Source organism: Bartonella callosciuri (assembly GCF_014203215.1).
Lineage (GTDB): Bacteria > Pseudomonadota > Alphaproteobacteria > Rhizobiales > Rhizobiaceae > Bartonella > Bartonella callosciuri.
This window is the reverse complement of the sequence record NZ_JACHIM010000001.1, coordinates 230,685-288,355: the sequence shown is the minus strand read 5'-3', so window position 1 is coordinate 288,355 and position 57,671 is coordinate 230,685. Positions and strand designations below refer to the sequence as shown.

42 protein-coding genes, 3 tRNA genes, 1 other RNA gene and 3 pseudogenes (2 of these 49 cut by a window edge) are annotated in these 57,671 nt (G+C 38.5%); 37 read left to right on the top strand and 12 right to left on the bottom strand.

Going from position 1 to position 57,671, the window contains the following annotated elements; translation table 11 throughout:
* From ftsA to ligA, 6 genes are all read left to right on the top strand, one after another.
* Nucleotides 1–450 carry the end of a cell division protein FtsA gene (gene ftsA / locus HNQ69_RS01255; RefSeq protein ID WP_183228295.1) on the top strand. 852 nt of this gene lie to the left of the window's left edge, so only the last 450 of its 1,302 coding nucleotides appear in the window; its start codon lies off the left edge, out of view; its stop codon occupies nucleotides 448–450.
* Nucleotides 451–518: 68 nt separating this feature from the next.
* Nucleotides 519–2,288, top strand: a complete 1,770-nt coding sequence (gene ftsZ, locus HNQ69_RS01250; RefSeq protein WP_183228294.1) for a cell division protein FtsZ — start codon at nucleotides 519–521, stop codon at nucleotides 2,286–2,288.
* A gap of 208 nt (nucleotides 2,289–2,496) precedes the next feature.
* Nucleotides 2,497–3,372, top strand: a complete 876-nt coding sequence (lpxC, locus tag HNQ69_RS01245; RefSeq protein ID WP_183228293.1) for a UDP-3-O-acyl-N-acetylglucosamine deacetylase — start codon at nucleotides 2,497–2,499, stop codon at nucleotides 3,370–3,372.
* A gap of 173 nt (nucleotides 3,373–3,545) precedes the next feature.
* Nucleotides 3,546–4,439, top strand: a complete 894-nt coding sequence (locus HNQ69_RS01240; RefSeq protein ID WP_183228292.1) for an outer membrane protein assembly factor BamD — start codon at nucleotides 3,546–3,548, stop codon at nucleotides 4,437–4,439.
* Between the two features lie 6 nt (nucleotides 4,440–4,445).
* The gene (recN, locus tag HNQ69_RS01235; RefSeq protein WP_183228291.1) at nucleotides 4,446–6,107 is read left to right on the top strand and encodes a DNA repair protein RecN; all 1,662 of its coding nucleotides are present in this window, start codon (nucleotides 4,446–4,448) and stop codon (nucleotides 6,105–6,107) included.
* A 130-nt stretch (nucleotides 6,108–6,237) separates the two neighbouring features.
* Complete coding sequence (gene ligA / locus HNQ69_RS01230; RefSeq protein WP_183228290.1) at nucleotides 6,238–8,397, top strand: NAD-dependent DNA ligase LigA; 2,160 nt, start codon at nucleotides 6,238–6,240, stop codon at nucleotides 8,395–8,397.
* 1,007 nt (nucleotides 8,398–9,404) lie between these two features.
* Here the strand turns inward: ligA and HNQ69_RS01225 are convergent.
* The 3 genes from HNQ69_RS01225 to HNQ69_RS01215 are packed head-to-tail and all read right to left on the bottom strand — an operon-like array spanning nucleotide 9,405 to nucleotide 12,730.
* The gene (locus HNQ69_RS01225) at nucleotides 9,405–11,231 is read right to left on the bottom strand and encodes an aminopeptidase P family protein (protein ID WP_183228289.1); all 1,827 of its coding nucleotides are present in this window, start codon (nucleotides 11,229–11,231) and stop codon (nucleotides 9,405–9,407) included.
* Nucleotides 11,232–11,248: 17 nt separating this feature from the next.
* Nucleotides 11,249–12,118, bottom strand: coding sequence for a 50S ribosomal protein L11 methyltransferase (locus HNQ69_RS01220; protein WP_183228288.1), 870 nt, complete (start codon nucleotides 12,116–12,118; stop codon nucleotides 11,249–11,251).
* A gap of 30 nt (nucleotides 12,119–12,148) precedes the next feature.
* Nucleotides 12,149–12,730, bottom strand: coding sequence for an SCO family protein (locus tag HNQ69_RS01215; RefSeq protein WP_183228287.1), 582 nt, complete (start codon nucleotides 12,728–12,730; stop codon nucleotides 12,149–12,151).
* Nucleotides 12,731–12,868: 138 nt separating this feature from the next.
* Here HNQ69_RS01215 and HNQ69_RS07715 point away from each other — a divergent pair.
* Nucleotides 12,869–13,502, top strand: a pseudogene (locus tag HNQ69_RS07715) (DapH/DapD/GlmU-related protein).
* 62 nt (nucleotides 13,503–13,564) lie between these two features.
* Here the strand turns inward: HNQ69_RS07715 and HNQ69_RS01200 are convergent.
* The 5 genes from HNQ69_RS01200 to ssrA all read right to left on the bottom strand — a co-directional run bounded on the left by HNQ69_RS01200 (nucleotide 13,565) and on the right by ssrA (nucleotide 17,565).
* Nucleotides 13,565–15,904: an ATP-dependent helicase gene (locus HNQ69_RS01200; RefSeq protein WP_183228285.1), complete on the bottom strand. Its 2,340-nt coding sequence runs from the start codon at nucleotides 15,902–15,904 to the stop codon at nucleotides 13,565–13,567.
* Between the two features lie 112 nt (nucleotides 15,905–16,016).
* A complete protein-coding gene (locus HNQ69_RS01195) occupies nucleotides 16,017–16,262 on the bottom strand; it encodes a ribbon-helix-helix domain-containing protein (protein WP_183228284.1) in 246 nt (81 codons plus the stop codon).
* A 12-nt stretch (nucleotides 16,263–16,274) separates the two neighbouring features.
* Nucleotides 16,275–16,457, bottom strand: a complete 183-nt coding sequence (locus HNQ69_RS01190; RefSeq protein WP_183228283.1) for a DUF4169 family protein — start codon at nucleotides 16,455–16,457, stop codon at nucleotides 16,275–16,277.
* Nucleotides 16,458–16,469: 12 nt separating this feature from the next.
* Nucleotides 16,470–17,015 (bottom strand): SspB family protein, encoded by a 546-nt coding sequence (locus HNQ69_RS01185; protein ID WP_183228282.1) that lies wholly within the window; start codon nucleotides 17,013–17,015, stop codon nucleotides 16,470–16,472.
* A gap of 193 nt (nucleotides 17,016–17,208) precedes the next feature.
* Nucleotides 17,209–17,565, bottom strand: a transfer-messenger RNA (tmRNA) gene (ssrA, locus tag HNQ69_RS01180).
* 96 nt (nucleotides 17,566–17,661) lie between these two features.
* Here ssrA and HNQ69_RS01175 point away from each other — a divergent pair.
* Nucleotides 17,662–17,965 (top strand): annotated as a pseudogene (locus HNQ69_RS01175) (DUF2853 family protein).
* 73 nt (nucleotides 17,966–18,038) lie between these two features.
* Here the strand turns inward: HNQ69_RS01175 and HNQ69_RS01170 are convergent.
* Complete coding sequence (locus HNQ69_RS01170) at nucleotides 18,039–19,346, bottom strand: MFS family transporter (protein WP_183228281.1); 1,308 nt, start codon at nucleotides 19,344–19,346, stop codon at nucleotides 18,039–18,041.
* A 213-nt stretch (nucleotides 19,347–19,559) separates the two neighbouring features.
* On the opposite strand from HNQ69_RS01170, the gene HNQ69_RS01165 reads away from it, so the two are divergent.
* From HNQ69_RS01165 to ilvC, 10 genes and pseudogenes are all read left to right on the top strand, one after another.
* A complete protein-coding gene (locus HNQ69_RS01165) occupies nucleotides 19,560–20,354 on the top strand; it encodes a thymidylate synthase (protein ID WP_183228280.1) in 795 nt (264 codons plus the stop codon).
* Nucleotides 20,351–20,860, top strand: coding sequence for a dihydrofolate reductase (locus tag HNQ69_RS01160; protein ID WP_183228279.1), 510 nt, complete (start codon nucleotides 20,351–20,353; stop codon nucleotides 20,858–20,860). The genes HNQ69_RS01165 and HNQ69_RS01160 overlap by 4 nt, the downstream gene beginning before the upstream one ends.
* A gap of 127 nt (nucleotides 20,861–20,987) precedes the next feature.
* Nucleotides 20,988–22,133 carry an FtsH protease activity modulator HflK gene (gene hflK, locus HNQ69_RS01155; protein WP_183228278.1) on the top strand — a complete coding sequence of 382 codons (1,146 nt, stop codon included), beginning with the start codon at nucleotides 20,988–20,990 and terminating at the stop codon, nucleotides 22,131–22,133.
* A 2-nt stretch (nucleotides 22,134–22,135) separates the two neighbouring features.
* Nucleotides 22,136–23,071: a protease modulator HflC gene (gene hflC, locus HNQ69_RS01150; RefSeq protein ID WP_183228277.1), complete on the top strand. Its 936-nt coding sequence runs from the start codon at nucleotides 22,136–22,138 to the stop codon at nucleotides 23,069–23,071.
* Between the two features lie 155 nt (nucleotides 23,072–23,226).
* Nucleotides 23,227–24,738 carry a Do family serine endopeptidase gene (locus HNQ69_RS01145; RefSeq protein WP_183228276.1) on the top strand — a complete coding sequence of 504 codons (1,512 nt, stop codon included), beginning with the start codon at nucleotides 23,227–23,229 and terminating at the stop codon, nucleotides 24,736–24,738.
* A gap of 602 nt (nucleotides 24,739–25,340) precedes the next feature.
* Nucleotides 25,341–26,213: a tRNA (adenosine(37)-N6)-dimethylallyltransferase MiaA gene (gene miaA / locus HNQ69_RS01140; protein WP_183228275.1), complete on the top strand. Its 873-nt coding sequence runs from the start codon at nucleotides 25,341–25,343 to the stop codon at nucleotides 26,211–26,213.
* A gap of 271 nt (nucleotides 26,214–26,484) precedes the next feature.
* A pseudogene (locus HNQ69_RS01135) lies at nucleotides 26,485–28,300 on the top strand (acetolactate synthase 3 large subunit).
* Nucleotides 28,301–28,717: 417 nt separating this feature from the next.
* Entirely contained in the window at nucleotides 28,718–29,839 is a 1,122-nt protein-coding gene (locus tag HNQ69_RS01130) for an ATP-dependent DNA helicase (RefSeq protein ID WP_183228274.1), read from the top strand.
* Nucleotides 29,840–29,916: 77 nt separating this feature from the next.
* On the top strand, nucleotides 29,917–30,651 hold the full coding sequence (locus HNQ69_RS01125; protein WP_183228273.1) for a pyridoxine 5'-phosphate synthase: 735 nt from the start codon (nucleotides 29,917–29,919) through the stop codon (nucleotides 30,649–30,651).
* A 1,889-nt stretch (nucleotides 30,652–32,540) separates the two neighbouring features.
* Entirely contained in the window at nucleotides 32,541–33,560 is a 1,020-nt protein-coding gene (gene ilvC, locus HNQ69_RS01120; RefSeq protein WP_183228272.1) for a ketol-acid reductoisomerase, read from the top strand.
* Between the two features lie 97 nt (nucleotides 33,561–33,657).
* Here the strand turns inward: ilvC and HNQ69_RS01115 are convergent, their stop codons facing one another.
* The 3 genes from HNQ69_RS01115 to HNQ69_RS01105 form a co-directional block, all read right to left on the bottom strand.
* On the bottom strand, nucleotides 33,658–35,052 hold the full coding sequence (locus HNQ69_RS01115) for an amino acid permease (protein WP_183228271.1): 1,395 nt from the start codon (nucleotides 35,050–35,052) through the stop codon (nucleotides 33,658–33,660).
* Between the two features lie 978 nt (nucleotides 35,053–36,030).
* Nucleotides 36,031–36,120 (bottom strand) — tRNA-Ser (locus tag HNQ69_RS01110).
* A 950-nt stretch (nucleotides 36,121–37,070) separates the two neighbouring features.
* A tRNA-Val gene (locus HNQ69_RS01105) sits at nucleotides 37,071–37,146 on the bottom strand.
* 175 nt (nucleotides 37,147–37,321) lie between these two features.
* On the opposite strand from HNQ69_RS01105, the gene HNQ69_RS01100 reads away from it, so the two are divergent.
* From HNQ69_RS01100 to HNQ69_RS01010, 19 genes are all read left to right on the top strand, one after another.
* Nucleotides 37,322–37,398: transfer RNA gene (locus HNQ69_RS01100), tRNA-Asp, on the top strand.
* A 316-nt stretch (nucleotides 37,399–37,714) separates the two neighbouring features.
* Nucleotides 37,715–38,080 carry an NADH-quinone oxidoreductase subunit A gene (locus tag HNQ69_RS01095; protein ID WP_183228270.1) on the top strand — a complete coding sequence of 122 codons (366 nt, stop codon included), beginning with the start codon at nucleotides 37,715–37,717 and terminating at the stop codon, nucleotides 38,078–38,080.
* Nucleotides 38,071–38,652, top strand: coding sequence for a NuoB/complex I 20 kDa subunit family protein (locus HNQ69_RS01090; protein WP_183228269.1), 582 nt, complete (start codon nucleotides 38,071–38,073; stop codon nucleotides 38,650–38,652). Before HNQ69_RS01095 ends, HNQ69_RS01090 begins: the two co-directional genes overlap by 10 nt.
* Before the next feature lie 14 nt (nucleotides 38,653–38,666).
* Complete coding sequence (locus HNQ69_RS01085; protein ID WP_183228268.1) at nucleotides 38,667–39,278, top strand: NADH-quinone oxidoreductase subunit C; 612 nt, start codon at nucleotides 38,667–38,669, stop codon at nucleotides 39,276–39,278.
* Between the two features lie 125 nt (nucleotides 39,279–39,403).
* Nucleotides 39,404–40,594, top strand: a complete 1,191-nt coding sequence (locus HNQ69_RS01080) for an NADH-quinone oxidoreductase subunit D (protein WP_183228267.1) — start codon at nucleotides 39,404–39,406, stop codon at nucleotides 40,592–40,594.
* Nucleotides 40,594–41,244, top strand: coding sequence for an NADH-quinone oxidoreductase subunit NuoE (nuoE, locus tag HNQ69_RS01075; RefSeq protein ID WP_183228266.1), 651 nt, complete (start codon nucleotides 40,594–40,596; stop codon nucleotides 41,242–41,244). The genes HNQ69_RS01080 and nuoE overlap by 1 nt, the downstream gene beginning before the upstream one ends.
* Before the next feature lie 163 nt (nucleotides 41,245–41,407).
* A complete protein-coding gene (nuoF, locus tag HNQ69_RS01070; protein ID WP_183228265.1) occupies nucleotides 41,408–42,715 on the top strand; it encodes an NADH-quinone oxidoreductase subunit NuoF in 1,308 nt (435 codons plus the stop codon).
* Between the two features lie 66 nt (nucleotides 42,716–42,781).
* The gene (gene nuoG, locus HNQ69_RS01065; protein WP_183228264.1) at nucleotides 42,782–44,851 is read left to right on the top strand and encodes an NADH-quinone oxidoreductase subunit NuoG; all 2,070 of its coding nucleotides are present in this window, start codon (nucleotides 42,782–42,784) and stop codon (nucleotides 44,849–44,851) included.
* A 22-nt stretch (nucleotides 44,852–44,873) separates the two neighbouring features.
* A complete protein-coding gene (gene nuoH, locus HNQ69_RS01060; protein ID WP_183228263.1) occupies nucleotides 44,874–45,920 on the top strand; it encodes an NADH-quinone oxidoreductase subunit NuoH in 1,047 nt (348 codons plus the stop codon).
* Between the two features lie 14 nt (nucleotides 45,921–45,934).
* The gene (nuoI, locus tag HNQ69_RS01055) at nucleotides 45,935–46,426 is read left to right on the top strand and encodes an NADH-quinone oxidoreductase subunit NuoI (protein WP_183228262.1); all 492 of its coding nucleotides are present in this window, start codon (nucleotides 45,935–45,937) and stop codon (nucleotides 46,424–46,426) included.
* Nucleotides 46,427–46,522: 96 nt separating this feature from the next.
* Nucleotides 46,523–47,143: an NADH-quinone oxidoreductase subunit J gene (locus HNQ69_RS01050; protein WP_183228261.1), complete on the top strand. Its 621-nt coding sequence runs from the start codon at nucleotides 46,523–46,525 to the stop codon at nucleotides 47,141–47,143.
* 9 nt (nucleotides 47,144–47,152) lie between these two features.
* Complete coding sequence (gene nuoK / locus HNQ69_RS01045) at nucleotides 47,153–47,461, top strand: NADH-quinone oxidoreductase subunit NuoK (protein ID WP_004860043.1); 309 nt, start codon at nucleotides 47,153–47,155, stop codon at nucleotides 47,459–47,461.
* Nucleotides 47,462–47,467: 6 nt separating this feature from the next.
* Entirely contained in the window at nucleotides 47,468–49,432 is a 1,965-nt protein-coding gene (gene nuoL, locus HNQ69_RS01040) for an NADH-quinone oxidoreductase subunit L (RefSeq protein ID WP_183228412.1), read from the top strand.
* Complete coding sequence (locus tag HNQ69_RS01035) at nucleotides 49,432–50,901, top strand: NADH-quinone oxidoreductase subunit M (protein ID WP_183228411.1); 1,470 nt, start codon at nucleotides 49,432–49,434, stop codon at nucleotides 50,899–50,901. The genes nuoL and HNQ69_RS01035 overlap by 1 nt, the downstream gene beginning before the upstream one ends.
* A gap of 17 nt (nucleotides 50,902–50,918) precedes the next feature.
* On the top strand, nucleotides 50,919–52,373 hold the full coding sequence (nuoN, locus tag HNQ69_RS01030) for an NADH-quinone oxidoreductase subunit NuoN (RefSeq protein WP_183228260.1): 1,455 nt from the start codon (nucleotides 50,919–50,921) through the stop codon (nucleotides 52,371–52,373).
* A complete protein-coding gene (locus HNQ69_RS01025) occupies nucleotides 52,373–53,182 on the top strand; it encodes a biotin--[acetyl-CoA-carboxylase] ligase (protein WP_183228259.1) in 810 nt (269 codons plus the stop codon). Before nuoN ends, HNQ69_RS01025 begins: the two co-directional genes overlap by 1 nt.
* A 53-nt stretch (nucleotides 53,183–53,235) precedes the next feature.
* A complete protein-coding gene (locus HNQ69_RS01020) occupies nucleotides 53,236–54,912 on the top strand; it encodes a ribonuclease J (RefSeq protein ID WP_183228258.1) in 1,677 nt (558 codons plus the stop codon).
* A 224-nt stretch (nucleotides 54,913–55,136) separates the two neighbouring features.
* On the top strand, nucleotides 55,137–56,462 hold the full coding sequence (gene proS / locus HNQ69_RS01015; protein ID WP_183228257.1) for a proline--tRNA ligase: 1,326 nt from the start codon (nucleotides 55,137–55,139) through the stop codon (nucleotides 56,460–56,462).
* A gap of 11 nt (nucleotides 56,463–56,473) precedes the next feature.
* Nucleotides 56,474–57,671, top strand: partial view of a lipoprotein-releasing ABC transporter permease subunit gene (locus HNQ69_RS01010; protein ID WP_183228256.1) — the 5' portion only. It continues 71 nt past the right edge of the window; the window shows 1,198 of its 1,269 coding nt (coding positions 1–1,198); its start codon is at nucleotides 56,474–56,476; its stop codon lies off the right edge, out of view.

The window sequence follows — 57,671 nt, the reverse complement described above, 5'->3', positions numbered from 1 at the left end:
AGTGCTGATGAGCGAAATATGATTAATGTGACGGAGATTGGCAACGAACATCGTGAAACTCAATATCCTCGTGCTGTTCTTGGTCGTATCATTCGTGCACGTGTTGAAGAAATCTTAGAGATGGTACGTGACTGTTTAAATCGTTCTGGTTTTGGTCACATTATTGGTAAGCGTGTTATTTTAACTGGGGGAGCAAGTCAATTAACAGGATTGCCAGAGATGGCACGTACTATATTGGGAAGAAATGTTCGTATAGGGAGGCCTTTGGGTATTTCGAGGCTTCCTTCTCTTGCAAAAGGGGCGGCGTTTACATCTGCTGTTGGATTGTTAATTTATCCACAATTTGTGGATTTTGAAGAGAAAACAATGAAGGTTGCAGTGAATTATTTATCGGTGGGCACGCGTGGGTATTTTCAGCGTGTTGGTCAGTGGTTGCGTGAGAGTTTTTAAGTAAGTCTATAAAGGTAAGTTAAATTTCATCGCTTGGGCTTGCGATGTCTTATGAAAAGGAAAAGGAAATGACGATTAATCTGCATCGGCCAGATATCGCGGAATTGAAGCCACGCATTACCGTTTTTGGTGTTGGCGGTGGTGGTGGGAATGCCGTGAATAATATGATTAATGCTGGTCTTCAAGGAGTTGATTTTGTTGTTGCAAATACGGATGCACAGGCTTTGGCTATGTCAAAGGCTGAACGTGTCATCCAGCTTGGTGCAGCGGTTACAGAAGGTTTAGGTGCTGGTGCTTTACCGGAAGTTGGACAAGCGGCTGCAGAGGAGTGTATTGATGAAATTATCGACCATTTGGCAGATTCTCATATGGTTTTCATTACTGCTGGTATGGGGGGAGGTACCGGAACGGGGGCAGCGCCCGTTGTTGCTCGCGCTGCACGTGAAAAAGGTATTTTGACCGTTGGTGTTGTAACAAAGCCATTCCAGTTTGAAGGTGCACGCCGTATGAAAACGGCAGAAGCTGGTATTGAAGAATTACAAAAGTCTGTTGATACATTGATTGTTATTCCCAATCAGAATCTGTTTCGTATTGCGGATGACAAGACGACATTTGCTGATGCTTTTGCGATGGCTGACCAAGTGCTTTATTCTGGTGTTGCTTCTATTACGGACTTAATGATTAAAGAGGGGCTTATTAACCTTGATTTTGCTGATGTTCGTTCTGTTATGCATGAAATGGGCCGAGCGATGATGGGAACAGGTGAGGCGTCTGGTGAAGGGCGTGCTTTGAATGCTGCTGAAGCTGCTATTGCCAATCCATTGTTGGATGATACTTCTATGCGTGGTGCTCGTGGCTTACTTATTTCCATTACTGGTGGCCGTGATATGACTTTATTTGAAGTCGATGAGGCTGCTAATCGTATTCGTGAAGAAGTGGATGCAGATGCGAATGTTATCTTTGGTGCCATTGATGATGAGTCGTTAGAGGGTGTTATTCGTGTATCCGTGGTTGCAACGGGTATTGATCGTGAGATGAGTGATGTGGTTCAGTCCTCTCATCCTCAATTTCAGAAGCCTGCAGCTTCAATTCGTAAGAATGATCCTGCAATGTCGCAGAGTTCTTTTCATGTTCAGTCATCTCCCTTACGTTCTGAGTCAATGGTAGAAGTGATAGAAGCACTTGAAATAGAAAAGGGCAAACCGGCTGGAGAACAGTTCCGTCCTAAAAGTCAAATTTTTGCACAGCCTGTAGATGCAGTGGCTGCACGCAGTCCGAATGCTGCTTCTTATGGGACAAACACTCTGCATGGGCAGGTGTCAAATGTACCACGTATGCAGGTTAGCCGTGGTTCCCATCAGCCTATCACTGCACCAGTGAGTATGGAGGCGACGGCGCATGTTCTTGATGAGATGGCAGGCGTTGTGAAACAGAAAGAGAAGCAGGTACAGCAAAGGCAAGCACAACAGATGCAAGCGCGTTCACCTATGCGTATGCCTGAGTTAAAGGATTTTTCTTCTGTCGCTCAGGGTCAACGTGAGAGGTTATCTACTACAGACCAGGGGCCTCGCAATCTTTGGCAGCGGTTGAAACAGAGCTTGACACATCGTGAGGAAGTTGAGCCAGAAGCGCGGCTAGAGCCTGCTGCGAAATCTTCTCAGCAGCAGGATGCTCATGGTTATCATAAAAACTCTCAAGCGCTTCCTCAAGATGCTACTATTTATGTTCCACGTCGTTCTGGTGAGTTACACCCTCATGTACCGCAAGATCAGCATACTTTTATAAGTGAAGAAGATCAGTTGGAAATACCAGCGTTTTTGCGTCGTCAGGCAAATTAATTGGCAAAAAGTGGAGAAAAGAGAAAGCTTTTGCATTTCTTCTATGATGTATAAAAGTTTTTTTGAGTAAAATATATTGTGCTTTTAGAAAAATACTTCTGTTTTTTATAAACCCGCTTAGTAATAAGCGGGTTTATTATTTGCTATGCAAATAAATTTTATAGCTTTATAAATCTTTTTAAGAGATGTAAAAAATCAATGAAGTGGTATGATGAAGTTGGTGCAAAAATATCAATCTACTCTTAAAAAAGCCGTGGTATTTAGAGGGTATGGTGTCCACAGCGGGTGTTTGTCTGTAATGAAGGTTTGTCCAGCTGAGGTTGGGTGTGGTATTGTTTTTAAGCGTTGTGGATTAGATGGAGTAGAGAAAATATTTCAAGCGCATGCATCGCAAACAGGAGCGACTGAATTATCGACAGTGCTTGGGCAGGGAGAGTTCAGAATTGAAACGATTGAACATTTGATGGCTGCTATCGCAGCTTATAATTTGGATAATCTTCTTATTGAAGTGTCAAGTCATGAGATACCCATTTTGGATGGTTCTGCGTGGCAATATTGTCAAGCTTTTGAAGAAGTGGGTATCGTACAGCAGAATGCATTACGTTCCTATTTCATTATAAAAAAACCATTGCGGATTGAGGGTGTTCGTGGCGTGGCTGAATTCTTACCGTTTGAAGGGCGTCGTTTTGATATAACGATTTCTTTTCCTTCTTCTGCTATTGGTAAACAACAATTAAGTTTTGATCTTACTAGACAAGGGTTTAGAGATGATTTGTCACGTGCGCGCACCTTTGGTTTTGTCAAAGACGTGGAAAAATTATGGATTTCTGGAAAAGGATTAGGCGCTTCTTTAGAAAATTCTCTTATTATAGGATTTAATGACAAAATTATGAATCCAGATGGTCCTTATTGGGAGAATGAATGTGTTCGGCATAAAATGCTTGATGCTATTGGTGATACTGCTTTGCTCGGGGCGCCTTTTATTGGATTATTTCGTTCCTATTGTAGTGGGCATAAAATTAATTCGCAATTGGTGAAAGCTGTTTTGGCAGATGAATCGTGTTACGAAAAAAGTTATTTATAGGTAAGGTTGAAGGAAAAATTGAAAAAGTTTGAGTATAGCCTGTTTGATTTTTAAGGGGATGATTGATTTTAAACGGCTAAATCGGTTAGTGGATTTTAAAGTGATATGATATAAAAAATTTTAAATAAATAATTTTTGCTACAAGGTGATGTTCTCTGGAGGCCGGAAAAACTATGACAAAATCTTATCTATGTATTGCAAATATGGCATATAGAAAATCTAACGTTGTACGCAAAATATTGGGTGTGGTACTTTTAGGGAGTACCTGCATGTTAACGGGTTGTTTATTTAAAGAGAAAAATACTCTTGATCCATCTGCATATGTTTTAAAAATGGATCCACCAGATGTTTTATATAATCAAGCGCTTGCTAGCTTTAAGAGTGGGCGGCTTGCGGATGCATCTAAAAAGTTTCTTACCATTGAAAAGCACTATGCTTATACCGATTGGGGGCGTAAATCTTTAGTAATGGGTGCTTTTACAAATTATCGACTTGGTAAGTATGATGATTCGATTAGTATGGCGCAGCGCTATATTAATCTTTATCCAGGAGCGCAGGATGTCGCTTATGCTTATTATATTATTGGTCTTTCTTCTTTCCATCAGATTCCTGATGTTACACGAGATCAACGCGATACAAAACGTGCTATTGCTGCTATGCAGCTTCTTGTGGAGAGTTATCCGAATTCTAAGTATGTCAAGGATGCTAAAGATAAAATACGTTTTGGGCGAGAGCAGTTGGCTGGTAAAGAAATGCAAGTTGGTCGTTATTATGAAGAGGGGCGGCGTTATCTTGCTGCGAGCAGAAGGTTTCGTACAGTGGTTGAAGAGTATTCTGATACCAATCAAATTGAAGAGGCACTGTTCCGCTTGACAGAGGTTAATCTTGCTCTTGGCTTGACTGCGGAAGCCCAGACAGCAGCAGCTATTTTAGGACGTAATTATCCAAAAAGTGAGTGGTATAAACTTTCTTATAATTTATTGCAAAAGAATAGCATATCACCACAGGAGCATAAATCTTCTTGGATCTCACATGCTTTAAGTGGTGATAAGAATAAGGCGCGTTGATTCTCTATGCTGGTACAGCTTTCGATTCATAATATTGTTTTGATCGAAAAGCTCGATATTCATTTTACAGCGGGGCTATCGGTTTTAACTGGTGAAACTGGTGCTGGGAAGTCTATTTTACTTGATGCTTTATCACTGGCCCTTGGTGGGCGTGGTGATGCTTCGCTTGTGCGCCATGGTGCTGCCCAAGGGCAGGTGACGGCTGTCTTTGATGTGCCTCTTTCTCATTCCGCGCGCCACTTTATCCGTGAGAATGGTTTTGATGATGAAGGCGATATCATTTTACGGCGTGTGCAATCGAGCGATGGTCGTAGCCGTGTTTTTATTAATGATCAGGTGGCTAGCGTTGCATTGATGCGTAATGTTGGACGTCAGTTGGTTGAAATCCATGGACAGCATGATGATCGTGCGCTTGTTGATGTTTCCACGCATCGCCAGTTATTAGATGCTTTTGGTGGACTTGAAGATGACGTGGAAGATTTACGTCGGTGTTATCGGATATGGCATGAATGTGAAGAGCGTTTGAAACAACAGCGTATTAAAGTTGAGGCTGCTGTGCGTGAGGCTGATTATCTTCGTGCGTGTGTGAAAGAACTTGAAAAGCTTGATTTTCAAGTGGGTGAAGAGAATGCTCTTTCTCTTCGTCGTGCAGATATGCTTAAATTAGAAAAAGTAGCAACGGATATTAAAGAAGTTGATGACCTTTTCAGTGGTCAAAAATCGCCAATTCCAGTTCTTTCTAATTTGGTAAGACGTTTGGAGCGAAAAATCCCTGAGGCACAAGAGCTTATTGCACCTGTTGTGAAATCTATTGATGATGCATTGCATGCACTTGGAACAGCACAAGAAGGGGTCGAGGCGGCAATGCGAGCATTGGATTTTGAACCTGGTGAATTGGAACGGATAGAAGAGCGCCTGTTTGCTCTTCGAGGTTTTGCGCGTAAATATCAGGTTTCTGCTGATGAGCTGGTTCAGTTGTGTGATAAAATGGATGCTGAACTTGCTGAGTTCGAAGAAGCTCAGGTGACATTAACGCGTTTCGAAAATGAGGCAGCGCAAGCTCAGGAAAATTATGATACATTAGCGCAAGCGTTGTCAATAAAGCGTCGAGAAACAGCAAAGCATTTGTCTGAAAGCGTTATGGTTGAGTTACCAGCATTGAAATTGGAAAAGGCAGAATTTATTGTTGAGATGCAAAGTGATGTTGAAAAACGTACTGCAGAGGGGATAGATCGTATTGAGTATTGGGTTCGAACAAACCCTGGAACACGAGCAGGGCCAATGCTCAGTGTTGCTTCTGGCGGTGAATTATCTCGCTTTTTATTGGCATTAAAGGTTGTTTTATCTGATCGTGGATCGGCTCCCACGCTGATTTTTGATGAAATTGATACGGGGGTTGGTGGAGCTGTTGCTGCTGCCATTGGGCAACGGTTGCAGCGGTTATCGAAAAATGTTCAAGTGTTTGCTATTACACATGCACCGCAGGTAGCATCGAAAGCGCACAGTCATTTTCTTATTTCAAAGGTTGAAAGTGATGATAAGGGCTGCTTTGTTACAGCTATTCATAAAATGGAAGAGCATGAGCGTGCAGAAGAAATTGCGCGCATGTTGGCAGGAGAACAGATTACTGAAGAGGCACGTGCAGCGGCTCAAAAGCTTCTCACATAAAGATAATTGATAAGCGATATTTTTATCGCTTATCAATTATCTCATTGGCGAGTATGTGTTCATTTGGATTCTATTCGTGATAAAGAGGGAAAATTCTTATGGCCATAGCCCATAATTTGGAATAGACTTTATGAACAAGGACGTAATTAAAAATCTTACTGCTTTTGAAGCAGAAAGTGAATTAGAGTGGTTAGCAAAAGAGATTGCACGTCATGATGTGCTTTATAATACTAATGACCAGCCTGAAATCTCTGATGCAGAATATGATGCTCTTCGGCGGCGTAACGCAGAAATTGAAGCGCTATTTCCTGAACTCATTCGTGCAGATTCTCCTTCACATAAAATTGGAGCACCGGTTTCTGAAAAGTTTGAAAAATCTGTTCATGCACAGCCGATGCTTTCTCTCGATAATGCCTTTAGCTCTGACGATGTCTCTGAATTTGTTGAGCGTCTTCGTCGTTTTTTACGACTTCCAGAAACACAGATACTAGAAATAACGGCTGAGCCAAAGATTGATGGTTTATCTTTGTCTTTGCGCTATGAAAAGGGGCGACTTATATGTGCTGCGACGCGTGGTGATGGATATGTCGGTGAAAATGTAACTGTGAATGCGCGCACAATTTCTGATATTCCAAAAGTCTTGCAAGGTAGCTTTCCTGATATTATTGAGGTTCGTGGTGAAGTTTATATGGGGCGGGAGGACTTTCAAGCGCTTAATAGAAGTCAACAGGAAAAAGGCAAGTTAACTTTTGCTAATCCCAGAAACGCCGCAGCTGGTTCGCTACGTCAGCTCGATTCACGAATAACTGCTAGCAGAAAACTTCGATTTTTTGCCTACGCTTGGGGTGAAGTGAGTAAAATGCCAGCGAAAAGCCAAATGGAGATGATGAAAAAGCTAAAAGAATATGGCTTTGTTATCAATCCATTAACAAAAGCTTTTAAGACAGTAGAAGAGATTATTTCCTATTATCATGATATCGAGGAATGCCGTCATTCCTTAAACTATGATATTGATGGAGTTGTTTATAAGGTTAATGATTTGATGCTACAGGTGCGTTTGGGGTTTGTATCTCGTTCGCCACGTTGGGCAATAGCACATAAATTTCCAGCAGAAAAAGCTATGGCATTGTTGGAAGACATTGACATTCAAGTAGGTCGAACGGGAGCATTGACCCCTGTTGCGCGTCTTGCACCTATTACTGTTGGTGGTGTGGTGATTACCAATGCAAGCTTGCATAATGAGGATTATATTAAGGGAATTGGTCATAAAGGCGAGCCAATTCGTGAAGGGCGTGATATCCGTGTAGGCGATACTGTAATTGTACAACGTGCTGGTGATGTGATCCCTCAAATTGTTGATATTATTGCTGCAAAGCGTCCAAAAGAGGCTTCTGCTTTTGTTTTTCCTCATATGTGTCCAGCTTGTGGGAGTCATGCTGTTCGTGAAGTGGGTGAAGCTGTGCGTCGATGCACAGGTGGACTTATTTGTCCAGCACAAGCGATTGAGCGTATTCGTCATTTTGTTTCGCGCAATGCCTTTGATATTGAGGGACTTGGGAAAAAACAGGTGGAGTTCTTTTTCCACGTTCAAGATGAGACGCTTTGTATTCGTACGCCAGCCGATATTTTTACTTTACAACGGCGTCAAGAAAAATCTTTAACGCGTTTAGAAAATATGGAAGGTTTTGGCACTGTTTCAGTTCGTAAACTTTATGATGCCATTAATGCGCGTCGAAAAATTCCTTTAAGCCGTTTTTTGTTTGCATTAGGAATTCGCCATGTTGGTGAGGTTAATGCACGACGTCTTGCACGCACCTATCGAAATTATACGGCTTTTAAGACTGCGGCGATGGCAGCTACTATGCCATGTGATAAGGTTGATGCAGAAGGCAATGAGGCTTGGATGGAGCTTACCAATATCGAAGGAATTGGATCACAGGTAGGGGGCGCAATTATTGATTTTTATCAAGAAGCTCATAACCGTGAGGTTTTATCTGTTTTGCTTGAGGAAGTAACACCTCTTGATGAGGAACCTACTATGACAATTTCTTCACCAGTTGCAGGAAAGGCTATTGTTTTTACAGGAACTTTGGCACGCATGTCACGCGATGAAGCAAAAGCATTAGCAGAACGATTAGGGGCAAAGACTTCCGCTTCACTTTCTAAAAAAACTGATCTTCTTGTTGCAGGGCCTGGAGCAGGATCAAAATTAGCTAAAGCACAAGAGTTAGGTGTTGAGGTTATAGATGAAGAGAGTTGGTTTCAGTTGATTGAGGGATATTATGTTTAGGGATCTTCTATAAGCATGATGAAAGCACCGGTATTTGTCATTCTGCATCAGGTGCGATTTTATTAACATGGAAAGTTAATCTACAACCCTAAGGAATTTTATAATTATCTTTAGTGCTATGAAACATTGTCCTTTAGGACAGTGATAAATGAAAAGATTTTTTTGCTTGTTGATAAAGAGAAAGATTCTGCTTTTGGGTCCAATTTACTGATTTTGAGGGACTTTTTTTCTGCTGTTGATAAAGAAAAAAATCTCATCACAAATGTAGTTGGAGTGCTTCAACTGTATTACGAAAAAATGAATATATTGCTTATACCTTTAAAGCTTGAAGAACTAGATAGAGCGAAGCTTATCAAAAAGCCGTATGAGAAGGCTTTTTCGGGGGTATAGATTCCTTATATTGAAAATAGTTCCGAATTGGTACGTATGAATATAATCAATTGAGCAACAATTTTAGCGTACTATGGATGATTGTCCACAAAAAGGCAGTTTTAATATTTACTTTTTGGCAATAGCAGTGCGCCATGAACTTAGTAATTTATTGAATGTTAAAAATGATTAACATTGAATCTCATATTACACTTTAGTCGCTATCACGAAGAATATACAAACTCCATTATCACAAAATATAGAGATTATCATTGTGAGGCAAACTGAAAAGATAAAAACTTTGAATCAGTGTGCAAAAATTTTGAGTTCAGAACATTATAATAGTAAGCTGATTATAATAGATATGATGGAGCATATACTGAGAGTGATAATGAAAGTTTCCATCATAGCAGAATAAAGAGTATAATTGTGTGGAGGCGGTAGAGGATAGGAGTAAAATAAGCATTACTCGTTTGCAAGGACATTCCTCTTGTTCCATGTGGATTAGCGTTTGCCATATCAGTAAAAAACTTAAAGCCTCTTAGAGAAATATTTTTTGATGGCAAATACAAACTTTTCTCTTAAAAAGAGAAGAGGTACTGTGTTTTGTAGAAAGAGTAAAAATTACGTTAATTGATTTAAAGAGGTTTTGTTGCTTCTTTTATCCATTTTTTATCTTCTTCGCTCAAGTAAGGTGCATTAACCTGATAAACATGCGCATGGTAATCATTGAGCCATTGCCGCTCCTCTACTGTCAAAAGTTCAGGAAGGATTAATCGTCGATCAATGGGGCAATTTGTGAGTGTTTCAAACGAGAGCATTTCTATATTTCCACCGTTAATTTTTTGTGCTGGCTTTACAATAAGCAAATTTTCAATGCGAATGCCAAAAGCACCTTCACGGTAGTATCCAGGTTCATTAGAAATGATCATTCCAGGGACCAATTCTTGCCCCCCATTGCGTGAAAGATTTTGTGGCCCTTCGTGAACAGAGAGATAAGATCCAACTCCATGACCCGTGCCATGGGCATAATCAAAACCCGCTTTCCATAAGGCGATGCGTGCTAGACTATCAATATCTTGTCCACGTGTACCTTTGGGGAACCGTGCGGTTGAAAGAGCAATCATACCTTTGAGGACAAGAGTAAAACAGCGTTTTTCTTCTTTTCCAATATTTCCAATTGCCACTGTGCGTGTGACATCTGTCGTGCCATCACGATATTGTCCACCTGAATCAACAAGATAAAGTTCACCAGCATTGAGTTGTTTATTTGTTTCAGTGTTTACTCGATAATGAACAATGGCGCCATTTGCACCTGCTGCTGAGATTGTATCAAAAGAGAGGTCCTCAAGCTTTTCTCCCATTTCTTTTGCTGTCACGATGCGAAATTCCTCTAATTTTTGAGCAGCAGAAATTTCATTCATTGTGCCTGGTTTTTGTCTCTCTAACCAAGCAAAAAAACGAGTAAGAGCTACACCATCACGCAAATGTGCTTTGCGTGCACCTTCTAGCTCTGTGTTGTTTTTAATGGCGCGCGGCAAAGTGGCCGGGTCAGTAAGCGTAATAAAAGAGTGGCCTCCTTCTTCAATAACAGTGCGCAATTTTTCGCACGTTAACTGTGGATCTAAAGCAAAAACTGTTCCTTTTTGAACATAATCTTTAATCTTTGAAAGAAGTTGTTCTGGTTCATCCAATTTTGCATAATGTTCCAGATATTGTTTCTGTTCTAGACCAAGTTTTTTGCATGCAATGAATAAAGTTGGTGTTTCTTTGATGGGAATGAGAGCGAAACAAAGGGTAAAAGGTGTATTAGGAACATCATTGCCACGTATATTGAACGTCCACGCAATAGAGGAAGGATCTGTAAAAATGAAAGCATCCGCATTAGCTTTTTGTATATTTTCACGAATTAATGCTAGCTTTTCATCGGTATTGCATCCTGCATATTTGAGAGGATGAACCGATAAGGCAGATCGCGGTAATGGTGGTTGATTATGCCAGATAAGATCAATAGGATTTTGTTGAATTTCTATAAGTTTTCCACCTGCTTTAAATTCTAATGCTTTTCTTAATGCATCTGTGGCTGCAATGGTGTGAAGCCATGGATCAAAGCCAATAGCAAGCTTTTTCCCATTTTTTTCAAGCCATTGTGAGGGAGAACAGGTCACTAGATCTTCATAATCAAAAATATGAGGATCAGTTTGTTGGCGAACTTGGAGCTTATAACGTCCATCTGTGAATATGATGGCTTTGTTTTTTAAAATGAGTGCAATACCAGCTGATCCAGTAAATCCGGTTAGCCAGCTAAGGCGTTGAGCATGTGGGGGCACATATTCTCCTTGATGTTCATCTGTACGTGGGATTAGAAAGCCATCTAACCCGAGACGATCAAGTTCTCTACGAAGGGAAGAAATACGCTCGAGAGCATAAGTTGGATTTGTTATTGCCTCAAAAGATTGATACATAACAACCTTCTTTCCTTTTATTTCAGATGTATAGTAACCCATCCTTGACGATGGTATGTTTCAATATGCTCTAGACCTTGTTTTACATAAGCTTTTAAAACATCATCATGTTGCTCTTCAAGGATTCCAGAGAGTATGAGTGATCCACCTTTTTGGAGTGCCTGTACCATTTCTTGTGCAAGTTCAATGAGAGGATTGGCAAGGATATTTGCAACAATGAGATCAAAGGGTGCACGTGATGCAATTTTATCATGGGCAAAACCTGTTGCTATGACAGCGGTGATATATTTTTTTACACCATTCAGTTGGATATTGTATTGCGCAACTTGAATAGCAAGTGGGTCAATATCGGATGCAAGTATAGCAATAGGTTTAAGCGTTGCGATGCCAATGGCAAGGACTCCACTACCGGTACCAAGATCAAGGGCATTTTGCGGATTTTCACTTTGTAACACTTTGGCAATCATTTCTAAACAACCGGCTGTTGTTCCATGATGTCCTGTTCCAAAAGCTTGACTAGCTTCAATTTCAAGTGGTAAAACATTTGGTGGAATGTCGTTTCGGTTATGCTTTCCATGAAGAAAAAAAGGGCCTGCATGAATTGGCTTTAGCCCTTCAAGGCTTTTCTGTACCCAATCAATATTGGGTAAAATTTCCACATTGATTTTATCAGGATCTATAGAAAGGATTTGTGTAAAACGTTTCAAAACACTTTCTTGACTTTCTTTGTTTACATAAAGTGAAACTTCATACACGGCATTTTTTTCATCTATCTCTGTCAAAGCAAGAGGATATCCTTCTTCATCAAAAGCTGCTTCCATAAGAGTATAAAAACGCTCTGCTTCATTTTTAGAAGCTGTATAATACAGACGAATTTGCTGTGACATTTTGTTCTTTCGTTTAATCGGCTCTTCAATTTAATTCGCGACAAGTTTTTTAAGCCGTTCAATGGCAGTTTCATCTCTTAATTGATCGTTATCCTCTTCAGTTTCATAAGGGATAACGCCGGCTAGTTTTCCGCCTTTCTTGAGTAAAAAAATTGCAGCTGTATGGTTATAAAAATAGTTACCATCTGTTCCAGGTACTTTTTCAGCAACAATGTTAAAAGAATCTATCATTTTATGAACTTTTTCAGGATCTCCACTAATGCCAACGATTTGACTGTTAAAATTGCTGAGATAATTATGGAGCACTTCTGGTGTATCGCGTTCAGGATCAACGGTAACAAACCATATTCCTAACTTATCAGCTTTTTGTCCAAGCGCTGTAAGCCATCGATCAAGATTGAGCAGTGTTGTCGGGCAACTTTCGGGACACATGGTAAAGCCAAAGAAAATTATTGAAGGCTTGCTTCGAATATCAGCTTCGGTGATCGTTTTTCCATTGGAATCAGTGAGTGTAAAATCACCACCAAAAGGTTTATTTCTTAACGTATCGTAAATAAAAATTCCTGCAAGAAATATGACTGTTAGCCCCAAGATGCGTATGACATTTTTCATAGTTTGACTCTCTTAGATGTATAAAAAATTGTAACATTGGCAGGTTAACTTTGCAATCGTTGTTTTATGGTTAATTTTGTTCATTTGGGTACTATATCGTTCCAGATTATTTGTAGCAAAACAATTGGTGAAAGATGAATGGATATTGAGAAGGATCTTCGTTTTCATGACAATGAGGCCTCGTATTAATACGACAGCCTGGTTACATGGTTGTAAATTGGGGTGCTCTGTGGAAATCAATGAACAGGTGGTTTTACATGATGTAACGGTTGGAGACTTTTCTCATTTTGAGCGTAACAGTGAAACTACTTATAGCGATATTGGGTGTTTTTGTTCTATTGCATCTCATGTATGAGTGAATGCACTAAAGCATCCTGTCGAGCGGCTTTCAACGCATAAAATAACATATCATCCTAATGAATATTTTCGCTATATGCCGCTAGATAGTTTTTTTCGTGAAAGGCGTTGTGCAAAATGTGTTATCATTGGGCATGATGTATGGATTGGGCATGGTGCAGAGTTATTATGCCTGGGGTGAAAATTGGACATGGGGTTATCATTGGTGCGAATGCTGTTATAACGAAGGATATTTTGCCTTCGACGATTGTTGCTGGTGTTCCTGCAAAGCCGTTGCGGATGCGTTTTTCGGGTCCTGTGATCGCACACCTTTTGGAGATGGCCTGGGTGGAATTGGCCGCTTGATAAAATCTACAACGCATTGCCTGATATACAAAACCTTCCACTTGAGGTTTTTATTCGCAAATGGAAATAATATTCAAAATAAAATGAGAAAATGGATGTTTTTTTTTGAAGAGAGGAGGCGTTATGACTCTGCTAGGCTTTGCTTACAAAATTATCGAGCACACGCTTTTCTCCAGCCTTTTCAAATGTAATAGTCAATTTATGACCGTCTATTGCTGAAATATGACCATAACCGAATTTTATATGAAAAACCCTATCATTGATTGAAAAATCTGATGTTGTTTCAGAGATTGATTGGGCAATGACTTGTCCTTCAATGTTTTTTTGTGCACGTTTCCATCCTGGTGTTGAGTAATCATCAGCAAAGGGATTTTGATGCTTAAAGTAGAACTTCCCATAATTCCCATAAGATGTTTCCATTTCTATAAAGTCGATATGTTCTGCTGGTAATTCATCCAGAAAACGGGAGGGGAGCGCAGGTTGCCAAAGGCCATGAATTCTTCGATTAGATACAAACCATATATGCAAATGTTTTTTTGCTCTTGTCAGTCCTACATAAGCTAGTCTGCGTTCTTCTTCTAATCCTAAACGTCCGCCTTCATCCAATGAGCGTTGGTGGGGAAAGAGGCCTTCTTCCCAACCAGGAAGAAAAACTGTTTCAAATTCAAGTCCTTTGGCTGAATGAAGAGTCATAATGTTGACGGCATCGGTATTTTCATTATTTTCAGCATCCATCACCAGTGCAACATGTTCTAAAAAGCTATGAAGGCTTTCAAATTGTTCCATAGAGCGGATCATTTCTTTGAGATTTTCCAGCCGTGTTGGTGCTTCTGGTGAGCGGTCTTCTAACCACATAGCTGTGTAACCTGAATCCTCCAGGATTGTTTCGGCAAGCTCTTTATGAGGTGTGTTTTGCAGCAGGTTTTGCCAGTGACGAAAGTCTTCAATAATGTTTCGCAAAGCACTGCGTGCCTTGGGTTTTAGCTCATCTGTTTCAATTATTGCAGCAGCGGCAGAAAAGAGAGGAATAGCGCGTGCACGTGCACTCTCATAAAGGATGCGTAGGCTTGCATCTCCTAAGCCACGTTTAGGTTTGTTGATAATACGTTCAAAGGCTAAATCATCTGCTGGTTGAACAACAACGCGTAAATAAGCCATAGCATCACGTATTTCCATTCGTTCATAAAAGCGTGGGCCGCCAATGACACGGTAGTTAAGACCAAGTGTCACAAAGCGATCTTCAAATTCACGCATCTGAAATGATGCGCGCACCAATATAGCCATATGATTTAATGAATGACCAGCTTGTTGCGCGCGCTCAATTTCTTCTCCAATTGCACGCGCTTCTTCCCCCGAATCCCATGCTGCATGAATTTTTACTTTTTCTTCTTCGATATTTAGCTGATCAGAAAAAAGGGTCTTGCCAAGTCTTCCTTGATTATGAGAAATCAAATGAGAAGCGGTTTTGAGAATATGGGATGTTGAGCGATAGTTGCGTTCTAAACGAATAATTTTTGCAGGAGGAAAATCTTTTTCAAAACGCAATATATTATCGACTTTAGCGCCACGCCATCCGTAAATAGATTGATCATCATCACCGACACAACAAAGATTGACATGTTGTCCTTTAGACTGTTGCGCCAAAAGGCGAAGCCAAAGATATTGAGCTGTGTTCGTATCTTGATATTCATCTACAAGAATATAGCGAAATTTGGAATGATATTCTTGAAGAATATCAGGATTATGTTGGAAGAGAGAGATAGAATGAAGCAGAAGATCGCCGAAATCACAAGCATTAAGGCTTTTTAATCTATCCTGATAGCTGCGATAAAGTGTACGACCCATTCCATTACCAAAGGAATGGGCATCACTTTCTGAGATGCGTTCTGGTGAAAGTCCTTGATTTTTCCAAGAATCAATCATTATGGCAAGGCTTCTTGCTGGCCAACGCTTATCATCCAACCCTTCAGCTTGAATAAGCTGTTTTAAAAGGCGAAGAACATCATCGCCATCAAGAATTGTAAAGTTGCTTTTTAAGCTAACAAGTTCTGCGTGACGACGTAAAATCTTCGCACCGGTGGAATGGAAAGTTCCAAGCCAGGGCATCCCTTCAACAATTTCACCAATAAGTTCACCAATACGCATTTTCATTTCATGGGCTGCTTTATTGGTGAAAGTTACAGCGAGTATTTGCTTAGGGGAAGCAAGGCCGGAACGTAAAATATGAGAAATACGGGTCGTCAGAACGCGCGTTTTTCCAGTACCAGCTCCCGCAAGTACTAAAAGAGGTCCTTCTGTATTTAGCACAGCTTGCCGTTGTTCGGGATTGAGTTTTTCTAAATAGTCAGCATCACATTGTATTTTCTCTTTTGCTATTACAGCGTGGGCAGTGGTTCCCCCAGAGTTATTTTCATGCTTATGGGGAGGGGGGGCATCTTCGAAAAATGGTATGTGATTAGGAAAATTATTCATTGTACCTTTTGTGTAGTATTTTTTAAATTTAAGTGCTAGGTCTAAAAAAACTTTTCTCAGAAAAGCTATGCTTTCGATTGAATAAAAAGGTAGAGATCGTACAAAATAAATATTAAAGATTTTGGGTGAGAATGCTCTGAAGTGCGTAAACGCGTAACGAAGCCGAAAGATTCACTTTCTGTGGTCTTTTACTGTCAATATTCCTAATAATAAAGGCTAAAGATTGTCCTTTTTTGTGCGCGATGGCTTTGAGAATATCCAGAAATGGCTGTTCTAAAGATACACTTGTTGCGTGTCCACCAATTCGAACAGATATTTTTCGTGGCATCGCTTTTGACCAATCTATAGAATCATCCATTTTCTTTTGCTCTTACTCGTCGCAGCATAAACGGTTTTGATCAAGAAATTTTTGTGCTTTTAAAGACTCCTTTTGCTCGAAAAGTTTTTCTGCTTTTGTTCGTCCAAAACGGTAACGATTCTCTTTGGCATGAACAGCTCGTTCTGCACGCTTTTTTTGTTTTCGAAATTGGCGAAGGTTAATCGGTTCAGTCATGAGAAAATTTATTTATTTTTTTCGAAAAGAATCTAAGGAAACGACATCTGCACTTGGTTTGGTATCATTGTTTGAGGGTTCCTTATTTGTGCTAAGATTTTGCTCTTTTGTAAGTGTATTTTCTTTTTTTTGTTTTTCGGATAGAATGAGTGGTGTGGATGAAGTGTTCTCTGAATTTTTACCTTCTCCAGAGGTAAGATTTGAGGGGAGATCAAATGCTGCTTCAAACGAGGCTACAGGGTCATAAAATACTTGGATAGAAGTAAAAGGAATCACCAATTTTTCGGTAATTTCTCTAAAGGAGAGTGTAACTTCGAAGGCTGTTTCTGAAACACTTAAATCTCTAAATTGATGTTGTAGTACGATTGTCATTTGCTCTGGGTAACGATTTTTAAGCCGCGGAGAGATTTTTATGCCTGGGGCATTTGTCAAAAAAGTAATAAAAAAATGGTGATTTCCCGGAAGACCTGCTTTAGCAACTTCTGATAATACTTTACGGATAACTCCACGAAGCGCATCCTGAACGAGAATATCGTAACGGATTTGATCTTGAACCATCAAAGTCTATTCCTTTTATTTCATGTAGCATGATAAGCATGCAATAATCATGATAAGCATGCAATAATATTGTGCAATAGAATGTATTTTAAAGCCAGCAATATTTTTTCTATTATGCATCTCAATTAAGCGAAAAAGAATAGGGGATTTTATGACAAATAATGTCTAAAAGATCAATCAGTAACATTATAAAAGTGAAGGCTTCTGTTGCCAGGTGCCTTCGAACCCCGCTTAAACCTGCGACGGTTTAAGGCTTAGTTTGAAACATTCGCACTGCATTAAGCAGCGAGACGTGCTTCCGCATAGTTGTCATTTGCAACTACTCATTTAGTCCGATAACGGTGGTACTATGCCGAGTAAAAGAGCAATCTTTACGCCCTTGTCGATCCTATTTCGCCCCCACCAAAATATAATTTTTATTTCTTATATTTTGGTGGAGGCGCCGGGTACCGCCCCCGGGTCCAATGGGTTTATTTCATTGTCCATTTATTACCATAGCTGGCAAGCCAGCTCTTTAAATATAGATGAAGAATGCTCTTTGGAAAAGGGGGGGGTGTTAATATTTTAAATCCTCTAGTTATTTATGAAGTGATATGATGTCGCTGTAAAGTAGAGCCGCTAATTTTTGGAAAGGAGATGGTGCAGAATGATAAATGATCTAATAGATTTAAATTATATGATCCAAATTCCGATGAAGCAGTAATATAACGCCTTAGTCATCGTTTAGCTTTGGTGATGAAAAAGCAGGATGCATTGCTTATTGCTATATCGGATCCAAAAGAGTTAGAACGCGTTGAAAAGTGGATTCAAGATGTCTTGGGTGCTGATGAGCAAAGTGCTAAAATGGCTGTTGAAAAAGTCGCACAATGATGTCTGGAGATCGGAGAAAAAGTCGTGTGACTTTTTATTATTTGGTAGCCAAAGAATTAGACAGACTTCATAAAATTTAAAAGATATTAAAATTGATTTTTTATGAATGACAAAAAAGCCCAATATCCTGGGCTTTTTTGTTAACTTAAAAAGTTAATTAATATCATCTCCTTGAAGATATCCTTTTTTTCGAGCATCTGGCATCAAGAGAACTGAGATGAATGCAATAATCATCATACCGGCTATGTAAAAATGGAAGACAGATTCATACCCGGTCTTTTTAAATTCAAGTGCGACGGTTTCAGCTGAACCACCAAACAGTGCATTGGCAATAGCATAAGAGAGTCCAACCCCCATGGCACGTACTGAAGCAGGAAACATTTCCGCTTTTACGATACCAGAGACGGACGTATAAAAGCTCATAATGCAGAGCATTCCAATCACGACGAATAATGCAATCCATGTATTATCAGTATTACCAATGTATCTAAGTGCAGGAACTATAAAGATGACGGATAAAGTACTCCAAATAAGCAGTGAAGCTTTTGTGCCAATTTTATCGGCTAAAGAACCAAATATGGGCTGGAGTAACATAAAAACAAAGAGTGCAGCAGTCATTATCGTTGTAGCCGTATGTTTATCAAATCCAGTCGTTGTGATGAGATATTTTTGCATATAAGTCGTACAGGTATAAAATGTGAGTGATCCTCCAGCTGTAAAACCGATCACTAAAAAGAAAGCTTTTCTGTGATTGCATAGAAGTTCTTTAAGACTGCCAGCTTGTTTTTGAGAGCGGCTTTCTTTGGTTGTTGTTTCATGAAGCGAACGACGCAGGTAAATTGCAACAATTGCCCCTAATCCACCAATCGCAAAAGGAAGACGCCAGCCCCATGCTTTTAACTGGTCTTCTGTTAAGTAGAGTGCTAGAGTAAACATAACAAGACTTGCGAGAAGTTGACCACCAATGAGCGTGGCATATTGGAAGGAGCTAAAAAAACCACGACGATTTTTGAGAGCAATTTCGCTCATATAAGTTGCTGTTGTGCCATATTCTCCCCCAACCGAAAGCCCTTGAAGCATACGGAGTAAAATGAGGAGAACCGCTGCTGTTGCTCCAATGGTTTCATATGTGGGAAGTAAAGCAATGAGGAACGAACCACCGCACATCATAAAAACAGAAATAAGCAAAGAGCGCTTGCGTCCATAACGATCGGCAATAAATCCGAAGAGCCAACCACCAATTGGACGCATAAGAAAGCCTATAAAAAAGACAACAGAAGACTTTAAAAGTTCGGTAACAACGTCTCCATCGGAGGGAAAAAACTGTGATGCAAAATAAATAGATGTAAAAGAGTAAACATAAAAATCATACCATTCCACCAGATTACCTGATGCACTAGATATGATAGAAAGAACACGTTTTCTTGTATTATGTGGCGCTAGAGCTGCTTCATTTTTCATAAGTCTATCCCTTTTTTCTCTTCACTTTTTTATTTTCCCCTGTATTTATTTCTTTGAGAGCTGTCTATAAGTATTTTATCTTTTGCGTCAAAAATTTCATCAAATCATGATTATTTCTTGCGCAAACTATTTGAGAAGAGAGATTTAAGTTGTATTTTTATCAACTTTATAGTTTCTATCTCCTATATTAACAGAATCGGGCATAATATTTTTATGAAAGTATACCTTGATCTTTTATCGCATGTTTTAAATCAAGGCATTGATCGTGCAGATCGAACCGGCGTTGGGACGCGATCGGTTTTTGGGTACCAGATGCGGTTTGATTTACAGGATGGATTTCCATTATTAACAACGAAAAAATTGCATTTACGTTCGATTATTTATGAGCTTTTGTGGTTTCTTAAAGGTGATACAAATATCGCGTGGTTGAAGGAACATGGTGTTTCAATTTGGGATGAATGGGCTGATGAAAAAGGAAATCTTGGTCCTATTTATGGTTATCAGTGGCGTTCTTGGCCAACTCATGATGGAAGGCATATTGACCAAATTAGGAATCTTTTGGCTATGATTAAAAAAAACCCCGATTCTCGTCGCCTAATTGTATCAGCGTGGAATCCTGCGTTAATAGAGGAAATGATGTTGCCGCCTTGTCATTGTCTCTTTCAATTTTATATTGCTGATGGTAAATTATCTTGCCAGCTTTATCAACGTTCAGCAGATATTTTTTTGGGGGTTCCGTTCAATATTGCATCTTATGCATTGTTAACAATGATGATTGCGCAAGTATGTGGTCTTAAAGTAGGGGACTTTATTCATACTCTGGGTGATGCGCATCTTTATTCTAATCACTTTGAGCAGGCGAGGTCTCAATTGTCTCGTATACCAAATGCTTTACCTTTTATGAAGATAAATCCAGCTGTAAAAGATCTTTTTTCTTTTAAATTTGAGGACTTTGAATTGCTTAATTATGAAGCGCAACCACACATCAAGGCGCCGGTAGCAGTATGACTTTTTCAGTTTGTTTAATTGCTGCTGTTGCAGAAAATGGTGTTATTGGTCATGAAGGCGCAATGCCTTGGCGCTTATCGACGGATTTGCAACGCTTTAAGGCTTTGACTTTTGGTAAACCCATTATTATGGGGAGAAAAACTTGGGATTCTCTTGGGCGTCCTTTACCAGGGCGCATAAATATTGTTATTACCCGCAATCATGCCTTTACAGCTGAAAGTGCTGTTATTACGCACTCTTTATCTCAGGCTTGTTCTGTTGCAAAAAGGGTGGCTTCTCAAAATGGTGTAGATACAGTTTTTATTATTGGTGGTGGCGAAATTTTTCAACAAGGGTTGCATATTGCTGATAAAATATTTCTTACAGAAGTCTTAGCTTCCATTAAAGGTGATAGTTTTTTTCCTGTTTTTGATAAAGAAAAGTGGACTATTGTGCAAACACAATATATTCCACAAGGAGAGAGAGACAGTTATCCAACGCGCTTTGTGGTTTATGAGCGAAAATAAGCGTTTATAATGTAAGTGGAAAGAGCCTGTCAGTCACATTGTAATCAGATGAAACCACCCTATAAGATTAAGATCAAGTGAATGGTTAGTATTTTATTAATAATAGTATTCAGTTAGAGAGGTGATGATGCCCTGGACAAATCAAAATGGTGGTGGCCCGTGGAGTGGCGATAAAAGTAAACTCGGTGGGAACAAAAAAACATCAGCTAAGAATCTCTTTGGTTCTGGTGGCAATAACAGTGGTGATAATGGCCCCGGTCTTGATGATATTTTGCGTAAAGGCCAGGACCAGTTTAAACGCGTTGGTGGAAGTGGCTTTTTTGTTCTGTTGCTTTTGCTTGGTGTGTTTCTTTGGTTATATCAGTCTATTTATATTGTTCAGCAAAATGAACAAGCGGTGGAGTTGCGCTTTGGTGTTCCTAAGGCAGGTGTTATTGGTGATGGATTGCATTTTCATTTTTGGCCGATTGAGGCCTATATGAAAGTGCCTTTGACGGAAAAAACAATCGCAATTGGTGGACATCCTGGTCAGGTACAACAAAGTGAAGGCTTGATGCTTTCGAGTGATCAGAATATTGTTAATGTTAATTTTTCTGTTTACTATCGGATTTCACGCCCAGGTCAATTTTTATTCAATGTGAATGATCAAGAAGGGACAGTTCGTCAGGTTGCTGAGAGTGCAATGCGTGAAGTCATTGGTTCAAGACCCGTTGATGATGTCTTACGTGACAAGAAGGAAGAAGTGGCTAATGACGTTAGGAAAATTATCCAGCTGACTGTGGATAAATATCAACTTGGTGTTGAAATAAGCAGGGTGTCGATCAGTGAAGCTGCTCCTCCTACAAAAGTTGCTGCTGCGTTTAATTCTGTTCAGCAGGCAGAGCAAGAACGTGGGCGAATGATTGAGGAAGGGAATCGTGTGCATTTTACTAAAATTGGTTTAGCAAATGGTGAAGCTTCACGTACACGGGAAATCGCAAAGGGTGAAAAGGCACAAATGGTTGAAGAGGCAAGAGGACGGGCTGAACGTTTTCAGGCTATCGCCCGTGAAGCTGCAATTTCTCCAGAGGCTACCCGTTATCGTCTTTATATGGAGACGATAGGGCGTGTTCTCTCTTCGCCAAATAAGTTGGTTCTTGATCAAATAAATTCTCCGGCGGTGCCCTATTTACCTCTGAATGAATTTCTACTCAGTAATTCATCAGAGAACGCGAAAAAAACATCAGCACGTTCTGCATCGCTTTTAGATTCTCGCATTTCTGGAGGACGCTAATTATGCAGCAGTCTCGTTTCTTATTGACTTTTAGTACCATAGTACTTCTTTTGATAGTTTTGTGGATGTCTATTTTTATCGTTTATCCTCGTCAGCAAGTAGCAATTAAGCGTTTTGGACAAATTGTTAAGGTAGAGTCTAATCCCGGAATCTATTTTAAAGTGCCCTTTGCAGATAAGATGATTGTTGTTGATAATCGGTTGTTGCGTTACGATGTTCCTACACAATCTGTGCAGGTTCGTGGTGGTGCTTATTATGAGGTCGATGCGTTCTTTATTTATCGTATTACAGATCCTAAGTTGTTCCTACAACGCATCGCTTCTGGGCGTCCGCAAATTGCGGCACGTGAAAATCTTGCACCGCGTTTTATTGATGCTTTGCGTGCTGTTTATGGTAAAAGAGAATTTAGGGCGGCTTTATCAGATGAGCGGGGAGTGATGATGGCTGAAGTTCAGCGGCAGTTTTCTGTAGATGCAGGTTCGTTAGGCATTACTATTGTTGATGTACGTATTCGCAAAACTGATTTAACAGATGCTGTTTCAGAAGATGTTTATCGGCAAATGGCAGCTGAACGTGAGGCTGCTGCGGAAAATATTCGTGCTCGTGGTCAGCAGGAGCGAGATCGTATCGTGGCGGAAGCTAATCGTAAATATGAAGAGATCGTGGCAGCTGCAAAGCGTGATGCTGAAATTACCCGTGGTGAAGGACAGGCTGAAAGTATTCGTCTCTTATTGAATGCGCGGGAGGCTAATCCGTCCTTTTACGATTTTTGGTTAGCAATGGAACAGTATAAGAATTTGGAGCGTGTTCCGATGGTAATTTCACCAAACGAGGATTTCTTTTTCTATTTCCGCAATCCGTTGCAGGAAAAGAGAAGGTTTTCATCAACAATGAATACTGGACTTAGTAAAACTGGTCCCAAAACAGGGGGAGAATAAGGGAAATAATGGATTGTAAGCACGCGTTTTTATATGAGAGGTGTGATCTATTGTTGCTTTCTTTTATGATGAAAATAGTAAGAGTCTTGAGCCACCTTGACTTTGCGTAGATAAATTTAGTGTGGCTCTTTGCAGCATTTTGTTAAAGGAATGTTATGAGTAGAAATATCGTAGATAAAAATACGTCTTTGAAGTTTTTTGTCACAAGAGTTGTTGTCTGTGTGGTTTTGTTGTTATCGGGATCAATCAGTCTCTCTTGGGGGGAAGATACAAAAGATGCAGGTCTTTCTATTTCTGATTTGGCTGCTGAGCTTTTGGAGACGGTTGTGAATATTTCTATAGCACAGACCGTCGATGGAACCGAACAGGATGAACATACTGCGGTACCGGTTATACCAAAAGATTCGTTGTTACAAGAATATTTTAGTGATTTTTTTACACCCAAAGATGGTCGAAAAGATAGTCAGTTTCAAAAAATCCGTTCTTTAGGGTCTGGTTTTGTGATTGATGCACAAAGGGGGCTTATTGTTACAAATTACCATGTTATCGTTGATGCTGATGATATTGAAGTTAACTTTACCGATGGTACAAAACTAAAAGCAAAATTGCTTGGAAAGGATAGCAAGACTGATTTAGCACTGCTTCAAGTGGATGCAGGAAATAGAAAATTAAAAGCTGTACGTTTTGGTGAATCAGAAAAGGCACGTATTGGTGATTGGGTTATGGCTATCGGTAACCCTTATGGTTTTGGTGGAAGTGTAACGGTTGGTATTATTTCCGCACGCAATCGTGATCTTAATGCGGGTCCTTATGACAATTTTATTCAAACAGATGCAGCGATCAATCGAGGCAATTCTGGTGGGCCGTTATTTGATAGAAATGGTGAGGTGATCGGGATTAATACAGCAATTATTTCACCTTCTGGAGGATCTATTGGTATTGGTTTTGCTATTCCATCAGATATGGCTCTTTCTGTGATTAATCAGTTACGTGATTTTGGAGAAATAAGGCGTGGTTGGTTGGCTATTCATATTCAACCGGTGACAGAAGATATTGCAAAAAGTTTAAAACTAGACAGTGCTGTGGGAGCATTAGTGGCTGGTAAAATGGAACAGGCGGATGTCGATAATAGTCAGCTGAAGACTGGAGATATTATTCTTGCCTTTGGGAATGCAAAAATTAAACATGCACGTGATTTACCGCGTTTAGTAGCAGAAAGTCCGGAAGGAAAAGTAGTGGATGTTACTGTTTTACGGAATAAACAGAAAAAAATAGTAAAAGTTAAACTTGGACGTTTGATTGAGACAGATGAAAATACAGAAGAAGAATCTGATAATGAAAAAGGCAGTGTTGCATCGAAAAGCGTGACAATGCAATTTATGGGAATGACATTATCTCAGCTTACAGAAGATTTACGTCATCGTTATTTAATTACGGATAAACTTCAGGGACTAGTGGTGACATCTGTTGCACAAAATAGCGCGGCAGATAAAAAACGTATTCGCCTTGGTGAAGTAATTGTTGAGATCAATCAAAGTTCTGTCACAACAGTCGACGAGGCTAAAAAACGCATTCATAAATTACGTGAAGCTGGACGCAAAAATGCTTTATTCATTGTTTCACAGCCAAATGGGGAGTTACGATTTGTAACAGTTCCAATGGATTGATATTTTGGGGATTAAGGTTTGTTTTTGGGATTCATTTTTTAAAAATGTGTATTTAATCCTTTGTGTTTTTCTCTTTAATTTGCAAAATAGAAATTATGCAAAAAGTTTCATATCAGAGCTCGTAGTCTATAAGTGCTATGTGTTTTTGTTTCATAGTTAATGGAAAAAAAACAGTTGCAAGAAAAAGAGAGTATGAAAGAGCAGTTTGTAGGATCCGCATTATAAGCCTGAATATCATCTCTTTTTGTATAAAAAAAGCTGTATGATTATAATGTATTAGGTTAAATATTTTTTATATGATTATAAAGAGTATGTTTGTTTATGATGGACAGTGTGAAAGAAATTTTGTCGCTGTATTTTTTATTGAATCGTCATAGTAAGAAGAGATGCCTTGAGATTCTTTCGGTATCGTTATTGTGTTTTTTTATTTTTTCAAAGGGGGGAGGTTATATAGGCACTTTCTCTATGTTGAACAGAGAAGTTCTATTTGTCTTTGGTTTGAAGTGCTCACTTTATAAAAATGGAGATAAAATATAGCGTTTTGGAGTTGGTTATGCGGATCGCAATAAATTGTTGAATGATGGCTATAGGAATTTCCATTCATGACACGGAGGAAAATTATATTAATAGCGGGGCCAACTGCAAGTGGAAAATCAGCGCTTGCCTTACAAATGGCTCAAGAAAAAAATGCTCTCATCATTAATACCGATTCAATGCAGGTTTATGATGTTTTAAACATTTTAACGGCTCGGCCGTCGGGCGCTGATACTGCGATTGTGCCTCACTATCTTTATGGTTATGTGAGTCCTTCTCTGAATTATTCAGTATGGCAATGGTTGTGTGATGTTGAGAAGTTGTTAAATAGGTTTACGACAAAATCACTTATTTTTGTTGGTGGAACTGGGCTTTATTTTCGTGCCCTTTTAGAAGGAATTGCAGAAATTCCTTCTATTCCTGATGCTTTGCGGCAAAAATGGCGATTACGACTTGATAAAGAGGGTGCTGAAAGTCTTTATCACCGATTATTGCAAGTTGATTCTGTTCTTGCTGAGAAAATTTCTTCGCAAGATGGCCAGCGTCTTGTCCGTGCTTTGGAAGTTTATGATGCCACAGGTAAGAAGCTCAGTTGGTGGCATAAGCAAAAAACTCCTCCTCTGATTTCGTCAGATTGTGCAGAAAAAATTCTTCTTATTCCACCACGTCAACAGCTTTATGAACGTATTCATAAGCGGTTAGATTCTATGATTGAACAAGGTGTTTTAGAAGAGGTCGTTGCAGTGAAAAGGCTTAAGCTTTCTCCTTTTGTGCCAGTAATGAAAGCGATTGGTATACCTGAATTTATAGCTTATTTGGATGGATATAGAAGTTTTGAGCATGCTCTTGAAATGGTAAAGACACAAACAAGGAGATATGCGAAAAGGCAAATGACATGGTTTCGTAATCAATTTGATACAGGATGGAGGCTTATTTCTTGATAAGAGAGCTAAAAAGCTTCAACAGCAATTTAAGAAAGATTATTGTGAATGAAAAATTTTTAGGAAGGATAATTTTTGATTGACGAATGTTGTCAATGGAATTAGGAACTATTTTACAAAGACTGTTATTCTTATATATGTTGTGCATTAGAATAAGGCGGGAGTGATCGTACAGTATATGCTTTTCGCGTGTAGTAGGCTCTCTTGTGGCCTTTTTTATGGGCTCCTTCGGGGGCTTTTTTATTGTGTTATCAAGTGGGCGAGTGGGAAAATGACACATCATCCAAGAATACAAGAGAGTATGGACGGAAAAATGATGTCAGGGACTGAGATGGTGGTTCAAGCTCTTATAGATCAAGGCGTTAAACAATCTTTTCTGTTATCCTGGTGGAGCTGTCCTTCCTATTTTTGATGTTATTTATCAATAAAATGAAGTTCAGCACATTTTGGTGCGTCATGAATAAGCAGCAAGTCATGCGGCTGAAGGTGATACACGGAGCACGGGAAAGGTAGGCTGTTATGCTTGTAACTTCTGGTCCAGGTGCAATGAATGCTGTAACACCTTTGCAAGATGCACTCATGGATTCTATCCCTCTTGTTTGTTTTTCTGATAAGGTACCGACAACCCTGATTGGAACAAATACTTTTCAAGAGGCTGATACGGTTGGTATTACAAAACCCTGTACTAAGTATAATTGGTTGGTTAAAGATGTAAATGATCTTGCGACTATCATTCATAAAACTTTTTCGATTGCCCAATCAGGACGTGCAGGGCCAGTTTTGGTTGATATTCCTAAGGATATTCAATTTGCTTTGGGTATTTATAGAGCGCCTCAAGTTTCGGCATTTGTGCGTTCTTTTCCACAATCGAAAGAGAATAGAAAGGCTATTGAATGAGCAGTTTCTCTTTTAAAAGAAGCAAAACGCTCTGTTATCTATTCTGGTGGTGGTGTTATTTCATCGGGTCCTCAAGCTGTACAGCTTTTGCGTGATTTGGTTCAATTGGGAGATTTTCCGATTACCTCAACACTCATGGGACTTGGTGCTTATCCAGTTTCTCGCAAAAACTGGCTTGGAATGCATGGAGTTTATGAGGCTAATATGGCTACGCATGATTGTGATGTTATGGTAGCCGTTAGTGCTTGGTGCACGGTTTAATGATCGTGTCACGGGACGGCTTGATGCATTTGCACCTCATGCACGCATTATCCATATTGATATTGATCTTCCTTCTATTAATAAGATTGTAAAAGTAGACGTTCTACTTATTGGTGAGGTGACTGATGTTTTAGGAGATATAAATCAACACTTGAATATGCAGAAACCAATATTTAAGAGCGAGAGTCGTAATGCGTGGTGGATACAAATTAATCGTTGGAAAGTGTGTAATTCATTGGCATATATATGGTGAAAAAAGATGTTATTATGCCACAATATGTTCTTGAACGGCTTTATGCACTTACCAAAATGTGCGTGCTTATGTCACAACGGATGTTGGACAGCATCAAATGTGGGCTGCGCAGTATTATCGCTTTGATGAACCAAAATATTGGATGACGTCTGATGATCTTGGGACTGTGGGGTATGGTCTTTCCCCTGCTATTGGTGTTCAAATAGGACATCCTGATTCCCTGGTTGTATGTATTTTTGGTGATGCTTCAATTCAGATGAGTATTCAAGAACTAGCAACAGCAGTTCAGCATAATGCACCAGTGAAAATTTTTATTTTAAATAATCGGTATATGGGGACGATCCGCCAGTGGCAGCAATTGCTGTATGGCAATCGTCTTTCTCATTCTTATACGGAATCGATGCCTGATTTTGTGAAATTAGCACAAGCTTACGGGGCGGTTGGTATTCATTGTTCAAAACCGGATGAACTTGGTGATAAAATTCAGCAAATGATTGATTCTGATAAGCCATTTCTCTTCAATTGCCATGTTGATAATTTAGAAAATTGTTTTCCCATGATCCCATCTGGATGCGCGCATAATGATATGCTGTTACCTGATGAGGCTTATGATGAAGCAGTTGCAAATGCTATTTCTGCTGAGGGACAAATTTTTGTATTAAAATTAATATTTTAATCAAATAATGAAGGGATTTGATAGTCATTAATTTTTTTGAGTTTTTGCCTCTATTCCTCATTTTTGGCAGTTTTTTTTATGAAAAATTTGCAGTTATAATTTTGTAAATTTAAAGTTTTGCTTTAGCTATTTTTTAGTTCTAAACATGGGGCAGCTGAAGTGCATATGTGTCTTAATTTTAAATTTTCTGCGTATGTTAATAGGTTGTTTGTGTTTTGTTGTAAAAAAGAATGTTTTTCATAAAAAGTGTGATATTTGTTCAAGAAGGCTGATACAAATTTTGTCTGGATATAAAACTTAGATTGTTGAAGTATTGTGAACAATAGTAATTGCTACGATGGTTGATAATTGTGCTGTGAGAGTGGTTTTATTTCCAAAACGCTTGCTCTTTTTATGCGAATCTTATTTTGATAAATTATGCAATTTTCACGGGAACAGGATAATGCATTGAAAGCTGTTGCTGCGTGGTTGAAAAATGGGCATTCTCCACTTTTTCGCCTCTTTGGCTATGCAGGGACAGGGAAGACAACGCTTGCGCGCTATTTTGCGGAAACAGTTGATGGTTCTGTTCAATTTGCTGCGTTTACAGGCAAAGCAGCACAGGTTTTGCGCTCGAAAGGCGCGAGCAATGCTTGTACTATTCATTCGCTGATTTATTGTCCGCGCGGGGAAGAAGAAGTTTCCGATGAAGTAACAGGAAAAAAATCTATTGCACCGACATTTGCACTTAATCGGAAAAGTGCAGCTGCGCAAGCTAAGCTTATCATTATTGATGAGTGTTCGATGGTGGATGAGCAATTAGCGCGTGATTTGATGAGCTTTCGGACGCCGATTCTTGTTCTTGGTGATCCGGGTCAATTGCCTCCCATATCAGGAGGCGGTTTTTTTTCCAATAGTGCACCGGATTTTCTTCTTTCAGAAATTCATCGGCAAGCTCGTGATAATCCGATTGTTCGTCTGGCTATGGATGTGCGTGAAGGACGCGATATTGCGTATGGTGATTATGGGGCTGCTCGGGTTATTTCACGCAAAGAGGTCGATCAGGAATTGGTTTTGGAAGCTGATCAGGTGTTGGTTGGGGTTAACCGAACACGTCACCGTTATAATAAACGTTTGCGTGTGTTGAAGGGATTTACAGCAGATTATCCACAAGCGGGAGATAAGCTTGTGTGTTTGCGCAATGATCCACCCAAAGGCTTGTTGAATGGCTCTTTATGGAAAGTAATGACTTCACAGAAGGAAACTACTAAACCAGGTATTAGCTTTCTTATTAAACCAGAAGAAAGCGATCGTGGGGTAGCGAAGATTAAGCTTTTAAAAGCAATGTTTGAAGATCCTAATAATGAGATTTCATGGCAATTAAAAAAAAGATATGATGATTTTGATTATGGATATGCGTTAACTGTTCATAAAGCGCAAGGATCTCAATGGGACAATGTCGTTTTGTTTGATGAAAGTTTTGCATTTCGTGATATGTATTCACGTTGGCTTTATACAGGAATTACGCGTGCAGCAGAGCGTTTAACAATTGTTCGATAGAAAATTTATTCTCTAGGGTTATACTGGAGAATGTATTTTTTCTGTCTTTAGAATTGTATATAGAAATGAGAGTGTGCATGGCAATAAAACTTTCAGTTAATCTTAATGCTGTTGCCCTTTTACGAAATCGGCGTAATCTTCCTTGGCCAAATATCAAGAATGTTGGACATATAGCACTTACAGCTGGTGCAGCAGGTTTGACAGTCCATCCACGTCCTGATGAAAGACATATTCGTTTTGCTGATTTGCCAGATATATACCGTTTAATTAACAGCACATTTCCTACTGCTGAATTTAATATTGAAGGTTATCCAAGCGATGCATTTTTAGATATAGTAGAAAATTATGCTGATCAGATAACTCTTGTTCCTGATGATCCTACTCAGTTAACTTCTGATCATGGTTGGAATTTTGATCGTAATGCAGAATTTTTAGCGCCTATTATTCAACGCTTGAAAGCAAAAAAAATTCGTGTGTCGTTATTTGCTGACCCTATTGTCGATGGTCTTGATATTGCTAAAGCGATTGGTGCTGATCGTGTAGAATTTTATACGGGGGCTTACGGTGGTGCATTTGAAGATAAAACAAAACAGGATCAAGAGCTCAATAAACTTGTTTTAGCAGCAAGAAGAGCTCAAGAGCTGCAATTAGGTGTTAATGCAGGGCATGATCTGACAATTATGAATCTTCCTTCTCTTATTAATCGTATTCCTTGGCTTGATGAAGTTTCTATTGGTCATGGGCTTATTGCTGATGCGTTAGAGTATGGAATGCGTGAAACTGTTCAGCGTTTTATTCAATTATTGGTGTGATCTTTTTCTCTCTATCCAATTAGAAGAATGCTCTTTTATCAACTTCTGTTCGTTCGTTTTAAAAAAGTAATTTGGCATATAGTTAGATAAGTAACAGCGTTTGTGGTACGCATTATGGTAGCAACAGAAATCTATTACCGATATGGTTAGTTGGTGTTGTCTATTTTTCAGTGTATTGAATGCTTTTCTGTTCATGCTACCAGTTATGAAGATGTTTCATCAAATCCTCTTGTACAACCTTTTATATAAAACATTAATTTTTTATGATAATTAATTGTTTTTGCAATTTAAGTTTAAATCACGAATACAGTATTTTACATATTTCAAACTCGTTTATGATGAATCAACAAAAACTGTTTGTTTTTGCGCATTAAAAGATGGATCAACCTATGAATAAAAATCATTTAAGAAAGGATCGAAAATGTTTCTTATACACATTGTCTAAGTGTAAGGGCAGTCGGTAACATTATGAGCTGATCAATAGGAATGGTGGTACCGGTTTTTACCTTCGTAAACATAAAGGCAGTGATGCATAATGAATTTTGTATTATAATATTCAGGAGAGCTAAAGAATAAAATTTTTATAAAGTATTTACAGTGTATATTATGGATTTCAGTCATAATCAAACTAGCTCTACTAATCTTCAATAAGGCAAAGAATAAAAGTGCGAAGCTGTAGACGTAGATGAATGATATCAGATAAGATTCTTGTACGAGTTTACAACATAGTTTGTCTAAAGCTTAGAACATATTATCATGTAAATTTTTATGAAAAATAAATACCGAAAGATCAGTATTTATCGTGCACTTTTGCGGATCAAAATTTTTACATTTCGATGACTGTGAAAATATAATATACTAATCTGTAGCTGCCAGATTATTATTGCTTATCTTTAGTATGTGAGGAGTAAAGTTTTTACCGATGTGGTGTACAGCTGAAACATTACCTCTTTTTCATAATTAGATTATATTTTTGCTGCATATATTACGATAGAAAAAGAACTTTTACACTCAATATTGTGAATGTCTGTTTCTTAACATAATTAGTAATGAGTTTTATCCATATGAGCCTGTGAAGAAAAAGGCTATGTTAAATTTATAGCTTCGGTGAAACTTACTGATGAGAAGCTGAAAGTCATTAGTAAGCTTCATTTAAAATACGAGATTTCTATTAAGTTCAATGGAATATTTTTAGAAAAAAAAATTTTTAGATTTATGGGGGTAATGGATTACTAAGGCTTATTACGATGAATGATGTAGGTTTTGTTACTTTTAACCAGTACTTGCTCGGGAGTTTTTTTAAGATGAATGTTTGATAAAATTTTACTATGTTGAGTACTTTGATGTTTTTCTTTAATTATAAATTTGTTCAATCAAAATACGAGATATCACATACGACAGGGGTGTCGAAATTGAGGGCTGTATAAAGTGTTTTTTATCATGAGAGAGGAATAAATAAATTTTTTGCACTCAATTATAAAAACAGTACCCCCTATTTATAATTTTTCTTGCTATCCATTTTGGTTTGGTTCATGCTAAAATCCGTCTGGTTTTTCTTTAATTTTAAAGATACAATGCTTTCTTATGCAGAAGAAGAAGTGAATCTTAGAAGATGTATGTCTTTTTATAAGTATTATTTTGTATAATATATCGTTTTTGTAGAATATTATTTAAATTGTATTTGGTAATCCGGATATTTTTTTGAAAGGTTTTTGAATTATATTTTTGTATGCAATGTATAAATGTAAAAAGATTGCTCAATTGCTTTGTTATTATAAGCGGTGTATTTGTTATTTATAGTGTGTGAAGCACTTAAATTAATTTTTTACTTTTTATTCAATAAAAATAAGCTGAAATTTATTTTACATAGAGAGAGAAGGAAGTTTTTTATGCGTGTTTATTATGATCGTGATGCAAATGTTGATTTGATAAAAGGAAAAAAAGTAGCCATTGTTGGTTATGGTTCACAAGGACGTGCGCATGCTTTAAATCTGAAAGATTCCGGTGTTCAAAATGTACAAATTGCTTTGCGTGCAGGATCGCCAACAGCTAAGAAGGCTACGGTAGATGGCTTTGAGGTTAGTGGTGTTGCTGAAGTAGCAAAATGGGCAGATCTTATTATGGTGGCGACACCAGATGAATTGCAAGCTGATATTTATAAAGAGCATATTCATGATCATTTACGTGATGGCGCAGTGATAGCTTTTGCGCATGGCTTGAGTATTCATTTCGGTTTAATTGAACCTAAAAAAACAGTTGATGTTGTGATGATTGCTCCTAAAGGTCCAGGCCATACAGTGCGTAATGAATATCAACGTGGTCGCGGAGTTCCTTGTTTAATTGCAATTGCACAAAATGCTTCAGGGCAGGCACATGAAGTAGCATTATCTTATGCGTGTGGTCTTGGTGGCGGACGTGCTGGAGTGATTGAAACAACATTTAAAGAAGAGTGCGAGACTGATCTTTTTGGTGAACAAGCTGTTCTCTGTGGTGGTCTTGTTGAGCTTATTCGGGCAGGTTATGAAACACTAACAGAAGCAGGTTATGCGCCGGAAATGGCTTATTTTGAGTGTTTACATGAGGTTAAATTGATTGTTGATCTCATGTATGAAGGCGGTATTGCAAATATGAATTATTCGATTTCTAATACAGCTGAGTGGGGTGAATATATGTCTGGTCCACGCGTGATCACGGATGAAACGAGAGCAGAAATGAAACGTATTTTGAAGGATATTCAGACGGGTAAATTTACATCAAATTGGCTTCAAGAATACAAAGCTGGTGCAGCTCACTTTAAAGGTATGCGGCGTCTAAATGGCAGTCATCCTATTGAAGAAGTTGGCAAAAAACTCCGTTCTATGATGCCTTGGATAAAATCTAATGCTTTGGTTGATAAAGAGCGTAATTGAAGTTTATATGGAACTAAGAGTTCGCATATTTTATGCATAAAAAGGGGTAACTTTTGTAACCCTTTTAAAGATGTTTTTTATGTACAAACTTTATGTGTTATCTTTTAGTTGAGTTTTTCCTTACAAATGTCAAATACGTTATGCCTAATAAAATAAACCATAATAGAGTATATTTTAACGCTATTAGGGTATCAGATTCTAATGTTAACAAAAAGAGAATGAAAGCAAAGAAGACTAAAACAACCCAACACATGATAACGCCCCCTGGCATTTTGTAGATGGATTCAGCATGTAGGTGGGGACGATTGCGTCGGTAAACGATATAGCTGATCAAAATCACAGACCATACGAATATAAATGCAATTGCTGAAATACTGGAGACAATTGTAAAAGCACTTATGATGCTTGGAGACAGCGATGCAACTGTATACCCTAATAAAATACACAAGAAAGAAAAGAATAGAGCGTTAGCTGGAACGCGGTTGCCAGAAAGTTTTCCTAAAAGTTTAGGAGCTCCTTTTTGTGTTGCAAGACCATATATCAAGCGGCTGGTAGAAAAAATACCACTATTTGCTGAAGAAGCAGCTGATGTGAGAACAACAAAATTTACTAAGCCAGCAGCTATTGGAATGCCAGCAAGGCAAAACATTGCGACAAAGGGGCTTTTATCTGGCTTCACTTGGTCCCAAGGTGTGACTGACATAATCACAAGAAGAGAAAAGATATAAAAGAGTACAATACGAATAGGTATTGAGTTAATTGCTTTTGGTAGAACTTTTTTAGGCTCTTTCACTTCAGCTACAGTCGTTCCAGAAATTTCTATACCAACAAAAGCAAAAATGGCAATTTGAAAACCAGCAAAAAAACCTGTAATTCCTCGAGGAAAGATATTTCCGTCGTTCCATACGTGGCTAAGAGAGGCAACGGTACCGTTTGGAGAGGTAAAGCCAGTAGCGATCATATAAAATCCAACAATGATTAATGCTATAATTGCTACGACTTTAATAAGACCAAACCAAAACTCAAGTTCACCAAATAATTTTACGGCAAGAAGGTTAAAGCTTAGAAAGAAAATAACGCACGTGAAAACAATAATCCATGGGTTGAGTGTTGGCCACCAAAAGTGCATATAAGTGATGATCGCTATAATATCTGCGGCTCCGGTTACAACCCAACTCAACCAATAGCTCCAGCCAATAAAAAAAGCAGTTCCTGGTCCTAGCAGATCGGTTGCAAAGTCTACAAGAGATCGGTACTGTGAGTTAGAAAGTAATAATTCTCCCATAGCGCGCATTACGAGGTATAAGGCGCAACCGGTAATAGCGTAAACGAGTAGGATTGAAGGGCCTGCTACGCTGATTGTTTTTCCTGATCCCATGAAGAGTCCTGTTCCAATGGCACCACCAATAGCGATAAGCTGCACATGGCGGTTGTCGAGTCCGCGTTGCAGTTTTTTCTGAGGATTTTCTTTTATGTTTTTTTCATCATTCATTTTTAGGAAGCCCCCTTTAATTATTATTAAGCTTAAAATTACACTGAAAATGAAAAATCTCTCCGTATCGAAGCATGATATAAATGAGGAGTAAAGTAGAAAACATTTTTTATCACGTCATGTGGATAAAGAAAAAGAATATGGAATTAATAAGGATATATTCCTTTATCCAGAATAATGTAACAGATATCTGATACGGAATTTAGTTGTTTCTGAGAAGACTGATAAACTATTGCGAAGAAAAGATTATGGAACTCTATGTTTTAGATCAAGAGACAGCAGATCTCTTATAATAAAAGAAGCTGATTCTTTTTGTAAGTTATTTTACAATAAAGCCTTGTAATCCATTGAGTTGTGAAATTGTTGGTATGTTTGTTAGAGTTTTAGATGTTCGTTCACAAGAAGATTTAGAAGCATTCAAAAAATTACTAGAGAAAATTAGTAAATACTAGAGAAAGTTAGTAAAAAAGAATGCGTTTTGGAAAAGCAAGTTTGAAAATCCTATTCCCTCACTTTTATCCACGCATCCCTCACCTGTAGTTTGACAGTAGGTTTTGCAGTAAGTGAGAAGAGGTGGGATTAGTTAGGAATAGGTGATAATTTGTTATTTTTATGCATAAAATTTAGCATTAAAAGCGCGTTTTGCCAAAATAGATTTTGACACCTAAAATTGCGAAAATTACCAAAAATCAGAAAAAAGAGCGTTTTCATGGTAAAAATGAGAGAAAGCTTTGAAAGGTCTTTGAAGACCCTTTGAGACCCCCTTTAAAACTCTTTGAAAAAAAATAAATTGATGCAAAACCTGCTGTCAAATTATGCAAAACCTACTGTCAAACTACAACTAGAGAAAATTAGTAAAAAAGAATGCGTTTTGGAACAGCAAGTTTGAAAATCCTATTCCCGAACCTTTGTTTACTTATCCCGCACCTTAAAAAAACACATATAAAATCAATAAGTTATAGCACGATAAAAGTGCTGTGGCGGAGGGGGTGGGATTCGAACCCACGGTACAGTCTCCTGCACGCCGGTTTTCAAGACCGGTGCCTTAAACCGCTCGGCCACCCCTCCAAACTGAATATGCTTTTTTACAAAGTTCTCGCAAAAGGTCAATCATTTAAATGTGCTTTTAGGCATTTTTAATAAAACTGGTTGAAGCGTTATTAAAAATAACTTTTAATCCTTTGAATCCTTAAAATTTTGCTTAATTTTAGCTTCATTATAATATGAATAATTTCACACCGAAGAAATGAAAGATAGATACGATATTATAACAGAGCTTTAAAATGCTATTATTGACTAAGACAGTAGCGCTTCTTGAGCAAGTTTATTCTTTTTCTCGAAATGGTTTTCTTTTTTTGGGTTAGGTTTAGATCTCCTTTTACATTGAGGTTATCGAAAACAATGTTGTATTATTATAAAATCCACAACTACTACATAACTCTGGGCTAAAAAATCATTAATTTTTCCTTAACCGTTTAGAGTAAAGCAGCTAAAGTGTGGCTTTAGCGCACACATGATTGTGCTTATGATATTATATTTATCATTTTTTATGTTTCTACTACTTATGCCTTTAAACAGATCACGAATCGCAGGCTACATTTATTCTAAAACTCCTTTTTCATTTTATAGCTTAAAGCATATTTTGTTTTCTTGTAGAGATTGATAAAAAGCTTATAGTTAGGATGGAAAAAAATTATTGAACTCTATGCTTTAGATCAAGAAACAGCGATCCCTTTTAAGAAAAGAAGCTGATTCTTTTTGTAAGTTATTTTACAATAAAGCCTTGGGATCCATTGAGTCGTAAAATTGTTGGGATGTTTATGAGAATTTTAAATGTTTTTTCACGAGAAGCTTTCGAAGCATTCAAACAATTATTAGAAGTAATTAGCGAAGCGAAAAGAGAGGAAAATTCTCTGTTGCGGAAAAATGTCAAAAAATGCTATTCCCTAACCTTTATTTATCCCGCACCTTGAAAAAGATATATAAAATCAATAGGTTATTGATAAAATAAAGCTAAATGGTGGGCGATGAGAGACTCGAACTCCCGACATCCTCGGTGTAAACGAGGCGCTCTACCAGCTGAGCTAATCGCCCGATGCAATGATTAGCAATTGAATAGGCAATCTTTAAGGAAAAATTTTTCCAAACGCAAGAATAAAGATAATGTTTGATGATTTTTTTGAAAAAATGCATAAGCCTTCTTGACATAAACGGATGAACCCCTTACACGACCGCTTATGCCAATAATAAATTGGTTAGAAAGAATTGCGCGGGTGTAGCTCAGTTGGTTAGAGTGCTGGCCTGTCACGCCGGAGGTCGCGGGTTCGAGCCCCGTCACTCGCGCCATTTCGCAATTTATTCATAGAATTTTTGTTTTTTAAGCGTGAGCATTTTATATGCGCGGGATATAGTATCTAGAGTGTTAGCTTTAGTATGTTTTTTAGAATACAGATTTTCCTCCTTTTTATGTGGTTTATAAGAATAGGGCTTGCGTCTTTCTTTGCTCTGCGTTACCTATGTTAATAAGAAAAGCATTGCTTTATTGTGTTCTTGAAACAGTGCGAGCGGAGTTAACAGAGCAGTTTATAATTTATCTATTTGATTTAACAATGTGGAGTGATTGCGTTAATCCCAGATCATTTCATTAAGGTGGAAGAGGATTATGACTCATTTACTGAGTTCTTATTTACCGGTTTTGATCTTTATTATTGTTTCGGCAGTTATTGCGGGGGGGCTTTTAATTATGCCTTATATAGTGGCTTATCGTTCCCCCGATCCCGAAAAGTTATCAGCTTATGAATGCGGGTTTAATTCGTTTGATGATGCGCGCATGAAGTTTGATATTCGTTTTTATTTAGTATCAATTTTGTTTATTGTTTTTGATCTTGAAGTTGCTTTTCTTTTTCCTTGGGCCGTTTCATTTAGCTCGGTAGGTGTGTTCGGCTTTTGGTCGATGATTGTATTTTTAGCACTTTTGACTATCGGATTTATGTATGAGTGGAGAAAAGGAGCTCTTGAATGGGATTAATATCTAACAATTCAACTATTACTGCTCCACAAGAAAAAGGGTTAGTTGGTCCGAATGGGGAAAAATTGGTGGGATCTGACGACAGTTTCTTCCGTGATATTAATGCTGAATTATCAGATAAAGGTTTTTTAGTTACTTCGGCAGATGCTCTAATTACTTGGGCGCGTACCGGTTCTTTAATGTGGATGAGTTTTGGTTTGGCTTGTTGTGCTGTCGAGATGATGCAGTGTTCAATGCCTCACTATGATAATGAGCGTTTTGGCTATGCGCCACGTGCTTCACCCCGTCAATCAGATGTCATGGTAGTAGCGGGCACTCTAACAAATAAGATGGCACCTGCTTTAAGAAAAGTGTATGATCAGATGCCAGAGCCGCGTTATGTGATTTCTATGGGGTCATGTGCAAACGGTGGGGGATATTACCATTATTCTTATTCAGTTGTACGTGGCTGCGATCGTATTGTTCCTGTGGATATTTATGTTCCAGGGTGTCCTCCTACAGCGGAGGCATTACTATACGGTATATTATTGTTGCAGAAAAAAATCCGGCGTACTGGTTCCATAGAGCGATAGAAGGCATTATTGTCATGGTGGATGAATCACTGGTTGAACTTGCTACCTATTTGAAAGACAAATTAGGAAATAAGCTTGAAGAAACCATTCTTGCATTTGGTGAGTTGACTATTGTATCCCGTCTTGATGCAATTACAGACGTTTTAATGTTTGTTCGTGATGATTCTCGCTGTCAGTTTGTTAATATTACAGACATTAGTGGTGTTGATTATCCGTTTCGTGATAAGCGTTTTGATGTCTCTTACCAACTCTTATCTCCTCGTAAGAATTTGCGCTTGCGTGTTAAAGTACGTACTGATGAAAATACTCCTGTTGCTTCTGCTTGTGCGGTTTATCCTGGGGCAGAGTGGTATGAGCGTGAAACATATGATATGTATGGAGTTTTATTTTCAGGGCATCCAGATTTAAGGCGAATTTTAACCGACTATGGATTCGAAGGGTATCCTTTACGTAAAGATTTTCCTGTAACAGGGTTTGTTGAATGTCGTTATGATAATGAAACAAAGAGGGTGGTTTATGAACCTGTTGTTTTGCGACAAGAAATGCGCAGTTTTGACTTTCTTTCCCCTTGGGAAGGAAGAGAGTATATTTTCCCACATGATGATAAAGCAGATGTCAAAAAGTGATATTGGACCTTGTAGGGCTTGAGATTAGAGTGATAGACTTTTTAAATAATTAAATGTTTTCATTATGATAATGGTTTCTCATTAATATTTTATATGAGGCTTTTTAGAAAAACAAGGGGTTTATAGTGACTGAGGTCAATGTTCGGAACTTTAATATCAATTTTGGACCACAACATCCTGCAGCGCATGGGGTTTTACGCATGGTTCTGGAATTGGATGGTGAAGTTGTTGAGCGTGTAGATCCACATATTGGATTATTGCATCGCGGTACCGAAAAATTAATGGAAACAAAAACTTATCTTCAAGCTTGTCCTTATTTAGATCGTTTAGATTATGTTGCTCCTATGAATCAGGAGCATGCTTTTGTGCTGGCTATTGAAAAATTATTAGGTGTTGAGGTTCCTAAACGTGGGCAGTTAATACGTGTTTTGTTTTCTGAAATTGGGCGCATTCTTAATCATTTGCTTAATGTAACAACACAGGCAATGGATGTTGGTGCTTTGACACCACCTCTTTGGGGGTTCGAGCAACGTGAAAGATTGATGGTTTTTTATGAGCGTGCGTGTGGCGCACGTCTTCATGCAAATTATTTTCGTCCTGGGGGTGTGCATCAAGACTTACCGGAATCTTTAATTGAGGATATCGGTAATTTTATTGATCCATTTCTTATTGCTCTTGGTAAACTTGATGCGCTTATAACGCCAAATCGAATTTTTAAGCAGCGTAATGTGGATATTGGTATAGTAAGTATTGATGAAGCTTGGGCACGTGGTTTTTCTGGAGTCATGATTCGTGGCGCCGGTGTGCCGTGGGATTTGCGTAAAAGCCAACCTTATGAATGTTATGATGAAATGGAATTTGATATTCCTGTAGGTAAGAACAGTGATTGCTACGATCGCTACCTCATTCGTATGGAAGAAATGCGTCAATCAGCAAAAATTATGCGCCAATGCGTGGATCGTTTGCTTAGTACGGAAAAAAATGAACCAGTCTCGAGTTTAGATCGTAAAATAGTGCCACCAAAGCGGTGCGAAATGAAAAGTTCCATGGAGGCACTTATTCATCATTTTAAACTGTATACGGAAGGTTTTCATACACCTCCTGGAGAGGTATATGTTGCTGTAGAAGCTCCGAAGGGTGAATTTGGAGTTTATATTGTTTCTGACGGAACGAATAAGCCTTATCGTGTTAAATTACGTGCTCCTGGTTTTGCTCATCTTCAAGCTATGGATTTTTTAACCCGAGGTCATTTGTTGGCGGATGCTCCAGCTATTTTAGGCTCAATTGATATTGTTTTTGGAGAGGTTGATCGCTAATGTCCGTGCGTCGTCTTGCAGATGATATTTACCAACCTGCAGAGTTTTCTTTTACAAAAGAAAATCAGATATGGGTGAAAAATACTATAAAAAAATATCCTATAGGGCGTGAGCAGTCTGCTGTAATTCCATTACTTATGCGTGCTCAAGAGCAAGATGGTTGGGTGACACGTGCTGCGATTGAGCATATTGCTCAGATTCTTTCCATGGCTTACATTCGTGTTTTAGAGGTTGCGACTTTTTATACTCAGTTTCAACTCAAACCAGTTGGAAAAAAGGCGCATATTCAAGTTTGTGGTACGACTCCTTGTATGTTACGTGGATCTGGTGAATTAATTAAAGTGTGTCAGAAAAAAATTCATCATGAGCCTTTTGTTACCAATCCGGATGGAACATTATCATGGGAAGAAGTGGAATGTCTTGGCGCTTGTGTCAATGCTCCTATGGTTATGATTTTTAAAGATACTTATGAGGATCTTACGGCTAAGCGTCTCGAAGAAATTATTGATGCATTTGAAGCCGGTAAAGGGTCTGAGATAGCGGTTGGTCCGCAAAACAGTCGTAAATCATCGGAGCCGATTAGCGGTTTAACTTCACTTATTGATGAAAAGGAAAAGACGTTCCTTAAGTCTTCAAAGAAAAAGGAATAAGGAAGAAGTGGGAGAGTAGTAAGCATTTTTTAAAAAGGCGTTTTATTATTTTATCCATCGCAGCAATATTTGACGAGAAGGTAAGAGTTTTTGAAAAAATATTTAAGGATTGCATTTGAGGAAAAATTAAGAATGCTATGGGCAAGAGAAAAAAAGGTGGGGTATGCTGGCTGATAAAGATCGCATTTTCACCAATCTTTATGGTTTAAAAGACAAGTCATTAAAAGGTGCAATATCGCGTGGGCATTGGGATAGTACCAAGGAAATTATAGAAAAAGGCCGTGATTGGATCATTAATGAGATCAAGTCCTCGGGTTTGCGTGGGCGTGGTGGTGCTGGTTTTCCGACGGGAATGAAATGGTCCTTTATGCCAAAACAGAGTGATGGTCGTCCTCATTATTTGGTTGTAAATGCAGATGAATCAGAGCCTGGGACATGTAAAGACCGCGATATCTTACGGCATGATCCTCATACTTTAATTGAAGGATGTGTACTTGCTACTTTTGCTATGGGAGCGAATGTTGCTTTTATCTATATTCGTGGTGAATATATTCGAGAGCGTGAAGCACTTCAATTTGCCGTTGATGAATGTTATGATTCGGGCTTACTTGGCAAAAAAACGAAATATGGACATGTGTGCGATATTGTTATTCATCATGGAGCCGGTGCTTATATTTGTGGTGAAGAAACAGCTCTTCTTGAAAGCCTTGAGGGGAAAAAAGGGCAACCTCGACTTAAACCACCATTCCCCGCAAATATGGGAATTTATGGATGTCCAACAACAGTCAATAATGTAGAATCTATAGCTGTTGTTCCAACAATCTTGCGTCGTGGTGCTTCATGGTTTTCATCGATTGGGCGTGCAAATAATGTCGGAACGAAATTATTCATGGTTTCTGGGCATGTTAATGCTCCTTGTACGTTTGAAGAAGCTCTAGGTGTTTCTTTTCGGGAATTAATTGAAAAACATACAGCTGGTATTCGTGGCGGATGGAATAATCTTTTAGCAGTTATTCCAGGTGGAGCTTCTTGCCCAGTTGTTCGTGGTGAAGATATGATTGATGCAATCATGGATTTTGATGGGATGCGAGATGTCGGATCTTCTTTTGGGACAGGTGGTATGATTGTGATGGATAAGTCGACTGATATTATCAAGGCAATTTGGCGTATAGCGGCTTTTTTTAAGCATGAAAGCTGTGGTCAATGTACGCCATGTCGTGAAGGTACGGGTTGGATGATGCGTCTTTTAGGGCGTATGGTTGAGGGAAGAGCACAAAAACGCGAGATTGATCTTCTGTTTGAAGTCTCTAAACAAGTTGAGGGGCATACTATTTGCGCACTTGGTGATGCAGCAGCATGGCCTATACAGGGATTGATACGTAATTTTCGTCCAGAAATTGAGCGTAGAATTGATGATTATACACGAAATGTTGTCCAAAGAAAAAATATTGCTTTGGAAGCAATTGGATAGAGGATTTTGTCTTTAAGAGTAACAGAATGCAAGTTTTAAGTGGATTATCCGCAGGCTGGATGAGTGATGATAAATATCAAAGTTGATGGTAAAGAAATTGAAGTTCCTGATTACTACACGTTGCTTCAAGCTGCTGAAGCGGCAGGTGCTGAAGTACCACGTTTTTGTTTTCATGAATCTTTATCAATTGCTGGAAATTGTCGCATGTGTTTGGTTGAGGTCAAAGGTGGCCCTCCAAAACCTCAGGCTTCTTGTGCTATGGGAGTTCGCGATTTGCGATTAGGGCCTAATGGTGAAGCGCCAGAAATTTTTACCAACACAGAGATGGTAAAAAAAGCACGTGAAGGTGTGATGGAATTTCTCCTCATCAATCATCCTTTGGATTGTCCTGTGTGTGATCAAGGGGGGGAATGTGATCTTCAAGATCAAGCAATGTTCTACGGACGTGACTGTTCTCGTTATACAGAAAATAAGCGTGCTGTAGAAGATAAATATATTGGGCCACTTGTGAAAACTGTTATGACGCGGTGTATTCATTGCACGCGTTGTGTTCGTTTTACGACGGAAGTTGCAGGTATTTCTGAGCTTGGTTTGATAGGTCGTGGTGAAGGCGCTGAAATTACGACATATCTTGAAAAAGCAATGACATCTGAATTGCAGGGAAATGTTATTGATCTTTGTCCAGTAGGGGCTTTAACTTCAAAACCTTATGCATTTCACGCACGTCCCTGGGAGTTGATTAAAACGGAATCGATTGATGTAATGGATGCGCTTGGTAGTGCGATCCGTATTGATAGCCGCGGTCGTGAAGTTATGCGGATTATGCCGCGTACGAATGAAGATGTAAATGAGGAATGGATTTCTGATAAGACACGTTTTATATGGGATGGGTTGCGCACTCAGCGGCTTGATAGGCCATATGTACGTAAAGATGGAAAGCTTCAATCTGTAAGTTGGGTAGAGGCTTTTGAAAAAATTAAAATGGTGATCTCTAAAGCTTCACCAGAAAAAATTGGGGCAATTGCAGGAGATCTTGCGTCTGTTGAGGAAATGTATGCGCTTAAAAAATTACTGATTTCGTTGGATTCACAGATCTTTGATTGTCGTCAAAGAGGGACGGCTTTATCCCCTGAGTTTGGGCGTTCGAGTTATATTTTTAATCCAACGATTGCAGGAATTGAACAGGCTGATGCATTGCTTATCGTAGGGTCTAATCCCCGCCATGAAGCTGCTGTTTTAAATGCACGCATTTTAAAACGTCAACGGATGGGACAGTTCCCCATTGCATTAATTGGTGAGAAGGCCGACCTACGTTATCCGTACGCTTATCTTGGAGCTGGTACTGACGCATTGAGTGCACTTATTCGTGGAGAGGATGCATTCTTAAATATGTTAAAAGAAGCGAGGAGGCCCCTTATTCTTATTGGGGAGGGAGCGCTTTCGGGTAAAGATGGTTTGTCTGTTTTAAAAAGTCTTGCAAAACTAGCTGATAGTATTGGAGCCCTTAGTGAAGAATGGAATGGATTTGGTGTTCTTCACAATACAGCGTCAACCGTGGGAGGGTTAGATATCGGTTTTACTTCTAAGTTTGGGGTTGAAAATATTCTTAAAACTTGTGAGGTTTTATTTTTGCTTGGGGCTGATGAAGTAGAGTTAGGCAAGACTAAATCCTTTATAATTTATATTGGTAGCCATGGTGATAATGGTGCCCATGCTGCTGATGTTATTTTGCCAGCATCGGCTTACACTGAAAAATCGGGGCTTTATGTGAATACAGAAGGGCGTGTTCAAATGACAAATCGTGCTGGTTTTGCTCCCGGAGAAGCAAAAGAAGATTGGGCTATTTTACGTGCTTTATCAGATGTTTTAGGACAAAAACTTCCTTTTGATTCGCTTTATCAGTTAAGAGAGAGCTTGTTTAATGATTATCCACATCTTTGTGCCATTGATGATATAGTGCCTTCTGATATAGGTAATCTTAAAGCGCTTGGTTCACAAATGGTTGCTCTGGAGAGGCAAGTCTTTACTTCTATGATTAAAGACTTCTATTTGACAAATCCGATAGCACGCGCTTCTGCAGTTATGGCTGAATGTTCTTCTCTCGCAAAGAGTCGTGTCACGCAAGTTATAGAGTAAGGACAGAGAAAAAGGAATAATAATGTACGATTTCTTTATGACTTGGTTATTGCCATTACTCGTTATAGTTGGAAAAACACTTCTGCTTTTAGTTGTTCTCTTGGTTTTGGTTGCTTATCTTCTTTACGCAGATAGAAAGATTTGGGCGGCAGTGCAATTGCGGCGTGGTCCGAACGTTGTTGGTCCGTGGGGATTATTACAGTCTTTTGCGGATTTAATTAAATTTGTTGTTAAAGAGCCTATTATTCCAGCTGGTGCTAATAAGGGTGTTTTCCTTTTGGCGCCTTTTGTTTCTGCTACGCTTGCTTTATCAGCTTGGGCTGTTATTCCGGTCAATGAAGGGTGGGCAGTTGCCCATATTAATGTCGGTTTGCTTTACATCTTAGCTATTTCATCTCTTGAAGTTTATGGCGTTATTATGGGAGGATGGGCGTCAAATTCAAAATATCCTTTTTTAGGGGCTCTTCGTTCAGCTGCACAGATGGTTTCTTATGAGGTTTCCATTGGATTTGTACTTGTAACTGTCATTTTAGTAAGTGGTTCATTGGATCTCACAACGATTGTTCATAAACAAAGTTATGGACTTGGTACAGCTCTTGGTCTTCCTTTTACTAGTTTTCTTGATTGGAATTGGCTCGTTCTTTTTCCCATGTTTATTGTATTTTTTATTTCCGCACTTGCTGAGACAAATCGTCCTCCTTTTGATTTAGTGGAGGCAGAATCTGAACTTGTTGCTGGTCACATGGTTGAATATTCTTCAACACCTTATATGCTCTTCTTTCTTGGTGAGTATGTCGCTATTGTGTTAATGTGCGCATTAACAACTATTTTATTTTTAGGTGGTTGGTTGCCGCCCTTGGATGTTTGGTGGCTTAATTGGATTCCTGGTATCATTTGGTTTGTTCTAAAAGTTTGTTTTGTATTTTTTTGGTTTGCTATGGTTAAAGCAGTTGTTCCGCGTTATCGCTATGATCAGCTCATGCGGCTTGGTTGGAAGGTTTTTCTTCCCCTTTCATTGGCAATGGTTGTAATAACTGCTGCTTTTTTACAGTATACTGGTTTTGTTTAAGAGGAGGTTTCACGGTGTCAGGTTTTCTTCAGGCAGCAAAGTCACTCCTTTTATTGGAATTTGTGAGTGCTTTCTTCTTAGCAATGCGTCAATTTTTTGCACCAAAGCCTACAATTAATTATCCTTATGAGAAGGGGTTTGTTTCTGGGCGTTTCCGTGGTGAACATGCGCTGCGTCGCTATCCAAATGGTGAAGAACGGTGTATTGCTTGTAAGTTATGTGAAGCCATTTGCCCTGCACAGGCTATTACAATTGAAGCCGGACCGCGGCGCAATGATGGTACACGCAGAACTGTTCGTTATGATATAGATATGGTTAAATGTATTTACTGCGGCTTTTGTCAAGAAGCTTGCCCAGTTGAAGCTATTGTAGAAGGACCAAATTTTGAATTTGCAACAGAAACGCGTGAAGAACTTTATTATGATAAAGAGAAGCTTTTAATGAATGGAGACCGCTGGGAGCGAGAAATTTCTCAAAATATATTGATGGATGCACCCTATCGTTAAGTGTATTCTTGAATGAGGTGTCGGATAATTTTTCCGATAAGTTGTAATCTGGTATGAAGTATCGTACCAATTGTTTTTTTAGTTGAGGAGAAGCCTATGCTAACAGATCTAGCGGCGGCATTTTTCTATTTTTTTGCTTTTATTATGCTTGCGAGTGCGGTAGTTGTCATTACAGCACGCAATCCTGTGCATTCCGTTTTGTTTTTAATATTGGCATTTTTTAATGCTGCAGCCTTATTTTTGCTCGTAGGAGCAGAATTTTTGGGGCTTATTCTGCTTGTTGTTTATGTTGGAGCTGTCGCTGTTTTATTTTTATTTGTTGTTATGATGCTTGATGTTGATTTTGCTGAATTAAAGAGTGGTGCACTTCGATACGCCCCTATTGGAACTCTTGTTGGGGGTATTGTTGCTATAGAATTGATTATTACTTTTGTTGGCAGCCATTTTTCTCCAGTTCTTAGAACACATGTTCTGCAACCAATGCCAGACTTATTACAGCGAACGAATACACAGGCATTAGGCGATATACTTTATACGGATTATGTTTTCTATTTTCAAATTGCTGGAATAATTTTATTGACTGCAATGATTGGTGCTATTGTTTTGACACTTCGTCATAAGCTTAATGTTAAGCGACAATCTATTGCAGTACAAGTTTCTAGAACAGTAGAAAATGCAATTGAAATCAAAAAAGTTGAATCAAGCAAAGGCATTTAAGGGGGGGCTATGCACATTGATATTACGCATTATCTCATTGTTTCTGCTTTGATGTTTACAATCGGTATTGCTGGCATTTTTCTCAACAGAAAGAATGTGATTATTATTTTGATGTCCATTGAGCTTATACTGCTTTCGGTTAATCTTAATTTTGTTGCGTTTTCAGCATTTCTTCATGATCTTGTTGGTCAGATATTTGCTTTATTTATCTTAACAGTAGCAGCTGCTGAAGCCGCAATTGGTTTGGCAATTCTTGTGGTTTTCTTCCGTAATCGTGGTTCTATTGCGGTTGAAGATGTTAATGTAATGAAAGGCTAACCAATGATGTATTATACGATCGTCTTTCTTCCGCTTTTTGGCTTTTTAATTGCTGCTATGGGTGGAAAAACTATAGGAGATCGCGCTAATGAATTGATAACATGCAGTTTTATGGTAATTGTTGCTGTACTTTCATGGGTAGCTTTTTTAAATATTGCACTTGGTCATGCTCCAGTCGTTGATGTCTTAATATTACATTGGCTCACTGTCGGGGGGCTAAGTTTTGATTGGGCATTACATATTGATACATTAACAGCTGTGATGCTCGTTGTGGTAAACAGTGTTTCGGCATTAGTCCATATTTACTCAATTGGTTATATGCATCACGATCCTTCAAGGTCCCGTTTTTTTTCTTATCTTTCTTTATTTACATTTATGATGCTTATGTTGGTGACATCCAATAACTTGATTCAGATGTTTTTTGGATGGGAAGGGGTGGGACTTGCCTCTTATTTGCTCATTGGCTTTTGGTTTCAGCGAGATTCTGCTAATAAGGCAGCAATGAAGGCTTTTGTGGTTAATCGTGTCGGAGACTTTGGTTTTCTCTTAGGAATTTTTAGTATTTTTATTTTATTCCAATCGGTTGATTTTGCCTCTATTTTTGCAAAAGCTGCAGACAAGAACTTCTCACAAGACATGATATTTTTAGGTTGGCAACTGAATGGACAAACAGCGATCACTGTTACATGTCTTTTATTGTTTATTGGTGCGATGGGAAAATCAGCACAATTTCTTTTACATACATGGCTCCCTGATGCAATGGAGGGGCCAACTCCTGTATCAGCGCTTATTCATGCAGCAACAATGGTAACAGCTGGTGTTTTTATGGTTGCGCGTATGTCGCCAATTTTTGAACTTTCTTCGACTGCTTTAACAATGATTGTCATTGTTGGAGCAACGACTGCGTTTTTTGCAGCAACTGTCGGGTTGGTGCAAAATGATATTAAGCGTGTTATTGCTTATTCTACATGTTCACAACTTGGTTATATGTTTGTTGCTCTTGGTGTTGGCGCTTATGGAGCAGCTGTTTTTCATCTTTTTACGCATGCTTTTTTTAAAGCCTTATTATTTCTTGGTGCGGGCTCTGTAATTCATGCGGTATCTGATGAACAAGATATGCGAAAAATGGGTGGATTACGCAAGCACATAAAGGTAACTTATTGGATGATGATGATAGGGACCATTGCCTTGACAGGTGTTGGGGTTCCAGGAACCCTATTCGGGACTGCTGGTTTTTTCTCTAAGGATGCGATTATAGAGTCTGCTTTTGCCTCACATAATATTGCTTCAGGATATGCTTTCTATCTTCTTGTTTTTGCTGCCTTATTAACAAGTTTTTACTCATGGCGGCTTATGTTTATGACATTTCACGGTAAACCACGAGCGACTGTTGATGTTATGCATCATGTTCATGAATCGCCTCCGATTATGTTGATTCCACTTCTCGTTTTATCTACGGGGGCAATATTTGCTGGTGTCGTTTTTCAACCTTACTTTTTTGGTGATTTATATGATACTTTTTGGAAGGAAGCATTATTTACAAACAGCCACAATCACATTCTTCATGATGTCCACCATGTGTCTAATTGGGTAAAGTGGTCACCATTTATAGCGATGGTTCTTGGATTTATGTTAGCCTATTTATTATATATTTCTTTTCCTTCTCTTCCAAAAAAGTTAGCTGGAGCTATGCCGGGAGTATATCGTTTTCTTTATCAAAAGTGGTATTTTGATCAATTATATCACTTTTTATTTGTTCGTTCTGTTTTCAGAGTTAGTTTTTTTCTTTGGAAAGTAGGGGATGGTAAGATTATTGATGGTCTGGGTCCGAATGCTATTGCAGCGCGTGTTGTTGATATTACAAATAGAGTAGTTCGAATGCAAACAGGCTATCTTTACCACTATGCATTTGCAATGCTTATCGGTGTTGCATTGCTGATCACATGGATGATGATCGGGGGCGTAAACTGATGACCGATTGGCCTATTCTTTCTACAGTTACATTTTTGCCGCTTGTTGGTGTGCTGCTGATTTTGTTTATCAAAGATGATAGCGAGATAGCACGGCATAATATACGCAATGTAGCGTTTTTTACGACTGTATTTGTTTTTATTATTTCCTTAATTATTTGGGGAGGTTTTGATTACACAAATCCGAATTTTCAAATGGTTGAAAAGTTCAATTGGTTAGGGGGAGGAATTAGCTATCATATGGGGGTTGATGGTATTTCTATTCTTTTTGTTGTTCTTTCGGCTTTTCTTTTGCCTTTTTGTATTTTAGCAAGTTGGGAGAATGTTAAAGATAGATTAAAAGCTTATATGATTGCTTTTCTTCTTCTTGAAGTTGCGATCATTGGAGTTTTTTGTGCTCTTGATGCAATATTGTTCTATGTTTTTTTTGAAGGCAGCCTCATTCCAATGTTTATTATTATAGGCGTTTGGGGTGGAGCACGTCGTGTTTATGCAAGTATAAAGTTTTTCTTATACACATTACTTGGTTCAGTGCTTATGTTGGTTTCTCTGATGGCTATGTACTGGGAGACTGGAACACTCGATATACCAGCTTTACTAAATTATCAATTTCCCGCCCATATGCAAATATGGTTATGGCTTGCGTTTTTTGCTTCTTTTGCGGTTAAAATGCCGATGTGGCCAGTTCATACATGGCTCCCTGATGCTCACGTAGAAGCACCGACGGCGGGTTCGGTTATTTTAGCCGGTGTATTACTCAAGTTAGGCGGCTATGGTTTTCTTCGTTTTTCTTTACCAATGTTTCCTACTGCCTCAGCTGATTTTGCGCCTTTGGTTTTTACTTTATCGCTTATTGCTATTATTTACACTTCACTGGTTGCACTTGTTCAAGATGATATAAAAAAACTCATTGCATATTCCTCAATAGCGCATATGGGATATGTGACGATGGGCATTTTTGCTGCAAATGAACAAGGTATCCAGGGGGCTATTTATCAGATGCTCTCGCATGGAATTGTTTCAGCAGCTTTATTTCTTTGTGTTGGGGTTATCTATGATCGTTTGCATACACGCGAAATTGCAGCTTTTGGTGGTTTAGTGAATAACATGCCAAAATATGCCGTTGTTTTCTTAATTTTCACTATGGCAAATATTGGTTTACCTGGCAGTTCGGGGTTTCTCGGTGAATTTTTAACGTTAATAGGCGTTTTTCAAGTGAATAAGTTGATTGTTATTTTTGCTACAACCGGCGTTATTTTATCGGCTGCCTATGCACTTTATCTTTATCGGCGAGTAGTTTTTGGTTCTTTGGATAAAGAGAATTTAAAAGTCCTTATTGATCTTTCTTCAAGAGAGAAATTTATTCTTTATCCTATGGTTGCTCTTACAATATTTTTTGGTATCTATCCAACGCTTATTCTTAAAGCAACGGCGTCTTCCGTAGAAGCCCTCATCAATAAACTGCACTAGATAAGGGAAGAATGCACATGCAAACTGAAATAATAACTCAATTAGTATTAATTTTTCCAGAAATTTTAATAGCATTAGGGGGAGTCGTATTGCTTTTAGTTGGTGTTTACTCCAATGCACGCTCCTCTTTAACTGTGACTGGTCTGACCATTGCTCTTCTTGTTGCAACCATTGTTATCATTGTTATTTTTTCGAAAAATGGTTTATTTCAAACCAATACGCTGATTATTGACTCTTTCGGTCGTTATATGAAAATTTTAACGCTTATTGGTGCACTTTTTGCTCTTATTATGTCTGTTGGTTTTGCCAGTTCTCAAAATCTCAATATATTTGAGTTTCCGGTGCTTGTTCTTTTAGCAACTCTTGGCATGATGCTGATGATTTCAGCTGGTAATATGTTGTCACTTTATATGGGCTTAGAATTACAATCCTTAGCTTTATATGTTTTAGCTGCGATTAATCGTGATGATGTGAAATCTTCTGAAGCTGGTATAAAATATTTTGTTTTAGGAGCATTGTCTTCAGGATTATTGCTTTATGGTATTTCCTTGCTTTATGGTTTTACGGGTCAAATTGGTTTTCATGAAATTGCCATTGCTTTAAAAGGTGAAAACTTACAACTGGGGGCTATTTTTGGAATTGTTTTCATTTTGGCTGGTTTGGCTTTTAAAATTTCTGCAGTTCCCTTTCATATGTGGACACCCGATGTTTATGAAGGAGCACCAACACCGATTACAGCATTTTTTGCTGGTGCTCCTAAAGTTGCCGCGATGGCACTCATTATTCGTGTTCTTGTTATGACCTTTCTTCCACTAGAGAGTGCCGATGGCTCTATGCCTGCATGGCAGCAAATTTTGGTGTTCATGGCGCTTACGTCTATGATACTTGGTGCATTCGCTGCAATTGGCCAAAGCAATATTAAGCGTTTAATGGCTTATTCATCAATCGGTCATATGGGATATGCACTTGTTGGTTTAGCTGCTGGAGATATGCTTGGAGTAAAAAGTGTTATTCTTTATATGACTATTTATCTTGGCATGACGCTTGGTTCATTTGCTTTTATTCTTGGAATGCGGTCTAATGCTGGAAATGTTGAGAATATTGATGATCTTTCAGGGTTGGTAAAAACGAATCCGTTTATGGCTGTTGTGATGACGATACAGCTTTTTTCTTTAGCAAGTATACCACCCATGGCTGGTTTTTTTGGGAAATGGTATACATTTTCTGCTGCTGTTCATGCTGGCCTTACTCCACTTGCTGTCGTTGGGATGATAGCGTCTGTTGTTGGAGCTTTTTATTATTTGCGAGTCATTAAAATTATGTGGTTTGATGATGCAAAAGCCCATTTTATTATTTTATCGAATGAGCTTCAATTTTGTCTTGGTCTTTCAGCATTATTTATTTTATTCTATACGCTTTTGGGAGCTTGGTTCGTTGAGTTAGCAGAAAAAGCCGCTACTGCATTGTTTTAATGAATATGGTTTATATCTTATCAGATTTTGCACAAAAACAAGGATACGTTGTTGAATCGTATGAAAGTGTTGATTCAACAAATCGCATTGCACAACAAAAAGCGCAAGCTGGTCATAAAGGGTATCTCTGGGTTGTTGCGCAAGAGCAAACTCAGGGAAGAGGTAGAAGAGGGAGGGCTTGGTTTAGTCCGAAAGGAAACCTTTATTCGAGTCTTTTATTAATTGATGATATTGTTCATCAAACTGCTGCTCAGCTTGGTTTTGTTGCTGGAGTAAGTATGGTAGAGGCAGTAAAACAGTTTATAAAAGATGAAAAGCAAGTGAACAATATTATTGGCTTAAAATGGCCAAATGATATTTTGTTAAGAGGAGCTAAAAGCTCTGGAGTTTTGCTCGAGATTTTTAAATTGCCATCACAACAATATGCATTGGTTATTGGTATTGGAATGAATGTCAAATACTATTACGAAGATGCGCCGTATCCTACTTCAAGTTTAAAGAATATTGGTTTGCATATTGAAGCAGGACAGTTATTTACCGTTTTGACTGAGTATTTTTCTAAAAATTATCTCCTTTGGAAACAGTCAGGAGGAAGTGAGATAATCCGCGAAAAATGGCTTTCCTCTTCTGCTCATCTTGGGCAACATATCAAAGTGGTTAATGGTGAAAGAAGCATCGAAGGTATTTTTGATGGTCTTGATAGGGATTTTAACTGCATCATAAAACAAAAAAATGGTCAGCACGCCATTATAACAGCTGGAGATGTTCATTTTGGTTTGGCTGCTTCTGCTACTGCAGGCCGTTATTAATTTATAGAACTTTATTTCACCATCAGATTATCTTAATCATTTAGGAGTTATTTATGGTTGCAGCCAATGAGAATGAATTTGTTTTTTTACCTTTAGGAGGGGTAGGTGAGATAGGGATGAATCTGGCTGCTTACGGCTTTGGTCCACAAAATTTTCGTGAATGGCTGCTTATTGATATGGGGGTTAATTTTGCTGGTTCTGAATTACCGGGGGCAGATCTTATTTTACCTGATATTCGTTTTTTAGAAAGTGAAAAACATAATATACGTGGTCTTATTTTGACACATGCTCACGAAGATCATTATGGTGCCGTTCTTGATTTATGGCCAAAGCTTAAAGTTCCACTTTACTGTACACCTTTTACAGCAGGACTATTGGAGAGTAAAAAGCAATCAGATTTTGAATCTTGTAAAATTCCACTCAATATTTTTCAAGCTGGTGATTGTTTTCAGGTAGGGCCCTTTGCAATCGAATCTATTGCAGTTAACCATTCGATTCCAGAATCTGTATCTTTAGCAATTACAACGTCTTTAGGTACCGTGATTCACACTGGTGATTGGAAAATTGATCATACACCTTCACTTGGAGCTGTAACGGATGAAAAACGGTTTCACACTTTAGGTAATAAAGGTGTCTTAGCATTGCTTTGTGATTCTACGAATGCATGTCGGGATGGTATAACGCCATCAGAACAGCAGGTTCAAACAAGCCTCTCTGAAATTTTTTCGAAAGCTGAGGGGCGTGTTGCAATAGCTACTTTTGCATCTAATGTTGGTCGAATACGTTCAATTGCTCTTGCGGCCGAAACTGTTGGGCGCAAGGTTCTTGTCATTGGGCGCTCTTTGAAGCGGAGTCTTATGGTTGCGCAAGAGCTTGGTTATATGAACGACTTAGCCCCATTTGTTACAGAAGATGATTATGGTTATATTCCGCGAAAAGATATTGTTTTAGTTGTGACCGGTAGCCAAGGAGAGTCGCGTGCTGCTTTAGCAAAACTATCACGTAGTGGAATGAGAAATATTGCACTTTCTGTTGGTGATACGGTTATTTATTCGTCACGAAGTATTCCAGGAAATGAAAAAGCTATTCTTGAGATACAAAATCGTTTCATCGATATGGGAATTAAAGTTATTACGAATGAAGATTCTCTTGTTCATGTTTCAGGTCATCCTCGTCGTTCAGAACTTTTACAGATGTATGATTGGATAAAACCACAGATACTTGTTCCCGTACACGGTGAGGCAATGCATCTTGCTGCTCAGGCTGATTTAGCACGGCAAGCAGGTATTAAAACCGTTGCTGAGATTAGAAATGGTAGTGTACTACGGCTTGCGCCAGAGCCAGTAGGAGTTGTTGATCAAGCCCCTGTTGGTCGCATCTATAAAGATGGTTGCCTTATTGGGGATGAGGATGAATTAGGGATTCATGAACGTCGCAAATTAAGTTATGCTGGCCACGTTGCTGTTTCTCTCCATATGAATAGCAAGCATGAGCTATTGGGTGAGGTTGGTCTCACCACACTCGGGCTACCTGCGAATAATGGAAAGGGAGAGAATTTGAAAGATATTCTTTTAGATATTGTGGGAAATACACTTTATAATATTCCACGCATTAAACGAAAAAATAATGAACTTATTCGAGAAGCAATACGACGTGCAGTAAGAGCAGCCGTTAATGAAATTTGGCAGAAAAAGCCTGTCTGTACAGTCTTTTTACATCGATCAAAATAAAGCATTTTAGTATTACTTTATTTTCATTTTTAATGAAGTAAAGAGAGAGAGAAGAGAATTGTCAGATTATTATATTGCTCCAACTAAGCTTAATAAGGAATAAAGCACATAAATTTTTTGACAATCTGATCGTTATGTTTGCAAGCATTCAGAATATAGCTATAGATAAGCATATACTATATTTAAACTGTTTCAATGGGTCTGATTAGGAGTTACTTGTTTCAATGCGTCTTTCTCAATATTTCCTTCCAATTTTAAAAGAGAATCCTAAGGAAGCAGAGATTGTTTCTCATCGATTCATGTTGCGTGCGGGTATGATTCGCCAACAAACATCAGGAATTTATTCTTGGCTTCCCTTGGGGAAAAAAGTACTTGATAAAGTTTGTAAAATTATTCGTGAGGAGCAAGAACGAGCGGGTGCTATAGAGATATTAATGCCTACAATTCAATCTGCGGATCTTTGGCGTGAAAGTGGTCGATATGATGATTATGGTTTAGAAATGCTCCGTATTAAAGATCGACAAAAGCGTGACCTACTTTATGGTCCCACAAACGAAGAGATGGTAACAGATATTTTCCGTTCTTATATTCGTTCTTATAAAGATCTTCCGCTCAATTTATACCATATTCAATGGAAGTTTCGCGATGAGATTCGTCCACGTTTTGGTGTGATGCGCTCACGAGAGTTTTTAATGAAAGATGCTTATTCTTTTGATCTCGATTATGAAGGTTCTCAAACATCCTATAATCGTATGTTTATTGCTTATTTACGCACTTTTTCTCGTCTTGGCTTAAGAGCAATTCCTATGCGTGCTGATACAGGCCCAATTGGTGGTGAACTCAGTCATGAATTTATTATTTTGGCTGAAACGGGAGAGAGCGCTATATTTTGTGATAAACAATTTCTTGAACTGACTGTTCCAGACAGTTCAATTGATTTTAGTGATAAAGCTGTTTTAGCGAATATTGTTAAACAGTGGACATCTTTTTATGCAGCAACAGAAGAAATGCACAGTGAGGAAGAGTGGACTAAGGTTTCTGATGATAACCGCCTCTCAGCTCGTGGCATTGAAGTGGGGCATATTTTCCACTTTGGCACAAAATATTCTTCTCCAATGGGGGCAAAAGTTATGGGACAAGATGGAAAAGAGCATGTAATCTCTATGGGATCTTATGGTATTGGACCTTCACGCCTTGTTGCGGCAGCTATTGAAGCTTCTCATGATGAAAATGGTATTATTTGGCCAAAGTCTATAGCACCATTTGATTTTGGTATCATCAACATGAAACCAGATGATGAAAAATGTAGTCATGCGTGTGAAAAGCTCTACCAAGGATTAAGACATGCTGGTTTTGATCCGTTATTAGATAACAGCAATGAACGTCCTGGATCAAAATTTGCAACAATGGATTTGATTGGCTTGCCAACACAAATAATTGTTGGACCTAAAAGCATTGCACAAAATGAAGTTGAAATTAAAGATCGAAAAACGGGTGTTAAAAAATCTCTAACGGTTGAAAATGTACTCAGCCAATTTTCTGTAATTTAATAGGCAATTTTATGAAAAGGTTGAGCAATAAATGGTTTTCATCTTATGAATGGATGATCGCTTTTCGTTATATGATTCCCAATAAAAAACATGTCGTTGCATCTGTTATTTCTATCATTTCTCTCATTGGAATTATGTTAGGGGTTTTTGCTCTGGTTGTTGTTATGGCCGTGATGAATGGTTTTCGCACCGAGCTTCTCAATCGTATTCTTGGTATGAATGGGCACCTTATTGTCCAGGCAGTTCATTCTGGTTTTGCTGATTATAATACGCTTATTTCTTCGTTAGAATCTGTGAATGGTGTGAAATTTTCTTTACCTGTTGTTGAAGGTCAAGCACTTGTTCAGGGTGAATTTGAAGGAGGATCTGGTGCGTTAGTTCGCGGTATGCGCAAACAAGATTTAGAGAAGCTTAAAACAGTATCCCAAAATGTTAGATTAGGTTCACTTTCTCAATTTGATAAAGAGGAAGGTGTAGCAATTGGAAGTGGTTTGGCCACAAAATTGGGGCTTACCGTTGGGCGTTATCTTCGTATCATTACTCCAGATGGTGATGCGACTCCTTTTGGAGTTACACCACGTGTTAAGGCTTATAAAGTCTCTGCTATTTTTGAAGTTGGTATGTCTGAATATGATTCAATATTTGTTTTTATGCCTCTCCATGAAGCACAAATGTTCTTTAATTTAGGAGATAAGGTTCAATCTTTAGAATTATTTCTGAATAATCCTGATGCTGTTGATCAAATAAAACCAGTCGTAGAGAAAGTTGTTGGCCAACAGGTCTATTTAATTGATTGGCGTACGCGCAATCAGGCTTTTTTCTCAGCCTTACAGATTGAACGAAATGTTATGTTTTTCATTCTTTCTCTTATTGTCCTTGTTGCTGCTTTGAATATTATTTCAGGACTGATTATGCTTGTAAAAGATAAAAGCCATGATATTGCAATTTTGCGCACCATGGGCACACAACAAAGTGCGATTATGCGTATATTTATAGTTACAGGGATGATGATTGGATTTATTGGAACCATATTGGGCTTAATTTTTGGTGTCATAGCGAGCGCAAATATCAATCATATTCAGGATTTTGTCTCTTGGTTATTTAATGTTGATGTTTTTAATCCTCAACTTTATTTTTTAACAAAATTGCCTGCGCAAATTGAGTGGAAGGAGACAGCCATGGTTGCTGTGATGGCTTTATTTTTGTCAT

What these genes read in the sequence shown, in the direction of transcription:
- HNQ69_RS01240 (WP_183228292.1), top strand. Translation starts at nt 3,546, where the DNA reads ATGACAAAATCTTATCTATGTATTGCAAATATGGCATATAGAAAATCT.
- HNQ69_RS01215 (WP_183228287.1), bottom strand. Translation starts at nt 12,730, where the DNA reads ATGAAAAATGTCATACGCATCTTGGGGCTAACAGTCATATTTCTTGCA.
- HNQ69_RS01160 (WP_183228279.1), top strand. Translation starts at nt 20,351, where the DNA reads ATGACTTTTTCAGTTTGTTTAATTGCTGCTGTTGCAGAAAATGGTGTT.
- HNQ69_RS01025 (WP_183228259.1), top strand. Translation starts at nt 52,373, where the DNA reads ATGAATATGGTTTATATCTTATCAGATTTTGCACAAAAACAAGGATAC.
- nuoE (WP_183228266.1), top strand. Translation starts at nt 40,594, where the DNA reads ATGTCCGTGCGTCGTCTTGCAGATGATATTTACCAACCTGCAGAGTTT.
- ligA (WP_183228290.1), top strand. Translation starts at nt 6,238, where the DNA reads ATGAACAAGGACGTAATTAAAAATCTTACTGCTTTTGAAGCAGAAAGT.
- ilvC (WP_183228272.1), top strand. Translation starts at nt 32,541, where the DNA reads ATGCGTGTTTATTATGATCGTGATGCAAATGTTGATTTGATAAAAGGA.
- HNQ69_RS01185 (WP_183228282.1), bottom strand. Translation starts at nt 17,015, where the DNA reads ATGGTTCAAGATCAAATCCGTTACGATATTCTCGTTCAGGATGCGCTT.
- HNQ69_RS01095 (WP_183228270.1), top strand. Translation starts at nt 37,715, where the DNA reads ATGACTCATTTACTGAGTTCTTATTTACCGGTTTTGATCTTTATTATT.
- nuoG (WP_183228264.1), top strand. Translation starts at nt 42,782, where the DNA reads ATGATAAATATCAAAGTTGATGGTAAAGAAATTGAAGTTCCTGATTAC.
- ftsZ (WP_183228294.1), top strand. Translation starts at nt 519, where the DNA reads ATGACGATTAATCTGCATCGGCCAGATATCGCGGAATTGAAGCCACGC.
- nuoL (WP_183228412.1), top strand. Translation starts at nt 47,468, where the DNA reads ATGTATTATACGATCGTCTTTCTTCCGCTTTTTGGCTTTTTAATTGCT.
- HNQ69_RS01115 (WP_183228271.1), bottom strand. Translation starts at nt 35,052, where the DNA reads ATGAATGATGAAAAAAACATAAAAGAAAATCCTCAGAAAAAACTGCAA.
- proS (WP_183228257.1), top strand. Translation starts at nt 55,137, where the DNA reads ATGCGTCTTTCTCAATATTTCCTTCCAATTTTAAAAGAGAATCCTAAG.
- HNQ69_RS01020 (WP_183228258.1), top strand. Translation starts at nt 53,236, where the DNA reads ATGGTTGCAGCCAATGAGAATGAATTTGTTTTTTTACCTTTAGGAGGG.
- HNQ69_RS01195 (WP_183228284.1), bottom strand. Translation starts at nt 16,262, where the DNA reads ATGGATGATTCTATAGATTGGTCAAAAGCGATGCCACGAAAAATATCT.
- HNQ69_RS01225 (WP_183228289.1), bottom strand. Translation starts at nt 11,231, where the DNA reads ATGTATCAATCTTTTGAGGCAATAACAAATCCAACTTATGCTCTCGAG.
- HNQ69_RS01145 (WP_183228276.1), top strand. Translation starts at nt 23,227, where the DNA reads ATGAGTAGAAATATCGTAGATAAAAATACGTCTTTGAAGTTTTTTGTC.
- hflC (WP_183228277.1), top strand. Translation starts at nt 22,136, where the DNA reads ATGCAGCAGTCTCGTTTCTTATTGACTTTTAGTACCATAGTACTTCTT.
- hflK (WP_183228278.1), top strand. Translation starts at nt 20,988, where the DNA reads ATGCCCTGGACAAATCAAAATGGTGGTGGCCCGTGGAGTGGCGATAAA.
- HNQ69_RS01035 (WP_183228411.1), top strand. Translation starts at nt 49,432, where the DNA reads ATGACCGATTGGCCTATTCTTTCTACAGTTACATTTTTGCCGCTTGTT.
- recN (WP_183228291.1), top strand. Translation starts at nt 4,446, where the DNA reads ATGCTGGTACAGCTTTCGATTCATAATATTGTTTTGATCGAAAAGCTC.
- nuoK (WP_004860043.1), top strand. Translation starts at nt 47,153, where the DNA reads ATGCACATTGATATTACGCATTATCTCATTGTTTCTGCTTTGATGTTT.
- HNQ69_RS01165 (WP_183228280.1), top strand. Translation starts at nt 19,560, where the DNA reads ATGAAAGTATACCTTGATCTTTTATCGCATGTTTTAAATCAAGGCATT.
- HNQ69_RS01220 (WP_183228288.1), bottom strand. Translation starts at nt 12,118, where the DNA reads ATGTCACAGCAAATTCGTCTGTATTATACAGCTTCTAAAAATGAAGCA.
- miaA (WP_183228275.1), top strand. Translation starts at nt 25,341, where the DNA reads ATGACACGGAGGAAAATTATATTAATAGCGGGGCCAACTGCAAGTGGA.
- nuoH (WP_183228263.1), top strand. Translation starts at nt 44,874, where the DNA reads ATGTACGATTTCTTTATGACTTGGTTATTGCCATTACTCGTTATAGTT.
- HNQ69_RS01090 (WP_183228269.1), top strand. Translation starts at nt 38,071, where the DNA reads ATGGGATTAATATCTAACAATTCAACTATTACTGCTCCACAAGAAAAA.
- HNQ69_RS01085 (WP_183228268.1), top strand. Translation starts at nt 38,667, where the DNA reads ATGGTGGATGAATCACTGGTTGAACTTGCTACCTATTTGAAAGACAAA.
- HNQ69_RS01200 (WP_183228285.1), bottom strand. Translation starts at nt 15,904, where the DNA reads ATGAATAATTTTCCTAATCACATACCATTTTTCGAAGATGCCCCCCCT.
- HNQ69_RS01190 (WP_183228283.1), bottom strand. Translation starts at nt 16,457, where the DNA reads ATGACTGAACCGATTAACCTTCGCCAATTTCGAAAACAAAAAAAGCGT.
- nuoF (WP_183228265.1), top strand. Translation starts at nt 41,408, where the DNA reads ATGCTGGCTGATAAAGATCGCATTTTCACCAATCTTTATGGTTTAAAA.
- HNQ69_RS01050 (WP_183228261.1), top strand. Translation starts at nt 46,523, where the DNA reads ATGCTAACAGATCTAGCGGCGGCATTTTTCTATTTTTTTGCTTTTATT.
- HNQ69_RS01170 (WP_183228281.1), bottom strand. Translation starts at nt 19,346, where the DNA reads ATGAAAAATGAAGCAGCTCTAGCGCCACATAATACAAGAAAACGTGTT.
- HNQ69_RS01125 (WP_183228273.1), top strand. Translation starts at nt 29,917, where the DNA reads ATGGCAATAAAACTTTCAGTTAATCTTAATGCTGTTGCCCTTTTACGA.
- nuoN (WP_183228260.1), top strand. Translation starts at nt 50,919, where the DNA reads ATGCAAACTGAAATAATAACTCAATTAGTATTAATTTTTCCAGAAATT.
- HNQ69_RS01130 (WP_183228274.1), top strand. Translation starts at nt 28,718, where the DNA reads ATGCAATTTTCACGGGAACAGGATAATGCATTGAAAGCTGTTGCTGCG.
- lpxC (WP_183228293.1), top strand. Translation starts at nt 2,497, where the DNA reads ATGATGAAGTTGGTGCAAAAATATCAATCTACTCTTAAAAAAGCCGTG.